Here is a 56,371-nt window from a genome sequence, read left to right as displayed (position 1 = left end):
TCGAACAGCTTGGCAAAGTACAGATCGAAATCATTGAGGAAGGCATCCATGGTGATGCAATCGGTCAAGGCGATGCCGAGCAGGCCGCGGTACTCGCGGACCCAGCAGTCGAGCGCGGCGATCTGGCTGTCGATCAGGCGCGGGCCGAGTTGCTGATGGGCCATCAGCCATTCATGGGCCATGGTGCCCAATGGTCTGATATCCAGTTTCCATGCCAGATCGACATTGCTGGTGCCGACGAAGCGCCCGGGGAAGTCATCGCGCAGGACCCGCACGACCTCTTCCTGGACCCGGCTGGAGAAGCGCCGCCGGGTACCGAAGTCGGCTACCTGCAGTTCGGCCAGTTCGTCCTCGCTGGCGTTGGCCCTGAGCCAGTCGAACTTGCGGTAGAGCTGATCGCGGGCAGCCGCCAGCGGCATGTGCGGGTGCAGGTGACGGTTGCGCACCTCGCTGATCAACGCCAGCAGCGGCACCTCGAAGAGGATCACATGCAGCCACGGGCCTTTTAGACGCAAGCACAGCTGATCGTCTTCGATGCCCAGATGGACATAACGCAGGTTGAAGCGGAACAGGCGTAAAAAGCGCAGAAAGTCTGGCTTGAGAAAGCTGATGCGCTCAAGAAACTCCAGCTGGCCGTCGTCCAGGGTCAGCTCGCTGAGCCGCTCGATCTGGCGGCGAATCTCGCCCAGATAAGGGCGCAGGTCTTCGCCGTTGCGGCAGCGAAACTCCCACTCGACATCAGCATCGGGATAGTTGTGCAGCACCGCCTGCATCATCGTCAGCTTGTAAAAATCGGTGTCGAGCAGGTTGTGCACGATGCGCTCAGAGAATGCGCTCTCGCTCATTGAAAGCTCCAGGTCGGCGGCGCTCGCTGAAACGGCGCAAGCGCGCGGGAATGGCGATCATTGTGCCAGCCTTTGCGCTTCACAGGGCACTCACAGTTGACCGCATTACCTTTACCTCGCGCGAGGCCTCTGTGGGATCACCTTGTGTCGCGAAAGGCGCGCGCAGCGGGCCCCGCGATTTTGCGGTGCAGTACAAATGCTGGGGCCGCTACGCGACCCTTTCGCGACACAAGGCCGCTTCCTACACCTGACCGTGTCGCGACTGGTGCGGGCAACCTTCGCGCAGCCCTGTACCGGGGCTGTAACTGCCAAAACCCGGACGTTTTCGCGCGCAGCGACTAGCCTTGAAACAGTGCCCCCGTAGCAGTCACGCACCAGCGGTGTGCACTTCGGTGACGTCGACAGTTACCGGCAGGTTGCACGTTGACACTGGTGCTGGTTGCAATGATGGCACTGCTCGGTTGCGCCTATATTGGAGGAATGGTGGCGCCCGCCTCGGTGTAGACGGTTGCACGCTCAATGAACGATGCCCGGCGCCGGCCTCCAGACGGCCAGCCAGGCGTGTTTGCTCGAAATGCAAAGTCAGTGGCACGGCGCTTGCTCTGATCAGCAAGCAGAACGTTGTAGTGCCAACCAAAAAAAAGACTCTAGGAGCACCACCTCATGTCGCAGACGTTTTACAAGAAAGGCTTCCTGGCTCTGGCCGTGGCAACGGCACTGGGTGTTTCTTCGTATGTTCAGGCCGACATCAAGATCGGCGTCGCGGGGCCAATGACCGGGGCCAACGCAGCGTTTGGCGAGCAGTACATGAAAGGTGCGCAGGCTGCGGCCGACGCGATCAACAAGGCCGGTGGGGTCAACGGCGAGCAGATCAAACTGGTAGCCGGCGATGACGCCTGCGAACCGAAACAGGCCGTAGCGGTAGCCAACAAGCTGGTCGACCAGGAGAAAGTGGTTGGCGTGGTCGGGCACTTCTGCTCGTCCAACACCATCCCAGCCTCCGAGGTGTACGACGAGGCCGGCATCATCGCGATCACCCCAGGCTCGACCAACCCGCAGGTCACCGAGCGGGGCCTGTCGGCCATGTTCCGCATGTGCGGGCGTGACGACCAGCAAGGCATCGTTGCCGGCGACTACATCGTTGATGTGCTCAAGGGCAAAAAGGTCGTGGTGCTGCACGACAAGGACACCTATGGCCAAGGCCTGGCCGATGCGACCAAGGCGCAGCTGGAAAAACGCGGCGTCAAACCGGTGCTGTATGAAGGCCTGACCCGCGGTGAGAAAGACTTCAGCGCGGTGGTCACCAAGATCCGTGGCGCCGGCGCCGATGTCGTCTACTTCGGCGGCCTGCACCCGGAAGCCGGTCCGCTGGTACGGCAGCTGCGTGAAGCGGGCCTGAAAGACGTCAAGTTCATGTCCGATGACGGTATCGTCACCGACGAACTGGTCACCACCGCAGGCGGCGCGCAATACGTCGACGGCGTGTACATGACCTTCGGCGCCGACCCGCGTCTGCTGCCAGACAGCAAGGCGGTAGTGGATCAGTTCCGCAAGAACGGCACCGAGCCTGAAGGCTACACCCTGTATGCCTACGCCTCGGTACAGGCCCTGGCTGCTGCATTCAATGGCGCCAAGTCGAACAAGGGCGAAGACGCCGCCAAGTGGCTCAAGGCCAACCCCGTGCAGACCGTCATGGGCGAGAAGACCTGGGACGCCAAGGGTGACCTGAAGATCTCCGACTACGTGGTCTATCAGTGGGATAAAGACGGCAAATACCACCAGCTGGAAAAACAAAAATAACAACGGCGCAAGGCCCGGGTTCAAGCCCGGGCTGACGCCCAGGCGGTATCTGTCTTTATCCGTAGATCTGCACCTGTGCTGCACCACGCGGGCCGCCTGACGGCAGCCCCGCTGTGGCCAGCGCAGGGGCGATCTCACTCAGCGAGATTGCGTTATGGATGGTATTTTCCTGCAGCAACTGGTCAACGGCCTGACCCTCGGGTCGGTCTACGGCCTGATCGCCATCGGCTACACAATGGTCTATGGCATCATCGGCATGATCAACTTCGCGCACGGCGAGGTGTATATGATTTCCGCCTACCTGGCGGCAATCAGCCTGGCATTGCTGGCTTATTTCGGTGTCGAATCCTTCCCGCTGCTGATGCTCGGCACGCTGCTGTTCACCGTGGTGGTGACCGGTGTGTACGGCTTCACCATCGAACGTATTGCATACAAACCCCTGCGTAACTCCACCCGCCTGGCGCCGCTGATCAGCGCTATCGGTATCTCGTTGATCCTGCAGAACTATGCGCAGATCAGCCAGGGCGCTCGCCAGCAGGGCGTGCCGACCCTGCTCGAAGGCGCGCTGCGGGTCGAGGTTGGTAGCGGCTTCGTGCAACTGACCTACACCAAGATATTCATTCTGATTGCTGCCTTTGCCGGCATGGCCCTGCTCACCTACGTGATCAAGTACACCAAACTTGGGCGGATGTGCCGCGCCACCCAGCAAGACCGCAAGATGGCCTCGATTCTGGGCATCAACACCGACCGAGTGATCTCCTACGTATTCGTCATCGGTGCGGTCATGGCCGCCCTGGCTGGCGTGTTGATCACCATGAACTACGGCACCTTCGACTTCTATGCCGGCTTCATCATCGGCATCAAGGCGTTTACCGCCGCGGTGCTCGGCGGCATCGGTTCGCTGCCTGGAGCCATGTTGGGCGGGATCATCCTGGGCATCTCCGAATCACTCTTCGCCGGCCTGATCAACTCCGACTACAAGGACGTGTTCAGTTTCTCGCTGCTGGTGCTGATCCTTATCTTCCGGCCACAAGGCCTGTTGGGCCGCCCGCTCGTGGCTAAGGTGTGAACATGTCTGCTGCCAATTCTGCTTCTTCCGGTTTTGATATCAAGCGCAGCCTGATCGAGACCATCGTCGCCGGCCTGCTTGCCCTGATCGTGTTCGGCCCGGTGGTCGGCGTGGTGCTCGATGGCTATACCTTCAACGCCGAGCCCGCCCGCGTGGCCTGGCTGGTCGGCGCGGTGATGGTCGGGCGCTTCGTGCTCAGCCTGTTCTTCCAGAGCGGCACCGGCCAGCGCATGCTGCAGGGCTTCGACAGTGGTGGCTCGGGCGTGCATGTGCTGGCGCCGGACTACAAGTCGCGGCTGCGCTACATCATTCCGGCGCTGATCGTGATCGCCATCGTGTTCCCGATCTTCGCCAACAAGTACCTGCTGACGGTGGTGATTCTGGGCCTGATCTACGTGTTGCTGGGCCTTGGCCTGAACATCGTAGTCGGCCTGGCCGGCTTGCTCGACCTTGGCTACGTGGCGTTCTATGCCATCGGCGCCTACGGCCTGGCGCTTGGTTACCAGTACCTCGGCCTGGGCTTTTGGACGGTGTTGCCGCTGGCGGCCCTTGCAGCGGCACTGGCCGGCTGCATATTGGGCTTTCCGGTGTTGCGCATGCACGGCGACTACCTGGCGATCGTGACCCTGGGCTTTGGCGAGATCATCCGGCTGGTGCTGAACAACTGGCTGTCGTTCACCGGCGGGCCGAACGGCATGCCGGCGCCATCACCGACCTTCTTCGGCCTGGAGTTTGGCCGCCGGGCCAAGGACGGCGGGGTGCCGTTCCATGAGTTCTTTGGGCTGGACTACAACCCCAACGTGAAATTCCTGTTCATCTATATCGTGCTGTTCCTGGTCGTGCTGGCGGTGCTGTACATCAAACATCGGCTGACCCGGATGCCGGTTGGCCGCGCCTGGGAAGCGCTGCGCGAAGACGAGATTGCTTGCCGCTCGATGGGTCTGAACCACGTGCTGGTGAAACTCTCGGCATTCACCCTGGGCGCTTCTACTGCGGGCCTGGCGGGGGTGTTCTTTGCCACTTACCAAGGCTTCGTCAACCCGTCCTCGTTCACCTTCTTCGAGTCGGCGTTGATCCTCGCCATCGTGGTGCTGGGCGGCATGGGCTCGACCGTGGGCGTGGTGATTGCGGCCTTCGTGCTGACCGTGGCGCCTGAGCTGCTGCGCAGTTTCTCGGAATACCGCGTGCTGCTGTTCGGGGTACTGATGGTGCTGATGATGATCTGGCGACCGCGTGGGCTGATCCGCATCAGCCGCACCGGGGTAGTCCCGCGTAAAGGAGTGGCGCCATGAGCGACGAAGTCATTCTCTCGGTCGAACACCTGATGATGCAGTTTGGCGGCATCAAGGCATTGAGCGACGTCAGCCTGCAGGTCAGGCGCAACCAGATCTTTGCCTTGATCGGCCCCAACGGCGCCGGCAAGACCACCGTGTTCAACTGCCTGACCGGCTTTTACAAGGCCAGCGGCGGGCACATCCAGCTCAACCTGCGCGGTAACCAGACCGACGTGATCCAGTTGCTGGGCGAGCGCTTCCAGCCCAGCGACTTCGTGTCGCCGGCGCGTTTTGCCAGCCGCGTGTATTACAAGATGTTCGGCGGCACCCACCTGGTCAACCGCGCCGGGCTGGCGCGGACCTTCCAGAACATTCGCCTGTTCAAGGAAATGTCCGTGGTGGAGAACCTGCTGGTGGCGCAGCACATGTGGGTCAACCGCAATCTGCTCGCCGGCGTGCTCAACACCAAGAGCTACCGCAAAGCCGAAAGCGATGCGCTGGACCACGCTTTCTACTGGCTCGAAGTGGTTGATCTGGTCGACTGTGCCAACCGCCTGGCTGGCGAATTGTCGTACGGCCAGCAGCGCCGCCTGGAGATCGCCCGGGCCATGTGTACCCGGCCCAAGATCATCTGTCTGGACGAACCGGCCGCCGGCCTCAACCCGCAGGAAACCGAAGCACTGAGCCGGATGATCCGCGTGTTGCGCGACGAGCACGACATCACCGTCGTACTGATCGAGCATGACATGGGCATGGTCATGAGCATCTCCGACCACATCGTCGTGCTCGATCACGGCACGGTGATCGCGCAAGGCGCGCCGCAGGAAATCCGCCACAACCCGACGGTGATCGCCGCCTACCTGGGTGCAGATGAAGAGGAACTGGTATGAGTGCACCCATTCTCGAGCTGAAGGAGCTGGACGTGTTCTACGGGCCGATCCAGGCCCTGAAAAAGGTCTCGATGCACATCAACGAGGGCGAGACGGTCAGCCTGATCGGCGCCAACGGTGCCGGCAAGTCGACGTTGCTGATGTCGATCTTTGGCCAGCCACGGGCAGCGTCCGGGCAAATCCTTTATCGCGGCACCGACATCACCCGCAAATCGCCGCACTTCATCGCTTCCAACGGCATTGCCCAATCGCCGGAAGGGCGCCGGGTGTTCCCTGACATGACCGTCGAGGAAAACCTGATGATGGGCACCATCCCCATCGGCGACAAGCACGCCAGCGAAGACATGCAGCGTATGTACGAGCTGTTTCCGCGGCTCAAGGAGCGCCGCAGCCAGCGGGCCATGACCATGTCTGGCGGCGAGCAGCAGATGCTGGCAATCGCCCGCGCGCTGATGAGCCGGCCCAAACTGCTGCTGCTTGATGAGCCATCGCTGGGCCTGGCGCCGATCGTGGTCAAGCAGATCTTTGCCACCCTGCGCGAGCTGGCCCAGAGCGGCATGACCATCTTTCTGGTGGAGCAGAATGCCAACCATGCCTTGAAGTTGTCGGACCGGGCCTATGTGATGGTCAACGGCGAGATCCGCATGACCGGCACCGGCCAGGAGCTGTTGGTCAACGAGGATGTGCGCAACGCCTATCTTGGCGGCCATTGATGGTCAGGGGCCGCCATGCGGCCCCTTCTTTCAGCAAATGTGGACAACTTGTCGCACACCGTTGATTTCGCTTCTTCGAATCCCTCGCCAAACCCTTGTTTGCACAGCTAGAAACTTGTCCACGGATCGTGTGGAACTGCCTGTGGACAACATGGTGGCACTCTGTTGCAGGCCTTTGTATTCAAGGCTTGCAGAGGTTTGATCATATTTTGATCAATGCCATTTGAATACCTGTAACGGGGCCCAAATTGGCTCTCCAGAGGAAAGGTTTCGCGCCTGATAACCCTGTGGATAACTCTGTGCAAAAGCCTTGGACAGACTGCTGCAAGGGGCAGCTAGCATGGCTTTGCTCGAAGGGTGCACGCCGCTCCTACAGAGACCGCGTCTAATCTGGTTGCAAGTTGCCCCCAATCGGTGGGGAAAGCCCTGTGGATAACATGCGCATAGCCTGCACCGGACCTTCTGCGGCAAGGCTTTGCGCAACGTGTACGTTTTTTGACCAGTCGCTTAAACGGCTTGCTGGCTGGGCCGGCCACGGGCATGCTTCAAGGCCTGCCGACGACACCCCATTGCGAAGGAGAACAGCATGACGTCTACCGTATTCATCACGGGCGCCACTTCCGGTTTCGGCGAGGCCACCGCCCGCCTGTTTGCCGACGCAGGCTGGAAGCTGGTCCTGACCGGCCGCCGTAAAGAGCGCCTGGATGCGCTGTGCGCCGAGTTGTCGGCCAAGACCGAAGTGCATGGCATCGTGGTCGACGTGCGCGACCGCGCAGCAATGGAGCAGGCCATCGCCAACCTGCCGCCTGCGTTCGACAAGTTGCGCGGGCTGGTCAACAACGCAGGCCTGGCACTGGGTGCAGACCCTGCGCAGAAGTGCGACCTGGACGACTGGGACACCATGGTCGACACCAACATCAAGGGCCTGATGTACACCACCCGCCTACTCCTGCCGCGGCTGATCGCTCATGGTCGTGGCGCGTCGATCCTCAACGTGGGTTCGGTGGCGGGTAACTATCCATACCCTGGCAGTCACGTCTATGGCGGCACCAAGGCGTTTGTCGGTCAGTTCTCGCTGAGCTTGCGCTGCGACCTGCGTGGCACTGGCGTGCGGGTCAGCAACATCGAGCCCGGCCTGTGCGAAAGCGAGTTTTCGCTGGTGCGCTTCGGTGGCGATCAGTCCAAGTACGATGCAACCTACGCTGGCGCCGAAGCGATCCAGCCGCAGGACATCGCCGAGACCATCTTCTGGATTCTCAACCAGCCGGCGCACATCAACATCAACAGCCTTGAGTTGATGCCAGTGAGTCAGGATTGGGCTGGGTTCTCGATCGATCGCTCGCCCAAAGGCTGAGCGCAGTAGCGGGGCCGGCCTGCGGCCCCTTGGTGCGACGCGTAACCGTCAGGACAGCGCGTCCAGCCCTTGCAGGCACGTCGCCAGGTGATAGGGCGTGGTCGACGGCATGTCATGACGGCTAACCGCGCCGGTGGCGTCCAGGCATTCGCGCCAGCCTCCTGCATGCAGGAACTTGTCCTCCAGCGAGCGTAGCTGTTGCAGCAGCTGCTGCTCACTGCCCGGGCGCAATGCCAACGCGCGCAGGTATTCTGCCTTGGCCCAGATACGCTGGGTCGGGTCGAGCACCTCGCCATTGATATCCACGCTGGCGATTACCGCCGCATCGATCACGCCATGGCGCTCGGCGTAGTCAAAGCCATGGGCGATCGACCCATGCAGCGCGCTGCCGTTGAGCAGCGGCGATGTTTCGAGCAGGTAAAACCACTCGAACTGATGCCCAGGCTCGAACCAGTTATCCACAGCACCGCGCGGTTTTTCCAGCATCAGGCCGTGCTCGGGCTCGATGAAGTGCGTTTGCAGCGCCTCGCACAGCTGCAGCAGTGCTTGCTGCACGTCCTGATCGTCGCGTACTGCGAGGGTTTGCAGGAAGGCCTCGGTCAGGTGCATCTGCGGGTTTTGCAGCGGGCCGCTGCTCAGGTCCGACCAGTCTTCACCCAGGCTTGCTTCATACAGGCCATCATCGCGCGCGAAGCGTTCGGCTACCACTTCCAGCGCTGCGTTCAGTGTGGCTTCGACCAGCCCCTCCTGCACCTTGCCCCAGTAATGCGCGCAGGCGAACACGATGAACGCATGGGTGTACAGGTCCTTGCGCCGGTCCAGCGGCTTGCCGGCGGCGTCTACGCTGTAGAACCAGCCGCCGTGCTCGGCATCGTGGAAGTGGCGCTGCAGCGAACGGAACAATGCTGCAGCGCGCTCGGCGGCGCCGGCTTGCTCGATACGGCTGCTGAACAGATACAACTGACGTGCGACGGCCATCGCCCGGTAGCGCTGCACGGGCAGTGGCTGGTGCTGTTCATCGAGGGCTTCGAAAGGCAGAGCCAGTTCGTCGTTCCAGCCTGGGCCTTGCCACAGTGGCACGATGCGTTCAGCGAAGTGCTGACAGAAGCGCTCAAGGCGGGTGCTCAGCTCGGGCAGGGTAGGGCGGGGGTCGGACATGGCAACGCTCGTCGCAATCGGGCAGGGCGCCATGATAGCAGCTAGCGGCCAAGGGTCGTCAGCCAGGGCTGCTCAAACCCTGCCAGTGGCGTGCACCGACAAAGATGAAGCGCAGCTGCTGAGTGATCTTCTCTTGCGCGCTGAGCGGCTGGGCGGTGTGCGGGTCAGGGCTGTCGATCAGCTCGGGCAGGGTGGCGAAGACGGTCTTGACCACCAGGTCGGCCATCACTTCCAAGGCTGCAGCATCAAGGTGCTTCCAGCGCGGCATCAGGCCGAGGTCAGTGGCAAGGTCGGAACTGATGTGCTGGCGCAGGCGAGCGATGGCCTGGCGCACCGGCTGCGAGCCGCCGTATTGCTCGCGGGCGAGAAACAGGAACTGAGTGCGGTGCGCGGCGACCATGTCGAGAAAGATGCGTACCGAGGCATCGGTGATACCCCCCATTTCAAATTCGTTTTGCCGCACCAGGCGGATCGCGTGGCGGAAGGTCGCGTCGACTTCTTCGACCAGGGCCAGCCCGAGTGCGTCCATGTCGGGGAAGTGCCGATAGAAACCGGTGGGCACGATGCCGGCGGTCTTGGCCACTTCACGCAGGCTGATGCTACCAAAGCCACGACCGCTCTCCATCAACTGGCAGGCGGCGTCCAGCAAGGCTTGACGGGTCTGGAGCTTCTGTTCGGCGCGAGGCAGCATGGGGCAGGCTTCTGTGGCTGTACGACGGGGTTATTCTGGATAAAAAAACAAAGCCCGGTCAATGGACCGGGCTTGGAGGGTAGCAGGAGCAGTATCGAGGATCGACCTTTTCTGCCATGGCAATCAGCTCACACGGCTGAGTTCAAGCAGACGATCCGAGCCACCTTCGGCTACTCGGCCACTGCGCTCGATCAGGCGGTCCGAGCCGCCTTCAGCGACGCGGCCAGTGCGCTCGATGAGTCGATCCGAGCCACCTTCGGCGACGCGGCCACTGCGTTCGATCAGGCGATCAGAGCCGCCTTCAGCTACGCGGTCAGTACGTTCGATCAAACGATCCGAGCCACCTTCGGCAAGGGTATTCAGGGCTTGCACGGCGGCCGCGTCGCTGGAGCGCGATTCGGCGGTCAGGTGCTGCTCCTGACCAGGCAAGGCGAAGGCACTGGTGGCCGCGATGGACAGGGCAAGGCTAAGCAATAATTGGCGTTTCATGATCAGGGCGCTCCTCTGGAGGGCTGGAAAGTGGGTACGAAGCCAATGCTACCCGCCGCACCGCCAGAGAAAAGTTCATAAGGATAATGGTAACAATCGACAGGATTGATACTGTTGCAACAGCGGCTCTAGCCCGAGTATTTCGGCGCCGCGCGCATGCCAACGAGCAGCTTGGTAACCAGTCAGTCTCACGGCAAAGCTGATGAGTTCGACAGAAAATTCTTGGCTAGAATGCGCCATGGATTAAACCCAGCGGCTTTTCATCAGTCCACTCGTTAGTGTCACCGTCGTGGCGCCATGAGCCATGCAGTCAGGAGAATCACGCAATGACGCGCCCCGCCAGAATCATCACCTGGACCCTCGCCACACTGATCACCTTGCTGGCGATCCTGGTGGTGGTGATCGCCACCTTCGACTGGAACCGCGCCAAGCCGCTGCTCAACGAGAAAGTCTCGGCCGCCTTGCAGCGACCGTTCGCCATCAACGGCAACCTCGCCGTCAAATGGCGCACCGAGCCTGAAGAAGGCGGCTGGCGCGCCTGGGTGCCGTGGCCGCACTTCATTGCCGAGGACCTGACCCTGGGCAACCCGGAGTGGCTCAAACAGCCGGAGATGGTCGGCCTGGAGAAGGTCGAATTTCGTCTGTCACCGCTGCCGCTGATCTTTCAGCACATTGTCATCCCGCGCATCAACCTGACCAAACCCAATGCCAGCCTGACCCGCCTGGCCGATGGCCGCGCCAACTGGACGTTCGATTTCGGGCCAAAAGATGAAAACGCCGAACCGTCGAAATGGGTGTTGGATATCGGCGCCATCGGTTTTGATCAGGGCAATGTCAGCTACAACGACCAGATCCTCAAGGCCGACATGAAGGTGCAGATCGACCCGCTGGGCAAGCCAATCCCGTTCAGCGAGATCGTCGGCAAGGCCCGCGCCGAGAAGAGCGCCGGCGCCCAGGACTACGCCTTTGGCCTCAAGGCCAGCGGCCGCTACAAGGATCAGCCGGTGTCCGGCACTGGCAAGATCGGTGGCCTGCTGGCGCTGCAGGACGCCAGCCAGCCGTTCCCGTTGCAGGCCGACGTGCGTATTGCCGACACCCATGTGGTGGTCGCCGGCACCCTGACCGACCCGCGTAACCTGGGCGCGCTGGATCTGCGCCTGAAGCTGTCCGGCGCTAGCCTGGGCAACCTCTTTCCGCTGACTGGCGTGACCCTGCCGGACACACCTGCTTACTCCACCGACGGCCATCTGCTGGCCAACCTGCACGCTGCCGAGGGTGCGCGGTTCAGCTATCAAGGCTTCAACGGCAAGATCGGCGACAGCGACATTCATGGCGATCTGGCCTTTGTCGCGAGCAAGCCGCGGCCCAAACTGAACGGCAAGCTGGTCTCCAATCAACTGCTGTTCAAGGACCTTGCGCCGTTGATCGGCGCTGACTCCAACGCCGAGCAAAAGGCCCGTGGTGGTTCCAGTAAGCAGCCAGGCGACAAAGTGCTGCCGGTCGAAGAGTTTCGGACCGAGCGCTGGCGTGCAATGGATGCCGACGTCAGCTTCAGCGGCAAGCGCATCGTGCATAGCTCCAAGCTGCCGTTCAACGACCTGGCCGTGCACTTGATCCTCGATGACGGCCTGTTGCGCCTGCAGCCGCTGCGCTTTGGCGTGGCCGGTGGCAATCTCGCCGCCAACATCCGCCTGGATGGGCGTAACGTGCCGATGCAGGGCCGGGCCCGGCTGACCGCGCGTGGCTTCAAGCTCAAGGAGCTGTTCCCAGGTTTTGCGCCGATGCAGACCAGCTTTGGCCAGCTCAACGGCGATGCCGATATCAGCGGCCGAGGCAATTCGGTCGCGGCGCTGCTCGGCACCGCCAACGGCGACATGCGCATGCTGATCAACGATGGTGCGATCAGCCGCGAGCTGATGGAACTGGCCGGCCTCAACGTCGGTAACTATGTGGTCGGCAAATTGTTCGGCGACAAGGATGTGCAGATCAACTGCGCGGCCGCCGATGTCGGCATCAAGGACGGCCTGGCAAGCACGCGCGTGTTTGTCTTCGATACCGAGAACGCGATCATTTATGTCGATGGCACGGTCAACTTCGCCAGTGAACAGCTCGACCTGAAGATCACCCCGGAGTCCAAGGGCCTGCGCCTGTTCTCGCTGCGCTCGCCGCTGTATGTGCGCGGCAAGTTCGTCAAACCCAGCGCCGGTGTGCAAGCGCTGCCGCTGGCCCTGCGCGGCGCCGGCATGGTTGCCCTGGGCGTTGCGATTGGCCCGGCAGCAGGACTGCTGGCGCTGATTGCACCGGGTGACGGCGAGCAGAACCAATGCACGCCATTGCTCGAGCAAATGAAAGCCGGCAAGGCGCCGGCTGAGGTCAAGACGAAGAAGTAAGGCGGGTTCGTTATCTGTCTCTGCACCGCAGGTTGCGGGCAGAGGCCAGAGGCTAGCGAATCACAGACCCTTGAGCAGATCGGCCATGTCGTCGGCGTGCTCTTCTTCCTGGGCCAGGATGTCTTCGAAGATGCGCCGGGTGGTCGGGTCGCTCTCGCCGATGTACTGGATGATCTCGCGGTAGCTGTCGACCGCGATGCGTTCAGCCACCAGGTCTTCCAGCACCATCTCCTTGAGCGAGTTGCCCGCGACGTACTGCGCGTGGGAGTTCTTGCTCAGGTTGTCCGGGTTGAAGTCCGGCTCGCCGCCCAGCTGGACGATACGCTCGGCCAATTTGTCGGCGTGTTCGGCTTCCTGGGTGGCGTGCTCAAGGAACTCGTCAGCTGCTGCTGCCGCCTTGATCCCGCTGGCCATGAAGTAGTGGCGCTTGTAGCGCAGCACGCAGACCAGCTCGGTTGCCAGCGACTCGTTGAGCAGCTGGATGATCTTCTCGCGGTCGGCGCTATAGCCTTCGGTCACGGCGCCGTCTTCGACATGCTGGCGGGCGCGTTCGCGCAAGGTGTGTTTATCGGTCAGTTCAACGTTGCTCATGCTCATCTCCGAGATATCAGGGTGGTCAGGGCTTCAGGAAGACTCAGGCGCCAGTTGCGGCTTTCTTGTCTTCTTCGCGTTGTTTGCAGGTCTTGAAGCCTTTGGCATCGACATGGCCGGTGGCATCGAAGCGCACGTAGTAGGGCTGCTGATGGCCATCACGGTTGAGGATGTAGTCATTGCAGGTGCCGCCGTTGGGCAAGTCAATGACCATCGACGGGCTGCCACCGATGGCGATTACCTTCTGCATGGTCATGCCGTTCTCGACCTGCTTGACCAGCGGCTCGTCACGGTAGGTAACGTAATCCACCGGGTTTTCCGGACGGCTGCCGCACGCGGCCAGGGTTGCGCTGGCCAGAAGGATTGCCAAAGTCTGTTTGTACATGGTCCCGCTCCGTGCTCAGGGTGTGTGCAGGATTGGAACCACAGCGCGGCTCAGGAGTTCGATTGTGGCCGTCATCTACCTCGCGTTAGTGTTGGCGCACGGCCAAGCCCGAGGAGAACGGCAATGAAACAGGATCTGGCGACGCGATACCCCGTGGTGCTGGTGCCGGGCATGCTCGGTTTTGTCCGGCTGCTGGTTTATCCCTACTGGTTCGGCATCGTGTCGGCGCTGCGCCGCGGCGGTGCCAAGGTCTATCCTGTGCAGGTGTCGCCGCTGCATTCCAGCGAGGTGCGTGGCGAGCAGCTGTTGGCGATCATCGAAGACATCTGCCAGCGCAGCGGCGCCACCAAGGTCAACTTGATCGGCCACAGCCAGGGCGCACTCAGCGCGCGCTATGCCGCTGCCAAGCGGCCAGACCGGGTTGCCTCGGTGACGTCGGTGGCCGGGCCCAATCACGGCTCGGAGTTGGCCGACCACCTCGAACGCAAGGCGCCCGGCCACTCGCGCAAAGGGCGTGTGCTGCGCGCCGTGCTGCACGGCCTGGCGCGATTGATGGGCTGGCTGGAAACGGGCTGGCGCCGTGAGCGGCTGCCGATCGACGTGCACGCGTCGCATCAGTCGCTGACGTGCGCGGGTTTGGCGCTGTTCAACCAGGCTTATCCACAGGGCCTGCCGCAGGAATGGGGCGGCGAGGGCGCCTATGAGGTCAATGGCGTGCGCTATTACTCGTGGTCGGGCACGCTGCAGCCAGGCCTGACCGACCAGGGCCGCAACCGCTTTGACGGCAGCAACCGCTTCTGTCGCCTGTTCGCCCGCAGTTTTGTCCGTGAGAAAGGCCAGTGCGACGGCATGGTCGGGCGCAACAGCTCGCACCTGGGCCAGGTGTTGGGCGATGACCACCCGCTGGATCATCTGGACATCGTCAATCAGTCACTCGGTGCGGTGGGCAAGGGCGCCGAACCGGTGCGGCTGTTTACCGAGCACGCCGCGCGCTTGAAAGCCGCGGGGCTCTGATGGCGCTGGCACGCGGAAATAGTTGGCTACACTCAGGCTTGGATCCGTGCATTGGGCGCGGAACAAGGAGGCCACTCCATGAAGCGACTGCAAGCGCCATTGCTGGTATTGGGGATGTTGATCTGCGCGCAGGGCTTTGCCGCCACCGCCCAGCAGGAAAAGATGAAGAGCTGCAACGCCGATGCCACTGCGCAGACCCTCAAGGGCGATGAGCGCAAGGCATTCATGAGCAAGTGCCTGAAGGTCACCCAGCAGGAGAAAATGACCCGCTGCAACGCCACCGCCACCGAGAAGACCCTCAAGGGTGACGAGCGCAAAGCATTCATGAGTACCTGCCTGAAGAAGAAATGAGCTGTATCTATGTTTGCGCGCCGAACGCTGGCAGACTGCGATTCTTTTCTGCTGTCTGCCCCTGAGGCTGTATGACTTTCACCCCTCGCCAGGTCACCCTGGCCAGCTGGATCATCGTCTTTGCCGGCCTGTTGCTGGCCCTGCCGCTGAAGTTGTTGCCAAGCCTGCTCGCCGGCCTGCTGGTGTTCGAACTGGTCAATATGCTTACCCCACGGCTACAGCCGATCATTGCCGGGCAGCGCGCGCGCTGGCTGGCGGTGGCGTTGCTGGGCACGCTGGTGGTGATCAGCCTGACGTTGCTGATTGCGGGCGCGTTCAGCTTCTTGCTGCATGAAGCGGAGAACCCTGGCGCCTCGCTGGACAAGTTCATGCTGCTGGTGGAGCAGGCGCGCAGCCAGTTGCCGCCGTTCATCGAAAGCTACCTGCCGGCCAGTGCGGCCGAGTTCAAGGTGGCGATTGGCGAATGGCTGAGAAGCCACCTCGGTGAGTTGCAGCTGGTTGGCAAGGGCATGGCGCACATGTTCGTCACCCTGCTGATCGGGATGATCCTCGGTGCCATCGTTGCCTTGCAGCGCATCCCCGATATCTCCCGGCGCAAGCCACTGGCAGCGGCGATGTTTGAACGGCTGGCGCTGCTGGTGCAGGCGTTTCGCAATATCGTTTTCGCCCAGATCAAGATCTCGCTGCTCAACACCTTCTTCACCGGGATCTTCCTCGCAGTGGTGCTGCCGCTGTTCGGCGTACACCTGCCGCTGACCAAGACCTTGATCGTGCTGACCTTCCTGCTCGGCCTGCTGCCGGTGATCGGCAACCTGATGTCGAACACGCTGATCACCATCGTCGGCTTGTCGCTGTCGATCTGGGTGGCGTTGGCGGCGCTGGGCTATCTGATCGTTATCCACAAGGTCGAGTACTTCCTCAACGCGCGGATCGTCGGCGGCCAGATCAGGGCCAAGTCGTGGGAGTTGCTGCTGGCTATGCTGCTGTTCGAGGCCGCGTTCGGCTTGCCGGGTGTGGTGGCCGGGCCGATCTATTATGCGTATCTGAAAAGTGAGCTGCGCCGCGCTGAGTTGGTGTGAGGCAGAGATTTTGGGGGCGCTTTGCGCCCCTTTCGCGACACAAGGCTGCTCTTACGGGAAGTAGGCGGTTTCTGTAGGAGCGGCCTCGTGTCGCGAAAGGGCTGCAAAGCAGCCCCCCAGGCCCTCAAATCAAACGCTAGCAACGGCTCACACCGCGCCATAACGCTTGCGCGCCTCAATCGCCAGGCCGCTGCCGATGCTGCCGAAGATATTGCCTTCGACGTGGCGGGCATTGGGCAGCATCGCTGCGACGCTGTTGCGCAGCGCCGGGATGCCGCTGGAGCCGCCGGTGAAGAACACCGTGTCGACCTGGCTCTCAGTGACGCCAGCCTTGTTCAGCAATTCGCTGACGCTGCCACGGACCCGTTGCAGCAGGCTGCCAATGGCGTCTTCGAACAACGCGCGGGTCAGCTCGACGGTCAGTTCCGGTTCGACCCGGCGCATGTCGATCTGGCGGCTGGGCTGGTCGGTCAGCTCGATCTTGCTGGCCTCGATCTCCATCGCCAGCCAGTGCCCGGCACGCTGCTCGATCAGCTTGAACAGGCGATCGATGCCCAGCGCGTCTTCGATGTCATAGCGCATGTTGCCCAGCGCCAGCTGCGATTTCTGCGAATACACGGCGTTGATGGTGTGCCAGGTGGCCAGGTTCAAGTGGTAGCTGGTCGGCATCAGCGCGCCGCTCTTCATCTTGCTGCCGTAGCCGAACAGCGGCATCACGCCTTGCAGGCTCAACTGCTTGTCGAAGTCGGTACCGCCAATGTGCACACCGCCGGTGGCGAGAATGTCACTCTGGCGCTCGGCCAGATGGTGGCGATCGGGCGACAGGCGGATCAGGGTGAAGTCGGAGGTACCACCGCCGATATCGACGATCAGTACCAGCTCTTCGCGGCTGATGCCGGACTCGTAGTCGAAGGCCGCAGCAATTGGCTCGTACTGGAACGACACGTCCTTGAAACCGATCTTGCGCGCTACGTCGGCGAGGGTGTCTTCGGCTTCCTGGTCGGCCGCCGGGTCATCGTCGACGAAGAACACCGGGCGGCCCAGCACGACTTGCTCGAAGCTGCGGTCGGCGTCAGCTTCGGCGCGTTTTTTCAGCTCGCCGATGAACATCCCGAGCAGGTCCTTGAACGGCAGGGCAGTGCCGAGCACGCTGGTGTCATGCTTGATCAGCTTGGAACCGAGCAGGCTTTTGAGCGAGCGCATCAGGCGCCCTTCGTAACCTTCGAGGTATTCGTGCAGGGCCAGGCGGCCGTACACCGGGCGACGCTCTTCGATATTGAAGAACACCACCGAGGGCAAGGTGATCTTGCCTTGCTCGAGGGCGATCAGCGACTCGGCACCAGGGCGGTGCCAGCCGACCGTGGAGTTGGAGGTGCCAAAATCGATGCCCAGGGCACGGGCCGGGGATACGTCGGACATGGACAATTTACTTCCGGAGGCAAAACGGCCGCGCAGTTTATGCCCTTTGCCAGCAGAATCAAGACCAGTCGTCTGCTCCACGGCAACCCCAAACCGCCCTTGAAAGGCTATGCTTGGTCCCTATCTTCAGATGCAACATGCAAATTCACACTGGTGATCCATAGATGGACTTCAAAGACTATTACAAGATACTCGGCGTAGAGCCCACCGCGGACGACAAGGCGATCAAGGCCGCGTACCGCAAGCTGGCCCGCAAGTATCACCCCGATGTCAGCAAGGAGCGCGACGCCGAGGACAAGTTCAAAGAGGCCAACGAGGCCTACGAAGTGCTTGGTGACGCGCAGAAACGCGCTGAATTCGACGAGATCCGCAAGTATGGCGGCCAGCACGGCCGGCCGTTCCAGGCCCCGCCCGGCTGGCAGGGTCGTGGCGCTGGCGCGGACAATGGTTTCGAAGGCGGCGACTTCTCCGACTTCTTCAGCTCGATCTTTGGCGCACGTGGCGGCAGCCCGTTCGGACGCGGACAGCAGCAACAGCAACGCAGTGCGGGCAGACGAGGGCAAGACGTGGAACTGGAGCTGGCGGTTTTCCTTGAGGAAACCCTGAACAAAGAGTCCAAGCAGATCAGCTTCCAGATCCCGCAGACCAACGCCGCCGGGCAGCGCACCGGGTTCACCACCAAGACCCTCAACGTCAAGATCCCGGCCGGGGTCACCGACGGTGAGCGCATCCGCCTCAAGGGCCAGGGTGCGCCAGGGGTTGGCGGTGGTGCCAATGGCGACCTGTTCCTGACCATTCGCATGGCGCCGCATCCGCTGTTCGATGTCGAAGGCCATGACCTGATCATCACTGTGCCGCTGGCGCCGTGGGAAGCTGCGCTGGGCACCAAGGTCGCGGTACCGACCCTGACCGGCAAGATCAACCTGACCATCCGCCCCGACAGCCAGAGCGGCCAGCGCCTGCGCGTCAAAGGCATGGGCTTGAGCAACAAGCATGGCGAGCGCGGTGATCTGTACGCGCAATTGAAGGTGGTCATGCCGACCCAGTCGGACGACGCCACCCGTGAACTGTGGGCCAAGCTTGCCGAGAAGGCCGCGTTCAACCCGAGGACTCAATGGAGTAGTTGATCATGAGCAGCACCCTGATCGTTCAACTGGACATGCGCACCCTCTGCCAGGAAGCCGATATCACGGCTGACTGGGTGATCGAAATCGTCGAGCACGGCATTGTTGAACCGTCAGGACGAACGCCGGAAGACTGGCTGTTCGACGACCGCGCGCCGGTAACGCTCAAGCGCGCGGTCAAGCTGCATCAGGAACTGGAACTGGAGTGGGAAGGCGTGGCGCTGGCGCTGGAGTTGCTGGAAGAAGTGCAGCACCTGCGCAGCGAGAACACCATGCTGCGCCAGCGCTTGGGGCGGTTTACCCAGATGTGATCCGCCGCAGGACGCCAGGCTGGCGCGAAACCTGTAGCGGCCTTGCCGGTCCGGCGCTCCGGCAAGGCCGCTCCTACGGATGCGCGGGGTCCAGTAGCAATTGCATGAAGGTCAGATCCAGCCAGCGGCCAAACTTGATGCCGACCTGCGGCATCTGCCCGGTCACGACAAACCCCAACCGTTCATGCAGCCGCACCGACGCTGCATTGCCGCTCTCGATCGCGGCCACCATCACATGCTTGCCGCTCTCACGCGCACGCTCGATCAATGCCGCCATCAGCAACGGCCCGAGGCCCTTGCCGCGTTGATCATCGCGCACATACACCGAATGCTCGACGGTGTGCCGAAAACCCTCGAATGGGCGCCAGTCGCCAAACGATGCATAGCCCAGCACGCCGCTGTCATCGGCCACCACCAGGATCGGATAGCCCTGCTCGGCCCGCGCCGCAAACCAGGCCTGGCGGTTGGCCAGGTCCACCGGGGTCTCGTTCCAGATCGCCGTGGTATTGCGCACGGCATCGTTGTAGATGGCGAGAATGCCCGGTACATCAGCAGCCTGGGCATCGCGAATGGGGTAGCTCATGACGACGTCTCGCAGAAGGATTGCCTGCAGATTAAATGGTTACCAACCCGCGCACACCTTCAGCCTGCATGTTTTCGCCACGGCCCTGCTGGATGATCTCGCCGCGGGCCATCACCAGGTACTGGTCGGCAAGCTCCTCGGCAAAGTCATAGAACTGCTCGACCAGCAAAATGGCCATGTCGCCGCGGTCGGCCAGCTTGCGAATCACCGCGCCGATTTCCTTGATCACCGACGGCTGGATGCCTTCGGTAGGCTCGTCGAGGATCAACAAGCGTGGCCGGCTGGCCAGGGCACGACCGATGGCCAGCTGCTGTTGCTGGCCGCCGGACAAGTCACCGCCACGGCGCTGCTTCATCTGCTCAAGTACCGGGAACAGCTCATAGATGAACGCCGGCACTTCCCGCGCCTCACGGGCCGGGAAACGTGACAGGCCCATCAGCAGGTTTTCTTCAACGGTCAGTCGGGCAAAGATCTCCCGCCCCTGTGGCACATAAGCGATGCCGGCATGCACCCGCTGCTGCGGCTTGAGCGTGGTGATCGGCTGGTCTTCCCAGTGCACGCTGCCTTCCCGCGCCGGCACCAGCCCCATCAAACAGCGCAGCAAGGTAGTCTTGCCTACCCCATTGCGCCCGAGCAGACAGGTGACTTCACCGACCTTGGCCTCGAATGACAGGCCACGCAGGATATGGCTTCCGCCGTAGTACTGATGCAGGGTATCGATTTTCAGCATGTGCAAATCCTTGAGCGCAATGGTTGGCGCGGTCTGTTGGCAAACAACGATCAGCGGCCCAGGTAAACCTCGATCACCCGCTCATCCGCCTGCACCTGCTCCAGCGAGCCTTCGGCCAGCACGCTGCCTTGGTGCAGCACGGTGACGTGGTCGGCGATGCTGCCGACAAAACCCATGTCGTGCTCCACCACCATCAGCGAATGGCTGCGCGCGAGGCCCTTGAACAGCTCGGCAGTGAATTCGGTTTCGGCGTCGGTCATGCCTGCCACCGGCTCATCGAGCAGCAACAGTTGCGGCTCCTGCACCAACAGCATGCCGATTTCCAGAAACTGTTTTTGCCCGTGCGACAGCAGCCCGGCCTGGCGCTGGGCCAAGGGCAGCAGGCGCAACTGGGTCAACACTGAGTCGATGCGCTCGCGCTGCTCGGATGACAGCCGCGAGGCCAGGCTAGCCCATACCGACTTGTCGGTCTTGAGCGCCAGTTCGAGGTTTTCATAGACGGTCAGCGCCTCGAACACCGTCGGCTTCTGGAACTTGCGACCTATGCCGGCCTGGGCGATCTGGTATTCGCTCATGCGGGTCAGGTCGAGGGTGTCGCCGAAAAACGCCGTGCCGGTGTCCGGGCGGGTCTTGCCGGTGATCACGTCCATCATGGTGGTCTTGCCGGCACCATTGGGGCCGATGATGCAGCGCAGCTCGCCAACCCCGATGTACAGGTTCAGCGCATTGAGCGCCTTGAAACCATCGAAGCTGACGCTGATGTCTTCCAGGCTCAGCACCGTGCCGTGGCGCACATCCAGGCCTTTGCCGCGGCGCTGGCCGAGACCGATCGCATCGCGCCCGGCGCCGATCTGGTCGAATACCGGTTCGAGCATGAATTCAGGGTGTACCGGTGGGATGCCTCTCATGGCTGGTTCCTTTTCTTCAACAGGCCGACCACGCCTTTGGGCAGGTACAGGGTGACGATGATGAACAGCGCGCCGAGGAAGAACAGCCAGAACTCCGGGAAGGCCACGGTGAACCAGCTCTTCATGCCATTGACCAGGCCCGCTCCGAGCAGTGGCCCGATCAACGTGCCGCGTCCGCCCAGTGCTACCCATACGGCAGCCTCGATGGAGTTGGTCGGCGACATTTCACTGGGGTTGATGATGCCCACCTGCGGTACGTACAACGCCCCGGCCAGGCCGCACAGTACGGCGCTGAGCACCCACACCAGCAGCTTGAAACCGCGCGGGTCATAGCCGCAGAACATCAGCCGGTTTTCCGCATCACGCAGTGCCGTCAGCAGGCGGCCGAACTTGCTCTGGGTCAGCCGCCAGCACAGGTACAGGCTGGCCAGCAGCAGGCCGACGGTGAGCAGGAACAACACCGCCCGGGTGCCTTGCGCGGCGACGTCGAAGCCGGCAATGGTGCGGAAGTTGGTGAAGCCGTTGTTGCCGCCAAAGCCGGTTTCGTTACGGAAGAACAGCAGCATGCCGGCAAACGTCAGTGCCTGGGTCATGATCGAAAAGTACACGCCCTTGATCCGTGAGCGGAAGGCGAACCAACCGAACACCAGCGCGAGCAGGCCCGGCGCCAGCACTACCAGGCACAGTGCCCAGGCGAGATGCTGGGTGCCGGCCCAGAACCATGGCAGCTCGGTCCACGACAGAAAGGTCATGAATGCCGGCAGGCCGTCACCCGCCGCCTGGCGCATCAGGTACATGCCCATGGCGTAGCCGCCGAGGGCGAAGAACAGTCCATGCCCCAGCGAAAGCATGCCGGCGTAGCCCCACACCAGGTCCAGCGCCAGCGCGACAATGGCGTAACAAAGGATCTTGCCGACCAGCGTCAGGGTGTAGGCCGAGACCTGCAACGAGTGCTCTGCGGGTAGCAGCGACAACAGCGGCAAGGCCAGCAAAAGCAGGACAACAATGATGCCGATGGCCAGCGACAGGCGCGGCCCGGCTTTTTGTGCGGCGGTGACAAGCAGTGGCTGGTTCATCAGTCGATTACCCGTCCCTTGAGAGCGAACAAGCCTTGCGGGCGCTTCTGAATGAACAGGATGATCAGCGCAAGGATAAGGATCTTGCCCAGCACCGCACCGATCTGCGGCTCGAGCAGTTTGTTGGCGATGCCCAGGCCAAACGCGGCCCACAGCGTGCCGGCAAGCTGGCCGACGCCACCGAGTACCACCACCAGGAACGAGTCGATGATGTAGCTCTGGCCAAGGTCCGGGCCGACGTTGCCGACCTGGCTCAGGGCCACCCCACCAAGGCCGGCAATGCCCGAGCCCAGGCCGAAGGCGAGCATGTCGACGCGGCCAGTTGAGACCCCGCAGCAGGCAGCCATGTTGCGGTTCTGGGTTACCGCGCGCACGTTCAGGCCCAGCCGGGTGCGGTTGAGCAGCAGCCAGGTGAGCAGCACCACCGCCAGGGCAAAGCCGATGATCACCATGCGGTTATAGGGCAGTACCAGATTCGGCAGCACTTGAATGCCGCCAGACAGCCACGCCGGGTTGGCCACCTCGACGTTCTGCGCGCCGAACAGCAGGCGGATCGCCTGGATCAGGATCAGGCTGATGCCCCAGGTCGCCAGCAGGGTTTCCAGTGGGCGGCCGTACAGATGGCGGATCACCGTGCGTTCCAGCGCCATGCCGATCCCGGCACTGACGGCAAACGCCACCGGCAGGGCGATCAGCGGGTAGAACTCGATGGCGCCGGGCGCATAGCGCTGCAGCAGCACCTGGACCATGTAGGTGCTGTAGGCGCCGAGCATGAGCATCTCGCCGTGGGCCATGTTGATCACCCCAAGCAGGCCGAAGGTGATCGCCAGGCCCAGTGCTGCCAGCAGCAGGATCGAGCCCAGCGACAGGCCGCTGAAGGCCTGCCCGAGCAGTTCACCGATCAGCAGCTTGCGCTTGACCTGGGCCAGGCTGGTTTCGGCGGCGGTGCGTACGCCGGCATCGCTTTCGACGCCGGGCTGCAGCAGGGTTTCGAGACGAGTACGGGCCAGTGGGTCGCCGGTTTCGCCGAGCAGGCGCACGGCCGCGAGGCGTACCGAGGGCTCGCTGGCGACCAGTTGCAGGTTGGCCAGGGCCAACGCCAGGGCGGCCTGCACGGCTGGGTCTGGCTCGTTGGCGAAGCGTCGGTCGAGGAATGCCATCTGTGCCGGCTGGGCGCTGCGTTGCAGTTCGCCCGCTGCGGCCAGGCGTAGCTTGGCGTCGTCGCTCAGCAGTTGATGACTGGCCAGGGCATTGTCGATCAGGCCACGCAGGCGGTTGTTCAGGCGCAGTTTGCGGGTGTCGTCGGCGGCAATCCGGCCTTGTTTCAGCGCGGTCAGCAGCGCCAGCCGCGCAGGCTCTGGCTGGGCTGCCCAGTCCTGTAGCAGGCGGGCCTGGTCTGCAGCCTTGGCAGCGTAGAAGAGGTCGCCCTCGCTGGCCTGGGTTGCCAGCGGCAGCAGCAGGAGCAGGGCGAGCAGGAATCTGAGCATTGGTTGATCCTGTTGTGTCAGGGGGAGGCGAGGGCTGCGCCCTCGATCGCGACACAAGGCCGCTCCTACAGGTACAGCGCAATGCGAGGCCAGCGCGGTCCTTGTCGGAGCGGCCTCGCCGGGGCGCCGGACCGGTCGGAAAGGGCCGCAGAGCGGCCCCCGTCACTTAGTTACCCTTCACCGCATAATCCGGACGCTTGTCGTTGCCAGGAATGAACGGGCTCCACGGCTGCGCAGGCAGGGGCTGCTCAGTCTCCCAGACCACACTGAACTGACCGTCATCCTGGATCTCGCCGATCATTACCGGCTTGTGCAGGTGGTGGTTGGTCTTGTCCATGGCCAGGGTGTAGCCCGACGGCGCGGCAAAGGTCTGCCCGGCCAGCGCTTCGCGGACCTTGTCGACATCGGTGGACTTGGCCTTCTCGACCGCCTGCGCCCACATATTGATACCCACATAGGTGGCTTCCATCGGGTCGTTGGTCACCGCCTTGTCGGCGCCCGGCAGATTTTTTGCCTTGGCGTAGGCCTTCCAGTCCGCGACGAACTTCTGGTTGACCGGGTTATCCACCGACTCGAAGTAGTTCCACGCCGCCAGGTGGCCGACCAGCGGCTTGGTGTCGATACCGCGCAGCTCTTCTTCGCCCACCGAGAACGCCACTACCGGTACGTCGGTGGCCTTCAGGCCCTGGTTGGCCAGTTCTTTGTAGAACGGCACGTTGGAGTCGCCGTTGACGGTGGAGATCACCGCGGTCTTGCCGCCGGCAGAGAACTTCTTGATGTTGGCGACAATGGTCTGGTAATCAGCGTGGCCGAACGGCGTGTACACCTCTTCGATGTCCTTGTCGGCCACACCTTTGCTGTGCAGGAAGGCCCGCAGAATCTTGTTGGTGGTGCGCGGGTAGACATAGTCGGTGCCGAGCAGGAAGAAGCGCTTGGCGCTGCCGCCGTCTTCGCTCATCACGTACTCCACCGCCGGGATCGCTTGCTGGTTAGGCGCCGCGCCGGTGTAGAAGACGTTTGGCGACATCTCTTCACCTTCGTACTGCACCGGGTAGAACAGCAGCCCATTGAGCTCCTCGAACACCGGCAGCACCGACTTGCGCGACACCGACGTCCAGCAGCCGAACACCACCGCGACCTTGTCCTGGGTCAGCAACTGGCGGCTTTTCTCTGCGAACAGCGGCCAGTTCGAGGCCGGGTCGACCACCACCGCTTCGAGCATCTTGCCATTGACCCCGCCCTTGGCGTTGATCTGCTCGATGGTCATCAACGCCATGTCCTTGAGCGAGGTCTCGGAAATGGCCATGGTCCCCGACAGCGAATGCAGGATGCCGACCTTGATGGTCTCGGCGGCCTGGATACTCCAGCTCAGGCCCATCGCCGCAATCGATGCGCTAAGGGTAAAGGCCTTGATCAGACTGCGACGCTTCATGTGCTCTCTCCGCTGAGTTTTATTGTGCTGTTGGCGACACTGCAGGAGACATTGCAAGCGCTGTGCCCGCTTTTTGGACACGGCCAAAGCCCCGGTTTTCGGGGCTTTGCGGGGGAAGGGTGGGGTTGCTGGGTCCAGCTTGGTGCTGGCGCCCGAGGCGTGCACGGTATTGGGGCCGCTGGGCGGCCCCAAGCAGTCAGCGGTCCATTGCAGCCCGCGGCTGGCGCTTGCTGCGCACGAACTGGTAGGTCACTGCCAGCAGCAGGAACCAGATCGGCGTCACTATCAGCGCCGAGCGGGTGTCGGCCTCAAGGCTGAGCAGCACCAGAATGGCGGCGAAGAACACCAGGCACACGTAGCACATGAAGCGCCCGCCGGGCATCTTGTAGATCGAGCTTTGATGCAGCGCCGGGCGCTGGCTGCGGTACTTCAGGTACGACAGCAGGATCAGCGTCCAGACGAACATGAACAGCACCGCCGACACCGTGGTCACCAGGGTGAAGGCTTCGATCACGTTAGGCACCAGGTAGATCAACACCGCGCCCAGCAGCAGGCAGGCGCAGGAGAAGAACAGGCCGTTGGCCGGGACCGCGCGGCGCGAGAGCTTCTCGAAGGCCTTCGGTGCATCGCCTTCCTGGGCCAGACCGAACAGCATGCGGCTGGTGGAGAACACGCCGCTGTTGGCCGACGAGGCGGCCGAGGTCAGCACCACGAAATTGATGATGCTGGCCGCCGCAGGCAGGCCGGCGAGGACGAACAGCTCGACGAACGGGCTCTTGCCCGGGACCACGTCGCGCCACGGCGTGACTGCCATGATCGCGATCAGGGCCAGCACGTAGAAGACGATGATGCGGATCGGGATCGAGTTGATCGCCCGCGGCAGGGTACGCTCCGGGTCTTTCGCTTCGGCGGCGGTGGTGCCGACCAGCTCGATACCGACAAAGGCGAACACGGCGATCTGGAAGCCTGCAAAGAAGCCCATCAGGCCATGGGGGAACATGCCGTCATCGTTCCACAGGTTGGCCAGCTGCGCAGTGCTGCCAGAGGGCGACTGGAAGCCGGTGATGACCATATACAGGCCAGTGGCGACCAGGCCGAGGATGGCGACGATCTTGATCAGGGCGAACCAGAATTCCATCTCGCCGAACATCTTCACCGTCACCAGATTCAGCGACAGCAGCAGCGCCACGCAGCTCAGCGCCGGTATCCACTGCGGCAGGTCAGGGAACCAGAACTGGGTGTAGGCGGCGATCGCGACCACGTCGGCGATACCGGTGACGACCCAGCAGAACCAGTAGGTCCAGCCGGTGAAGTAACCGGCCCAGGGCCCGAGCAGGTCGGCCGAGAAGTCGATGAAGGACTTGTAGTTGAGGTTCGACAGCAGCAGCTCGCCCATCGCCCGCATGACGAAGAACAGCATGAAACCGATGATCATGTAGACGAAGATGATCGACGGGCCAGCAAGGCTGATGGTCTTGCCCGAGCCCATGAACAGGCCGGTGCCGATGGCGCCACCGATGGCGATAAGCTGAATGTGGCGGTTGCTCAGGTTGCGTTGCAGATGCTGATCATCTGGCTCGGGGGTGGAGGTCACGGTCATTGGCTGCATTCCATTATTGGTTCAGTCTTTTTTTGCTAGCCGAGTAGGCTAACACGCCCGTTCCAGATCGGGGCGTGACAGATCGACACGAGTATTGCAGTGCAGGCTGGGGCTGCGCAGCAGCCCCAGCAAATTTCAAACGCTGACCACCGCCCGCCGCCGCACCACGCAGCGATCGACCACCCACATCACCAGCATCGACGCCCCTACCAGCGGAAACGCGACGCCCAACACCAGCATCACCACCGTCGCCGTCTTCCAGCGCGGCAAATCATGGCGCAACGGCGGCACCCCCAGGCCACCCTCGGGCCGGCGCTTCCACCACATCACCAGACCGCTCACCGAGCCGAGCAGAATCATCAGGCACACCAGCAAGATCACGATCTGGTTGAGCGCGCCAAACATCTTGCCTTCATGCAGCATCACGCCCAGTTCAGTAGCACGGGCGACCGGGCTGTAATCCTGCCAGCGCACATCGGCCAGCACCTGGCCGGTGTACTGGTCGACATGCAGGGTGGCGTCGTTGCGGGGATCATCAGCAAACACCGCAATGGTAAACACGCCATCGGCGGTGGTCGGCAGGGTGATGCTGTAGCCGGGCTCGACCTGGCGGCTGCTGGCAATGTCCTCGACCTGCTGCAAGCTGACCTGCGGCGCCGCTGGCTTGCTCGACATCATATGGTGCCCGGCGTGTTCGGCATGGGCGCCCGACTGCGGCATCGGCGTGTTCTCCATCGCCCAGGGCACGGTCTGCCGATGCGCCTGGTTGAGCACCCGCGCCTGCTGGTCCGACTTGGGCACGTCATTCCACATCGCCGCCGGGAAGCGGTTCCACAGATCGGCATACTGCTTGCCCCACATGCCAGTCCAGGTCATGCCGCTGAGCAGCATCAGCAGCAACAGCGCCGATCCCCAGAAGCCGCTGACCGCATGCAGGTCGCGCCACAGCAGCCTGCCGCGCGCGGCAAAGCGCGGCCAGAGCACGCCGGCACTGCTGCGCCCGCGCGGCCACCACAGGTACAGCCCCGACACCACCAGCACAATGCCCCAGCCAGCGGCCAGTTCCACCAGCCGGTCGCCGACGGTGCCGACCATCAACTCGCCATGCAGGGCACGGGCGATGGCCTGCAGGTTCTGCTTGGCGTCCTGCTCGCCGAGCACCTTGGCGTTGTACGGATCGACGAACACGTTCAGCTCACGGCCGCCGTCATGCACCACGAATTGCGCGCTGCGCTCGCTGTTCAGCGGCGGCAGGTACTGGCCGACGTGGCCCTGTGGATAAGCCTGCTGAACCTGCGCCAGAAGCGCGTCGGCGGTTTGGCGATGGTGGCCGGCTTCGACCACCATCAGCTCGCGGTACATCAGCGGGTCGAGCTGTGGCTTGAACAGGTAGATGATCCCGGTGAGCGCCAGCAGAATCATGAATGGCGCAACGAACAGCCCGGCATAGAAGTGCCAGCGCCAGGCCAGGTTGTAGAAGGAAATACGCGGTCCGCCCATGGAACCTCCCATCAGAGGGGCGCGGTCATGGCCGCGCCCGTTGTAATTGTCAGAAGCTGAGATCGACTTTGGTCCAGAAGGTCCGGCCAGGTTCAGGCACCGGCTGCGGATCGTTCGCCGGGTATCCAAAACCGGCGTTGCCGGCCAGGTTCAGGTGCTCGGCGTAAGCCTTGTCGAACAGGTTGTCGACGCCGGCGCTGAGCTTGAAATTGCGCGAGACCTTGTAGGCGCCGTTGAGCGAGAACACGCCAAAGCCTGCGCTTTTTTGATAATCCTTGCCGACCACATTGCCCTGATTTTCAGCGACGCGGTTCTGCGCCGAGACCAACCGCCACAACGCCCCGGTGCTCCAGTTGTCCTGGCTGTAGGTCAGGCCCAGGCGGCTTTCCAGTGGCGGCATCTGCGGCAGTGCCTTGCCGTCGCTGCTGTTTTTGCCCCAAGCGTAAGCCAGGGTCGCATCGGCCTTCCAGTTTTCCGACAGCTTGTACTCCGCGCCCAGCTCGCCGCCCATGATCCGCGCATCGATGTTCTGCGCCTGGGTGGTGCTCATGCCCATCATGCCGGTCTGGTAATCGAACAGGATGTAGTCGCGGATCTGCCCGACATAGCCCGAGGCCCAGGCTTCCAGGCGTTCGTCACGGTACTGGATGCCGAAATCGAGCTGGGTGGTTTTTTCCGGCTTGATCGCGTCGAAGGCGTTGCGTGTGCCGGCCGGGCCGTCGGCCGAGAACAGCTCCCAGTAATCCGGGAAGCGTTGCGCATGGCCAACGCCAATGTAGGTGGTGGCCGACAGCGCGCTGAGGTCATGCTCATAGCGGACAAAGCCGCTGGGCAGGGTATCGGCGCGAGTGTTGCCGGCGGTGGCCTGGTCGCCGCGCAGATCGCGCGCCGAAGCGCGGTCAAGGCGGGCGCCGCTGATCAATCGGTCTTCGCCGCTCGCGTACCAAGTCAACTCGGCGAACGCGCCGTAGTTGTGGAACTCGGCATCCTTGCTCCACGGCTGGCCACGGTGTGCGTCGACGCCCATGCCGCTGCGCTGGCGGTGCTCGCTGCTTTGCGCATCGATACCGCTGATCAACTGCACATCGGCCCAACGCCAGGTGGCCTTGATCCGTGCGCCGAGAGTGCGCCGGTCGACGTTGGCGACCATCGGCATGCCCATCATGCCGCTGCCGGACGGGGTGCGCAGGCTGTAGTTGTCCATCACGTGGTCGGCGTAGTTGTAATAGACCTGCGCTTCGATCTTGTCGAGGACCTCGCCGAGGTCGGATTTTTCGAAGCGCAGGCCCAGGCTTTCGCGCTTGAACTGCGAGCCGTCCATGCCGCGCCCGGCGTAACGGGCTTCGCCGTCACCTTTGCCGGCGGTGAGCTCGAGCAGGGTGTCGGCATCCGGCGTCCAGCCGAGGCTGACGTCGCCGTTCCACTTGTCCCACCGCGACGGCACGCTGTCGCCGTTGCCGTCGCGGTAGTCATCCGAGCGTGACTGGTTGCCGACGAAGCGCGCATACGCCTCGCTATTGCCGGCGGCGACATCGAGCAGCTTGTCGAAGCGGCCATTGGAGCCGGCCAGCAGGCTGGCGTTGACTCGGCTGCCAAGCTCGCCGAACTGCTCCGGCTCGCGTTCGAAGAGGATCGTCCCGGCCGAGCCGCCGGGGCCCCAGATCACACTTTGCGGGCCTTTGATCACGGTAAGGCGATCGTAGGTTTCCGGCGAGATGTACGAGGTTGGCGCGTCCATCCGGTTGGGGCAGGCGCCGAGCATCTGGCCGCCATTGGTGAGGATGTTCAGGCGCGAGCCGAACATGCCGCGCAGCACCGGATCGCCATTGGTGCCGCCAGCGCGGATCGCCGAGAAGCCGGGGATGGTCTTCAGGTAGTCGGCACCATCACTGGCCGGCACTGGTTGGCGCGGGTCCTTGGGGTTGGTGACGATGGTCAGCGGCGAGCTGGGGGCGACGGCGGTGATTACCGTCGGGCTCAGCTCGGCGACGTCGTGGTCGTGGCCAACATGGCCGCTGTCGGCGGCGATAGCCAAGGGGCTCAGCAGCGAGCCGCAGAGCACGGCGATAGTGCCGCGCAGGGAAAGGGTGAAAACGGGGATGCAGCCGGACATAGTGATTCCAGTCGATCAGTCGAATATGAGCGCACAGCCTCCTGGCTGCGTGCGGTCAATGGATGTTCAGACGTAGATAGACTGGGCAGGTGGCGCCCGGCTGCGGGCGCCGGGGAAAATTGCCTGGCGCGCGTGGCCGTGGCGGGTGACGCTTGGCGGGGGCGGGGCAGGTGGAACGCGGCTGGCGTTGAGCGGGCTGAAGCTCTGCGGCAGCGCCGGGCAGTTGAACAGCAGGGTGCAATAGCCGCACTTGGCCCACAGCGCGTGCAGCTCGGCGTCATCGCTGTGGTTGTGGTGTTGCTTGCTGTCGGCGTGGGCATGGCTGGCGGGCATGGGCATGTTCATGGCCATGTCGCTGGACATGCTCATGCTCATGCCCGTGTGGTGCTCCATCGGCATCGACTGAGAAATCAGCGGCCCGATGAAGATCATCCACATGGCAAACAGGCTCAGCCAGCCGCCACCGGCGCGCCTGCGAGCAGGGCGGGTGGTACGGCGGTGGCTGTGTTTGCCCAGCACGTTCACGGCTGCGCCTGTCAGCGGTCAGTGCGCGTGTTGCTGTTCCGGCTGGTCGGCCGGCGGCTGCTTCTGGACAGCCACTTGCACGGTGATGTCCCCGGCTTTTTCGAAGTGCAGGGTCAGCGGGAAGCGCTTGCCGTCGGTGAGCAGGCTGCGGTCGTTGGGCTGCATCAGCATCACGTGGTAGGCGCTCGGGGCGAACAGCAGGTCCTTGCCGGCGGGGATGGTCACGCCGTCGACCTGCTGCATTTTCATCAGGCCTGCTGCGTTCATGGCGTGCTCATGCAGCTGCGCGTCATCACTGATCGGGCTGTCGACGCTGAGCAGGCGGTCGTCGCTGCTGCCACTGTTGTGCACGGTGAAATACGCCGCCACGTTGGGCGCATTGGGCGGCAGCTGCAGTGACCACGGGTGGGCGATGTGCAGGTCACCCTGAGTGTATTCATGGGCATTGGCGAATGCGCCAGGCAGCAACAGGGCGGCCACGACGAGGGCTTGCTTGAGCATGGGTAAATCTCCGATCTGGACAGGTTCAGGACGCGGGGCGGCTGTAACTCAGGTCAGAGGAGAGGCGCGCGGATTGAGCGCAGGCCATAACTGGCGCGGCGTCGGTTGGTAGCTGGCAAGAATGCTCGCAGTGCCGTTGTCCATGGCGACAGGGCTGTGCAACTGCGGCGGATGCCCAGGCAAGGCCAGCAGCGTCAGGCCGCCTGAGCAGCACCAGCAATGCTGCATGCTCGCGTGCTCGTCGCCTTGCGGTCCGAGGTCGATCTTGGCCAGCGCCTGCACTGCCGGCGTGGGCTTGACGCCCATGCTGGAGCAGAACGCCCCCCACAGCAGCTGCTCGGCCGCGCTTTTCGGCGCAGCGGAAGACAGCGGCATGGCCAGCAGATTGAACAGCACTGCAAGGCAGGCGATCCAGGCGATGGGCCGACGTGGGGGCATGGAGAGATCCGGTCAGGAATCGTGGTGGCCATTGTAAGGCGCAGTATAGGTAAAAATACCCCGGTGCGGTGAAGTGCCGCAGCTGCGCCTGTGCAATGGCCGCCCAGCCCTGACCTAAGCGGGGCGGCGGTGTATCAGGCCTTGCGCCCGAGCAGCCCGCGCACTGTTTCTTGCAGGTCGGCCGGTAACACCACGATCTTGGAATTGTTGCTCGCAGCGAGGGTTTCCATCGCACCGATGTAACGCTCGCCAAGCAGGTACATGGCCGGAGTGGTCTCGCTGCCGACCGCCTCGCGCACCAGGGTAATCGCTCGGGCCGAGGCTTCGGCCAGGTTGATCTGCGCTTCTGCGTCGAGCCGAGCCGACTGCAGGCGCGCTTCGGCTTCCAGTACGGCCGCTTGCTTGGCACCCTCGGCGCGGGTCACGTCGGCTTTACGCTCACGCTCTGCGGCGGCCTGACGTTCCATCGCCAGCTGCATGTTCGGCGACGGCTTGATGTCCTGGATTTCTACCGAGCGCACGGTCACGCCCCAGTCTTCGGTTTGCTCGGACATCGCTTCGCGCAGGCGCGCCTTGATCTGCTCGCGGCTGGACAGCGCTTCGTCGAGGTCCATGGCACCGACGATCGCCCGCAGCGAGGTCATGGTCAGGCTGGTTACGGCAAACGAGAAGTTCTGCACGCCGTAGGAGGCCTTCTGCGGGTCGATCACCTTGGCGAAACACAGTGCGTTGGCGACGATGACGGCGTTGTCCTTGGTGATGATTTCCTGTTGCTGGACATCAAGGATGATGTCTTTGGTCGGCAGGCGATAGGCAACCACGTCCATGTACGGGATGAGGATGTTCAGGCCGGGCTTGAGCGTGCTGTGGTAGCGGCCCAGGCGCTCGACGATCCACTCTTCGCCCTGGGGCACGATGCGCACCCCTTTGAATACGGTGATCAGAACAAACAGTGCCAGGCAGGCGACGACGATTAGGCTGGTCATGGTGCAGCGTCCTTTAAGTACGGATTCAGGCCCGGGTGATCCGGGCGGTGTTGCCTTCGATGGCGGTCAGGCGCACGCGCTCGCCGGCGGCGATGTCACTGTCGGCGATGCACACCCATTCCTCGTTGCCGAGGATCGGCTTCTGGAAGCGCACCCGGCCCTTCTGAAACTCCGAGACGGCCACGGTAAGCAGGCCGACCTCGCCGATCACGCTGTCGGCAGTCCAGCGCACGTCGGGTTTTTTTCGGCGAAACAGCTTGAACCAGAGCAGGGTAGTGGCCGACGAGAACAGCACCCACAGCACCACCTGGCTGTCCAGTTGCAGGCTGGGTGCGATCAGGGCGATCAGCGCCACCAGCACGGCGCCGATGCCGAACCAGAGAATGAAGAACGTGGGCAGGACCAGTTCAAGCAGGATCAGGGCAACGCCGAAGACGAGCCAGATCCACCATTGCATTTCCATATGGGTGGCCTTCCAGGAGGGGAATGCGCAGTTTACGGCAGATGGCCGGATGGCGGCCATTAAGCCGGTTCCTAAAGCTGTGCAGGAAATTTCTCTACCAGTCCGCCCGCTGGCGCCAGCAGCGCGATCAAAGCCCCAGCGCGGCCAGCAAGGTGTCTACCTGAGCAAATTCACGATCCACTGTCGGTAGTAGTGGGCGCTTGAGCACCAGCACCGGTATGCCCAGCTCGCGGGCGACCTCAAGCTTGGGCTCGGTGGCGACGCTGCCGCTGTTCTTGCTGATCAGCACGTCGATCTGGCGGCGGGCGAACAATGCGTGCTCATCCGCCAGGGCGAACGGCCCGCGGGCGGCGATGACTTCGCAGCGGTCATTGCCCGGGTAGCTATCGAGGGCACGCAAGGTCCAGAACTGCTGCTCGGGTATTTCGTGCAGATGCGCCAGGGGCTCGCGGCCCAGCGTGAACAGTGGCCGGGCAAACGGCGAGAGGGCCGTGACCAGCTCGGCCCAGTCCGCCACCTCACGCCAGTCATCTCCCGGCTGGGGCTGCCAGGCCGGGCGGCGCAGTGCCCAGCAGGCCACACCGGCACTGCGCGCAGCCTGCGCGGCATTGGCGCTGATTTGCGCCGCGTAGGGATGGGTCGCGTCGATCAGCAAGCTGATGCCGGCTTCGCGCAGGTACTGCGCCAGGCCCTCGGCGCCACCATAGCCGCCGACCCGTAGCCGGCAGGGCAGATCTTGCGGCACGCGGCCGACGCCGGCCAGACTGTAGACATGCTGCGGGCCCAGCCGCCGGGCAATGGCCAAGGCTTCGGTAACACCGCCAAGCAGCAGAATCCGCTCGCTCATTGCACACCCGCCCGGCCGACGATGCCGCCCTGGCGGTCGATGGCAAACACCTCGACCTGCACCTGCGCCGGCACCACGCTGCAGGCAAAGGCGCGGGCATGGGCACACACTGCGTCGCCCAGCGCGATGCCTGCTGCATGCGCCAGGGCCAGCGCCTGCTGGCTGGTATTGGCGGTGATGATCGCCTGCTGCAGCGACTGATCGGCGCCCAGCGCTTGAGCCCAACCGGCCAACTGCGGCAGGTCGATACTGGAATGACGGCTGTGCAGGTCCATGTTGCCTGCAGCCAGCTTGCTGATCTTGCCGAAACCGCCGCACAGGCTCAGGCGCGCCATCGGCACCTTGCGCAGGTGCTTGAGCACCGCACCGACAAAGTCGCCCATCTCGATCAGGGCGATTTCCGGCAGGTTGTAGACCCGGCGCATGGTGTCTTCGCTGGCATTGCCGGTGCAGGCAGCGACATGCGTGTAGCCGTTGCTGTGGGCGACATCGATGCCTTGCTGGATCGAGGCGATGTAGGCCGCGCAGGAGAACGGCCGGACGATACCACTGGTGCCGAGAATCGACAGACCGCCGAGAATGCCCAGGCGTGGGTTCATGGTTTTCAGGGCCAACTGATCACCGTCACGCACGTTCACCGTGACCTCGAAACCGCCGCTGTAGCCACAGTCGTTGGCCAGTTGCTGCAGGTGCTCGCTGATCATCCGTCGCGGTACCGGGTTGATGGCCGGCTCGCCGACCGCCAGCACCAGTCCGGGCCGGGTTACGGTGCCGACACCGACACCCGCGACAAAACGTACGCCGGGCGTGGCGAGCAGGCGCACCTGGCTGTAGAGCAGGGCGCCGTGTGTCACGTCGGGGTCGTCGCCGGCGTCCTTCAAGGTGCCGGCCTCGGCGCAGTCGCCGTTACGCCTGCAGAACTCCAGGCGCATCTGCACCACCTTGCCCTTGGGCAGGGTGATGTGCACCGCGTCGGCGTCGACACCGCTCAGCAGCAGACGTGCGGCGGCGAGGCTGGTTGCCGTGGCGCAGCTGCCGGTGGTCAGGCCGCTGCGTAGGGGCGCGGGTTGTTCGCGGGTTTCCTCACGCATCCAGGGCTTTCACTACGTCGAGCAAGGTGATCGGCAAGGCCTGGCGCCAGGTGTCGAAGTTGCCCAGCGGTTGCGTGTGGGCAATGTGGATGCGGGTCAGCTCGCCGCCGTGCGCTTCGCGAAACTGGGCAAGGGCCATTTCGCTTTGCAGGGTGACGGCATTGGCTACCAGCCGGCCACCGGGGCGCAGGCGCTCCCAGCACAGGGCGAGCATGCCTTCGCCGGTGACGCCGCCACCAATGAAGATCGCGTCGGGCCGCTCCAGTTCGGCCAGCGCCTGCGGGGCCTTGCCGCGGATCAGGCGCAGCCCCGGCACGCCAAGCGCGTCGCGGTTGTGCTCGATCAACGCTTGCCGGCCTGCATCGGCTTCGATCGCCAGGGTGCGGCAGCTGGGGTGGGCGCGCATCCACTCGATGCCGATCGAGCCACACCCAGCGCCGACATCCCACAACAGCGCGCCGGGTTGCGGTGCCAGGCGGGCGAGGGTGATCGCGCGAACATCGCGCTTGGTCAGCTGGCCGTCGTGTTCGAAGGCCGAGTCCGGTAAGCCGGCAGCAGGTGACAAGCGCGGTGTGTCCGCTGCAGCCTGGCATTCGATGGCGACCACATTCAACGCAGCCAGCTGACCGTGTGGCCAGTCTTCGGCCGTGCCTTGCACATGACGTTCCTGCGGCCCTCCAAGGTGCTCGAACACCTGCAAGCGGCTCGGGCCGAAGCCTTTGTCGCGCAGCAGCGCAGCGATCTGTGCCGGGCTGTCGCCATCGTTGCTCAGCACCAGCAGGCGCAAGCCGGTGTAGCAGTAGGCGTTGAGTGCGGCCAGCGGGCGGGCGACCAGCGACACGATCTGCACCTCCTGCAATGGCCAGCCCAGGCGCGCAGCGGCCAGGGCGCAGGACGATGGCGCCGACAGAACCTGCAACTGCTCGGCTGGCACCTGCCGCGCCAGGCTGGCGCCGACGCCGAAGAACATCGGGTCGCCGCTGGCCAGTACGCATACCGGCTCGCCGCGCAGCGCCAGCACCGGTTCCAGGCTGAACGGGCTCGACCAGGGCAGTTGCTCGGCGCTGACACAGTGCGGCAACAGCGCCAGCTGGCGCGGGCTACCGAAGATCCGCGAAGCCGCCAGCAGGGCACGCCGGGCAGGTTTGCCCAGGCCGCTGAAACCGTCTTCACCGATACCTACAACTGTCAGCCAGGGGGCCATCTGCTTCCTCATCAAGCTTGAGTGGGCCACAACGGCCGCAAATTCACACGATCTTCGACCGCCGGTTTTTCATGCCGTCGAGCAAAGCAGGCATAATACCGCGCCTTCTACACTCAAGCGCACTTTGACGATTGCCGGATGCCTTCTTGAACCCGCCCCTAGACCCTGCCGTTTCGCCCCGCCCCTCGGCCTGCCCGGGGTTGTGGCGCATCGTCGCCGCCCGCGATGGCGGCATCTGCCGGATCAAGCTGCCGGGTGGCCTGCTGCTGGCCGATCAGGCCGACGCTGTGGCCGAGGCTGCCGAGCGCTTTGCCGGCGGTGTGATCGAGGCGACCAACCGCGGCAATCTGCAGATTCGCGGGGTGGGCGTGCAGCATGCGGCCCTGATCGAGCATTTGCTGGCGGCTGGCCTTGGCCCGCACCAGGCGGCTGGCGACGATGTCCGCAACCTGATGCTGAGCCCGCTGGCCGGGCGCGACCCGGCCATGCTGCTGGATACCCGGCCGCTGGCCGGGCAGATCCTCGAGATGCTCGAAAGCACGCCGCATCTGCATCAACTTTCGGCCAAGTTTGCCGTGCAGTTGGATGGCGCTGAGCACCTGGCCATGCTCGAACACCCGCATGACCTGTGGCTGTCGCCGCTGCAACTGGAGCAGCAGACCTGGCTGGCCTTCGGGCTGGCCGGTTGCCCAGGCACCGATCAGCCGCTGGGCGCGGTGCCGTTGGCCGCTGGGCTGGCGCTGACCCGGGCGGTGCTGGAGCGTTTTCTCCATTTAGCCAGCTCTGAGCAGTCGCGTATGCGCCAGTTGCTGCAGACCTGCCCGGTCGAGCATTTCGTCGAAGGCCTCGGCATCGAGCTGCGGCGCGACCCGCCAGTGCTCCAATGGCGGCGGGCCAAGGCCTGTACTAACTGGCTCGGGCCGTTGGCGCAAGCCCAGGGCACTGCGCTTGGCGTTGCCCCACCGCTGGGTCGCTTGACCCCGGCGATGCTGCGTGGCGCCGCCCAGGTAGCGCGCGTTTGTGGTGACGGTGAATTGCACTTGAGTCCTTGGCAGAGCCTGGTGTTGAGCAGCATCGCAACAAGTCAATTGCAGGCCGCCCAGGCCCAGTTGCAGGCGCTCGGCCTGGTCTGCTCCAGCCGCGAGCCACTGGCACGAGTGACCGCCTGCAGCGGCGCCAGCGGTTGTGCCAAGGCACTGGCCGAGACCAAGGCCGATGCCGTCCAGCTCGCCGCGCTGATTGCGCCCGGCGCACCGGCCAGCGTGCACCTCAGCGGCTGTCCGCGCTCCTGCGCTGTGGCCCATGTCGCCCCGGCGACCTTGCTGGCCCGTTCGCCGGGCCGCTACGACCTTTATTTGCGTGACGCGCAGCAGCCCGGCTTTGGTGCCCTGCGCGCAACCGACCTTACCTTGAAAGCAGCAGGCGCCATGCTCGACCTGCCCACGGAGCACCTTGATGATTGACTACATTCGCGATGGTCAGGAGATCTATCGCAATTCCTTCCGGATCATCCGCGAGGAGGCCCGCCTGGAGCGGATCCCGGCTGATCTGGAAAAGCTCGCGGTGCGGGTGATTCACGCCTGCGGCATGGTCGAGGCGATCGATGGTCTGCAGTTTTCCGCGGGCGCCGGCACTGCCGGGCGCGAAGCCCTGGCCAAGGGCGCGCCGATTCTGTGTGACGCGCACATGGTTGCCGAGGGCATCACCCGCGCCAGGCTGCCGGCCAACAACCCGGTGATCTGCACCCTGCGCGACCCGCGCGTGCCGGCGATGGCCAAAGAGCAGGGCAATACTCGCTCGGCAGTCGCGCTGGAGCTGTGGCGCGAGCACCTGGAAGGCAGCGTGGTGGTCATCGGTAACGCACCGACGGCGCTGTTCTACCTGCTTGAGATGATCGACGCGGGTGCCCCGAAACCAGCGCTGATTCTTGGCTTCCCGGTAGGCTTCGTCGGCGCTGCCGAGTCCAAGGCGATGCTGGCTGCCGACAGCCGCGGCGTGCCGTTCGTGATCATGCAGGGCCGCCTCGGCGGCAGCGCAATGGCCGCCGCCGCAGTCAACTCGCTGGCCACGGAGGTGGAATGATGAACCCACGCGGACGACTGTTCGGCCTTGGCGTTGGCCCCGGCGACCCGGAGCTGATCACGGTCAAGGCGCTGCGCCTGCTGCGCGAGGCGCCGGTGGTGGCTTACTTCGTCGCCAAGGGCAAACGCGGCAATGCCTTCGGCATCATCGAGGCACACCTGCAGGCGCAGCAGACCTTGCTGCCCTTGGTCTACCCAGTGACTACCGAGGCGCTGCCGGCGCCGCTGTCGTACGAGCAGGTGATCAGCGATTTCTACGATGAAGCGGCCGAGCAGGTGGCTGCGCATCTGGATGCCGGCCGCGATGTGGCAGTTATCTGTGAAGGCGACCCGTTCTTCTACGGCTCGTACATGTACCTGCACGATCGGCTGGCGCAGCGCTTCGAGGCCGAGGTGATCCCCGGTGTCTGCTCGATGCTTGGCGGCGCCTCGGTGCTTGGCGCGCCGCTGGTCTACCGCAACCAGACCCTGACCGTATTGTCCGGTGTGTTGCCTGCCGAAGAGCTCAAGCGGCGGCTGGCCGACGCCGATGCGGCGGTGATCATGAAGCTTGGGCGTAACTTCCCCAAGGTGCGCCAGGTGCTGGCTGAGCTGGGGTTGGATCAGCGTGCGCTGTACGTCGAGCGCGCGACCATGGCCAACCAGAAGATCGTTGCGCTGGACGCGGTCGATCCGCAGTCTTCGCCCTACTTTTCGCTGATCATCGTGCCGGGTGAAAAATGGCAGGGCTGAACCTACGCAAAGCGCCGGCCATCATCATCCTCGGCCAGGCCAGCCTGGCTACTGCGCAGCGCCTCCAGCAACTGTATCCCGAGGCCAGCATCCATGGCCTGAATGGCCGGGTCGCGGGCGCCGACAGTGGCTATGAATCATTTGGCAGCACCTTGCGCGAGCTGTATCTGCAAGACACGCCGATCATTGCCCTGTGTGCTGCCGGCATCGTCATCCGCAGCCTGGCCAGCGTGCTGAGCGACAAGGATGTCGAGCCTCCGGTACTGGTGGTTGCGGAAGATGGCAGTGCCGTAGTGCCGTTGCTCGGCGGCCTCGGCGGGGTCAACGTGATGGCGCGCGAGATCGGCGCGGCGTTGTCGGTCGCTGCCGCGATCACCACGAGTGGTGAACTGCGTTTTGGCACCTGCCTGCTCAATCCGCCGGTTGGCTATGCCTTGGCAGACCTGGAGCAGGGCAAGCGCTTTGTCTCCGACCTGCTGGCCGGTCAGAGCGTGCGTATCGAGGGTGATGCGCCGTGGCTTGCGCAGGCGCAACTGCCCGCCGATGCGGCAGCGCAACGAACCATTCACGTGGGCTGCGAAGCGCGCCCCGCCAGCCGTGACGAACTGCTGATCCATCCACGTTCGGTGCTGGTCGCCGTCAGTGCCGAGTCTGCCGAGCTTGCCGAACACGTGCGCGCGGCTCTGCGCGAGGCCAATATTGCCGAGCCAGCGCTGGCGTGCCTGCTTGCCAGTGACCAGCACATGGCCCTGCCGGGTCTGCACCAGGCGGCGCAGCAACTCGGTGTCGCACTGCGCTTTGCCGCGTCGGCAGTGAGCCTGGCCGAGATGGTCGAACAGAGCGTGCCTGGCGCCCGCTTGAGTGAACACTCGGGGTTGTTGGTGGCAGTTGCCAGCGCGCCCATCGACCCTGCTCAGGTCGGTCGCGGTCGTGGCCGGCTGGCAGTGATCGGCCTCGGCCCCGGCGCGGCCGAACTGATGGTGCCTGCAGTCAAGCGCGAACTGAGCCTGGCCGAGGATGTGCTCGGTTACGAAACCTACGTGCGTATGGCTGGCCCGTTCCGCCCGGATCAGGTGCTGCACAACACCGACAACCGCGAAGAAATGCAGCGCGCCCGGCATGCCTTTGAGCTGGCCGCACAGGGCCGTTCGGTCGTGGTGGTGTCGTCGGGTGATCCCGGCGTGTTCGCCATGGCAGCCGCCGTGCTCGAGGCCTTGCACGAGTCGACCGACCCGGCCTGGCATCAGGTCGATCTGCAGATCCTCCCTGGCGTATCGGCATCGTTGGCTACCGCTGCTCAGGCTGGCGCGCCGCTGGGGCATGACTTCTGCGTGATGTCGCTGTCGGACAACCTCAAACCCTGGTCGATCATCGAGACACGCCTGGACCTTGCCGCCCAGGCTGATCTGGTGCTGGCGTTCTATAACCCGATTTCGAAAGCCAGACCCTGGCAATTGGGTGTAGCGCTGGACGTCGTGCGCCGTCATCGCTCAGGCGCCACGCCGGTAGTCCTTGGTCGCGATATTGGTAGGCCAGGGCAGACGCTGCGCGTAGTCACACTGGCCGAACTGCTGCCAGAAATGGTCGACATGCGCACCATGGTGTTGGTCGGGTCTTCTACAACCTGCACGTTACCGCGTGCTGACGGTGGCACCTGGGTCTACACCCCGCGCTGGTACCCGGCACGGAGCTGATGTCCTGCGGAAATCCTGCAGCGCTGTTTGCCTAGTGGTATCCCCATAGGGTGGTAGCCCCTGAATCGCAGGGGCTACCACTGAGGGTTTTCGCCATGTCTGACATCAACAACATCCAAAGCTCCAATACCGCCATTCTGGTTCAGGATTCGCTGCTCGCCTGCGGTGCCGGGATGTCCTTGCAAAGCCGCAACGATGTCAAAAATGCCTTCCATTTCGCCACCCTGGTGGCCGACAAACGGTATGACCCGCAAGTGCAGAGCAAAGCTTGGTACGACCAGTTTTTGAAGGTCATGCAGGATTGCGGCTTTGTTGCCGCGCGCCGCAGCTTCGAACTGGAAACCGCATCTTCGGTGACCGTCACCGTCGGTGCCGTGGTGTTCCGCATTATGGCCGCTGCCGGTACTGCGGTGCTGGGCGGACCTATCGGTGACGCATTGGGCACACTTGCAAAAAAGGCGATGGAAAAACTCGGCTCCATCGAAGGCGAGAAGCGGGTGTTCATCACCGATCGCAAGAACAAGCAAAGCGGCATGGTCGGACTGGGCGCGTGCATGGAGACGCCGGACGGCGAAGTGGTGCTGGTGATGAGCTGCGTCAACGCCGCCGCGCCAAAGGCCAACACCGATCTGCTTGGCGTGGAGTGGAACATTACTTCCTCGGAGTACTACGCCGGCAGCGCAGTGTTGTCGCTCAACCGAACTATCTACGACCGCGTACGTGATCACGTCGAGAACAAGCTCGGGGTGCGTTCCGTTGAAGACATTCTCGAATACGAGATCTGATTAGGCTGGCGGCGACCTAGGTCGCTGTCACTCCAGCGTCTTGCAGATAGCAGGCATCCCATGCAAACACAAAATCAATCTCTAGTGCTGGTAGCCGGAACAGCTTTGTTGATTGCTCCTCAGATCACTGCTGCGCAACGTCAGGCCGCCATCGATTGCTTGCTCTACGCGCAGTTGATCGCGAACAAGCGTGCAGGCAATCGCTTTGCACAGCCGTCCATCTGGTATCGCGCTTATCGAGCGGTGTATGGCGAGATCAAGTGGCTTGTGACTGGTCAGGCCCATGATACGCAAAACGTCACGGCCATCACTGAGCTGGTAATTTCTGAGCCGCTTCAGGCCTGGCTCGGGCAGGCCGGAATCGACGGCGTTCAGGTCTTGCGCAGGGCTATCGGAGGCCTGCGCCACCATTGCGCAGGGCAGCGACAGCTCGAAGGCTTCATTTGTCCGGTGGATAGATTGCAGCAACCTGTAGTGCTGGAAATCGGGCTGCTGGACGCGCAGGCGCATCTGCATTTGTGCAGCCTGACCTGGCAATGCACGGCCTCTGTCGAGGGGACGATGCAACCCAGCCTGGACGAAATGGCAGCGTTGCCGGCAGAGGTTCAATTGCGCTGTATCTCGCTGGTGTGCGACGTGCAGGCATTCGAACCCATGCGTAGCAAGTTACATACGCTGATAGCCAGTAAACAACAGCAGACCCCATACGTGCTCGACTTGGGAACTACCGCATAGGAGAACATTATGGTGAACAACCAAGCGGCATTGATTGGCTCATCGATCGTGAGTTTTCTGCCTGGCCTTGATCTGCAACAGCGTGATGCGGTGAAGACGGCGGTTGCGTTGGCTGAGCGTGCCACCCTGAGCGTGTTCAATGATGGTCTGATCGAGGACTGGCTGAGCTACTTTCGCAATCAGCTCAAGTTCATGGGCTGGGATGCGGTGTCGGCTGAAGACATTCACTGGCCGTCTGACAAACGGCCGAAACTGGTCGACAAGGCACTGCAGACCATCGCGGTTACGGCAGGTGAACATTTTGCCGAATCGACCAAGTTCGCCTTGAGCCGGCTGATGGCCAATCCGACCACGCTGCGCTCATTCGAGCGAAAAGCCGCAGAGCGTCAGTGCATTCAATTTCTGCCCTGTGCGCCGGCCGGCAACGGTCGGGTCGACATGGTCCTATACTTCGAGAATGACAAGAAGTCGAGCTTCTCGACGGGCTTCATGGATCGCAAGCGTAGCTACCGAAACGTGCGCGCCGAGCTGGTTCGGTTCAATGCTCGTGCGTTCATCAGTACTTACCTGCCCAAGGTTCTGGCTGGCGAGGTGAAGCAAGCGCTGCTGAATATCGAGGACTATCAAACCTAACTCAGCAAGTAGCCCTTGATCCCGGTAAAGATGATCTGCGCAGCCAGGGCACAGACGAACAGCCCCATCAAGCGGCTGACGATCTGCAAGCCCTGGTCACCCAGGATTCGTTCGATACGGTGCGAGAGGTACAGCACCAGGCCGACAGTGAAACTGGCCAGAGCAATACTGACGATTGCCAGTAGCTTGTCATCCCAGTGCGGCTGGCTGACGCCCATCACCAGCAGCGCGCCGATGGTGCCGGGGCCGACGGTCAGCGGGATGGTCAGCGGTACGATGGTTACGTCCTGCTGTACGTTATCGCTCTGCACCGCCGGCTTGCCCTGGGCCATGCCCAGCGCAGAAATGAACAACACACTGCCGGCACCGATACGAAAGGCGTCGGCAGTGATGCCGAACACGCCGAAGATCACCCGGCCAAACAGGTACAACAGCACGCTGGCAATGAGCACGGCAATCGCCACGCGCCAGGCCAGTTGCTTGCGCTCCTTGCTGGAGTGGCCGCGGGTCAGGCTGATGAAGCAGGACAGCACGAAGAACGGGCTGTAGAGCACGAGCATCTTCAGGTAAACGCTGAACAACTCATGAAGCATGGCCAGGATCCATGGCGAAGGGATGGGTGCGGCAAGTGTATCAGCCGCTCAGGCGGTGGGTTTGAGCTTTGCCCGGTTGCACTCAGCGCTGCCGGTCATGATGCATCCACCTCAGCGGCTCTCGCCTCGCGCTGCCCGGCCCAGTACTGGACCAGTTCGCGCAGTTGCGACAGCTCGACCGGCTTGGCCATGTGGCCGTCCATACCAGCCAGGCGTGCACGTTCCTTGTGCTCGCTGAGGATGTGGGCGGTCAGAGCGACAACCGGCGTGCGCTGGCGCTGGTTGGCCGCCTCCCACTCGCGCAGGCGAATGGTTGCTGAGAATCCATCCAGCACGGGCATCTCGCAATCCATCAAGACCAGATCGTAGCGACGAGCCTGCATGGCCTGCAGGGCCTCCTCGCCATTGCTGGCGGTATCAGGTTCGAGGTTGAGCTTGCCGAGCATGCCACGGATGACCTTGGTCGAAATGCTGTTGTCTTCGGCAACCAGCACGTGGAAGTCGGCTGGAACTTCCAGTGTCGCCGGCGGCATGCCCAGCGCGGCCGGCGGCGTGGCCTGCTCACGTCCGCGCTGGGCCAGCTCTTCGGCCAGGGTGGTCTTCAAGGTGTAGCCGGCCACCGGCTTGGCGAGGATGCGCTTGACGCCGGCGTTGCGCGCGATGACCTTGCTCGGGGCGTTGCTGATGCCGGTCAGCATCACCACCAGGATGTCGTGGTTGAGGCTTGGGTCTTCCTTGATCTTGGCTGCCAGTTGCATGCCGGTCATGCCGGGCATGTTCTGGTCGAGCAGGACCGCGTCGAAATAGTCGCGCAGGTGCGCCTTGGTACGCAGCAGGGCGAGCGCTTCCTTGCCCGACGGCACGGCACTGACATTCATCCCCCAGGCGCTGCATTGCTGCACCAGGACCTTGCGACAGGTGTCGTTATCGTCGACCACCAGTACTCGTGCGTCGCGCAGCGGGCCGTCCAGGTCGGCCGGTGGCTGCTCCAGACGTGACGGGTCGAGCGGCAGGGTCAACCACAGGGTGTTGCCCATGTTGCTGCTGCTCTTGATGCCGAATTCGCCCTGCATCAGACCAATCAATTGTTTGGCGATCACCAGCCCCAGATGGCCGCCGAGCTTGTTGCTGGAGAGAAACTGATGGCTGTGCAGCTCGGCCTGCAGCAAGGCTTCGCGCTCGGCCGGTGGCATGGCGCTGCCGCTGTCTTGGACGGCAATGCGCAGGCGAGGCAGCTCGCCGCGTTGATCCAGCGCCACCACCAACAGGATTTCGCCCTGCTCGGTGTTTTTCAGCGCGTTTTCCAGCAGGCTGGAAAGGGCCTGACGCAAGCGCGTCGGGTCGCCGCTGATCACCCGCGGGACTTGCGGTTGGGTAAAGCTGATCAGCTCGATGTTGCGTTGTTCGGCCTTGGCCCGAAAGATATTCAGGCAGTCTTCGATCAAGGCGTTGAGGTCGAACTGCACATCGTCCAGCTCGATCTGCCGCGACTCCAGCTTGGAGATGTCGAGAATCTCGTTGATCAAGGTCAGCAGCTCGTTGCCGGCGCTGTGGATGGTCTGCACGTAGTCGCGCTGCTTGACCGATAGCGGCGTCCCCAGCAACAGCTCGGTCATGCCCAGCACGCCGTTCATCGGGGTGCGGATTTCATGGCTGATCTTGGCCAGGAACTCGGCCTTGGCGTTAAGCTCGGCGTCGCTGGCTGCCAGCGCGCGGCTGGCGCGGAAGCGGTCCTCGTTGATGCGTCGCAAGCGTTCACTCACTGCCAGGTTGAGCAGCAGGCCGCTGCTTACCGCCAGTGCCATCAGAATGCACAGCAACCATGGCGTCGGCGTGCGGGTCAGGCCGAGCAACGCTGGCAGCAACACCAGCCCGCCGAGGTTGTACACCAGCATCGCCAAGGCGAACAAACGTGCCGGGCTGTAGCCCTTGTACCAGTGATAGCTGCTGACCAGCAGCATGCTTGCGCTGCCAATCGCGAGCAGGGCGTAGGTCATCAGGTTTAGCGGCAGGGTGTCGACGAACAGCAGGATCAGGCTGCTGACGCCAACCAACAGCATCTCGCCCTGCAACAGCCGATTCAGCCGCGGCGAATTGCCGGTACTGAAAAAGTGCTGGGTGAAGTACAGACCGGCCAGCCCGGCCATGACCAGGGTCAGGTAGGCGGCAGGCGTCTGTGCACTGTGCCAGACGTGCCACCAGGGGCCGCTGAGGTTGAGCAGGATCAGCGCGCTGAGCAGCATCAGGCCGTGGTAAAGGGCAAGAATCAGGGTGGTGCTCGAGCGCACGTAGAGGAAGCGGATCACGTTGTGCAGGATCAGCATAACCAGACCGCCGAACAACAGGCCGAACAACAGCAGCAAGTGTTGGTCACCCGCAGCCTCGGCAGCAGACAGCAGGCTGATGGCTGGGCGCAATTGGTGTTCCGAGACCAGGTGCAGGTAGACGTCCAGTGGTTGGCTGCTGTTGGGTAAAGTCAGCAAGTGGTCACTGCCGAGCAGGGTCGGCTCGCTGACGGTGTTGGCCTGCGGACCATGGTGGCGCTGGCGCAGCAGTTTGTCACCGTTGAGCACATACAGATCGAGGCGGGACAGGTCGGGAGCGAAGATGCGCAGCAGGCGTTGCTGGTCATTCGGTTCCAGCCGGTAGTGCAGCCAGAGCGCTTGATCAGGCTCGGCAGCCTCCAGCTCGTTGAGCTGGAGCGGACTGAATTGGTTGCGGTAGCGTTCGGAGCGAACGTCGCTCAGTTGCAGGTTGGCCTGTTCATCGAGCAGCAGCGACCAGCCAGCACCTTGCTCGGCCGAGGCCGGCGGCAGGCAGAGCAGGGTCAGCAAGCTGACGAACAGGGCAAGGGCAATCCGAAGCCGACGCAAGACGAGATCCTTTCTTAGCGGGTGTGCCGAAGCACAACTATGCGCGGCGTGTGAAGGCGAAGGCAAGGCCCATCGGCATCCTGTCGACGAGCCGAAGGCCGTGCACCAAAGGGTGTCACGGCCATTCGCCAAAGCGCTGTTACTGCGCCTCACCACGCTCGCGGGCAATGGCCCGGTAGCCGATGTCGGTGCGGTAGAAGCTACCGTCCCAGCTGACTTCCTTGGCCAGGCGGTAAGCCTGTTCCTGGGCCTGAGCGACGGTCTGACCGAGGGCAGTGGCGCACAGCACGCGACCGCCGTTGGTCACGATCTGGCCGTCCTGCAGCGCAGTGCCAGCATGGAAGACCTTGCCTTCCAGCTTGGCCGCAGCGTCGAGGCCATGAATGGTAGCGCCCTTGGCGTAGTCGGCCGGGTAACCGCCGGCAGCCAGCACCACACCCAGGCTTGGCCGCGGGTCCCATTGTGCTTCGACCTTGTTCAAGGCCTTGGCGAAGGCGGCTTCGATCAACAGCACCAGGCTCGACTCCAGGCGCAGCATGACTGGCTGGGTTTCCGGGTCGCCGAAGCGGCAGTTGAACTCGATCACCTTGGGGTTACCGGCCTTGTCGATCATCAACCCGGCGTACAGGAAGCCGGTGTAGACGTTGCCTTCGGCGGCCATGCCGCGCACGGTCGGCCAGATCACCTGGTCCATCACCCGCTGGTGCACTTCGGCGGTAACCACCGGGGCTGGCGAGTAGGCGCCCATGCCGCCGGTGTTCGGCCCGCTGTCGCCGTCGCCGACGCGCTTGTGGTCCTGGCTGGTCGCCATCGGCAGCACGTTTTCACCGTCGACCATGACGATGAAGCTGGCTTCTTCGCCGTCGAGGAACTCTTCGATGACGACCCGCGAACCTGCATCACCAAAGGCGTTACCGGCGAGCATGTCGCGCACGGCGTCCTCGGCTTCCTGCAAGCTCATGGCAACGATCACGCCTTTGCCCGCAGCAAGGCCGTCGGCCTTGATCACGATCGGCGCGCCGACCTTTTGCAGGTAGGCCAGGGCTGGCTCGACTTCGGTGAAGTTCTGGTAATCAGCGGTAGGGATCTGGTGACGGGCCAGGAAGTCCTTGGTGAATGCCTTGGAGCCTTCAAGCTGCGCAGCGCCCTTGGTTGGGCCAAAGCAGTCGAGCTTGCGGCTGCGGAACAGGTCGACGACGCCGGCAACCAGTGGCGCTTCCGGGCCGACGATGGTCAGGTCGACGTTCTGCTCGGCGAAATCGGCCAACTGCTCCAGAGCGGTCACCTGGATGTCGACGTTCTCGCATTTGGCTTCGGTGGCGGTGCCAGCGTTGCCTGGGGCGACGAAGACTTTTTCGACGCGTGGGTCCTGGGCAACTTTCCAGGCCAGGGCGTGTTCACGGCCGCCGTTGCCGATGATCAAAACTTTCATGTCTAAAACCTCGAAAACTGTTTAGCGACGACCCCAGACGCTTTTCTGTAGGAGTGGCCTTGCGTCGCGAAAGGCCGCTCCTACAGGGGTGCGGTGGGGCGGGCGAAATTAGTGGCGGAAGTGGCGCATGCCGGTGAATACCATGGCGATGCCGGCTTCGTCGGCAGCAGCGATCACTTCAGCATCGCGCATCGAACCACCTGGCTGGATCACTGCAGTGATGCCTGCCTTGGCAGCGTTGTCGATGCCGTCGCGGAACGGGAAGAACGCGTCCGAGGCCATGACCGCACCTTGTACTTGCAGGCCAGCATGCTCGGCTTTGATTGCAGCAATGCGTGCCGAGTTGACGCGGCTCATCTGGCCAGCACCGACACCGATGGTCTGGCGCTGCTTGGCGTAGACGATAGCGTTGGACTTAACGAACTTGGCTACTTTCCAGGCGAAGATCAGGTCGTGAATTTCCTGCTCGCTCGGCGCGCGCTGGGTAACGATCTTCAGATCGTCGGCGCTGATCATGCCGATATCGCGGCTCTGCACCAGCAGGCCACCGTTGACCCGCTTGAAGTCCCAGCCAGCGCTGCGCTCGGCTGGCCACTCGCCGCACTCGAGCAGACGCACGTTCTGCTTGGCGGCTACTACGTCACGGGCAGCCTGGGAGATCTTCGGCGCAATGATCACTTCAACGAACTGACGCTCGACGATGGCCTTGGCGGTCTCGCCGTCCAGCTCGCGGTTGAAGGCGATGATGCCGCCGAAGGCCGACTCGGTGTCGGTGGCGTAAGCCAGTTCGTAGGCCTGACGAATGCCGCCTTCGTTTTCCGGAACCACGGCAACGCCGCACGGGTTGGCGTGCTTGACGATCACGCAGGCCGGCTTGACGAAGCTCTTGACGCACTCGAGGGCGGCATCGGTGTCGGCCACGTTGTTGAACGACAGCTCTTTGCCCTGCAGCTGGGTGGCGGTAGAGATGCTCGCTTCGCCCTTGTTCGCTTCAACGTAGAACGCCGCGTTCTGGTGCGGGTTCTCGCCGTAGCGCATTTCCTGGGTTTTGACGAACTGGCTGTTGAAGGTGCGCGGGAACAGGCTGCGGTCGGAAGTCGACAGGGTCTCGGCAGCCTGGTTCACGGTGCCCATGTAGTTGGCGATCATACCGTCGTAGGCGGCGGTGTGCTCGAACGCCTTGAGCATCAGGTCGAAGCGCTGAGCGTAGGTCAGGCCACCGGCCTTGAGGCTTTCGAGGACCTGGCCGTAGTCACCGGCGTTGACCACGATGGCCACGTCCTTGTGGTTCTTGGCTGCCGAGCGAACCATGGTCGGGCCGCCGATATCGATGTTCTCGATTGCGGTCGGCAGGTCGCAGCCAGGCTTGGCGATGGTGGCTTCGAACGGGTACAGGTTGACTGCCACCAGGTCGATTGGCTTGATGCCGTGCTCGTTCATGATCGCGTCGTCGGTGCCACGCCGACCGAGGATGCCACCGTGGATTTTTGGATGCAGGGTCTTCACCCGGCCGTCCATCATTTCAGCGAAGCCGGTGTAGTCGGCCACTTCCACCGCGTCGACGCCATTGTCCTTGAGCAGCTTGTAGGTGCCACCGGTGGACAGGATCTCGACGCCGAGCTGTTGCAGCTCGCGAGCGAATTCGAGGATCCCGGTCTTGTCGGAGACGCTGATCAGGGCGCGGCGGATCGGCAGGCGGGTAGTCTGGTCGGTCATTTCGGATTCCATAACGCGGTGGAGTCAGCAAAAAAGGCGCCTCCTGCGGGAGCCGCCTTTTCTGATTGGGATTCTGGCCTTAGAGCAAATCGTACTGCTTGAGCTTCTTGCGCAGGGTGCCACGGTTGAGTCCGAGCATCTCGCTGGCTTTGGTCTGGTTGCCCTTGACGTAATTCATCACACTTTCGAGCAACGGCGCCTCGACCTCCGAGAGCACCAGGTTGTACACGTCCGTGACGGAGGCGCCTTCGAGGTGGGCGAAGTAGTTGTGCAGCGCCTTCTCGACGCTGTCGCGCAGGGTCTGGCCCTCCTCGCTCGGCGTATTCAGGTGCTGCTTGAGGTTGGCGTTGTCGCTCACGGGCGTTGTTCCACTCACTAAAGTCTCGGTCATCATCGTCATGCGGCCACCCCTTGTTCGTCCTTTGTTTCAAGGCTCTGTCGGCATTCGGAGAAAAACTCGCGAACGTTGGCGCATTGCGCGTGTGTCTCATCCAAAGCGTTGAACCGGGAGCGGAACTCCTTGCCGCCGGGTCGGGTTGCCAGATACCAGCCAACGTGCTTTCGGGCGATACGTACGCCCATTACATCGCCGTAGAAGGCATGCAGCGCGGCCAGGTGCTCCAGCAAAATGCGTTCAACTTCGTCCAGCCCTGGCGCCGGCAAGTATTCACCGGTCTGCAGGTAATGCTCGATCTCGCGGAAGATCCACGGCCGGCCTTGGGCCGCACGGCCAATCAGCAGGCCGTCGGCACCGGTGGCATGCAGCACCGCCCGGGCTTTTTCTGGCGAGGTGATATCGCCATTGGCAAAGACCGGGATCGACACTGCCTGCTTGATCGCAGCAATGGTGTCGTACTCGGCTTCACCGGTGTACAGGTCGGCGCGTGTGCGGCCATGCACCGCAAGCGCCTGGATGCCGGCCTGTTCGGCAATTTTTGCCACGTTCAGGCCGTTCTTGCTCGAACGGTCCCAGCCGGTACGAATCTTCAGGGTCACCGGGACATCCACTGCACCAATGACGGCATCGAGGATCTCGCTGACCAGCACTTCATCTCTCAATAAAGCAGAGCCTGCAGCTTTGTTGCAGACTTTTTTTGCCGGGCAACCCATGTTGATGTCGATGATCTGCGCGCCGGCCTCGACATTGGCCCGGGCCGCCGCCGCCATCATCTGTGCGTCACCCCCGGCGATCTGTACCGAGCGCGGCTCGGGATCACCTTCATGGATGCGACGCAAACGTGACTTGCGGCTGTCCCACAGGCTCATGTCGCTACTGACCATCTCCGACACCACCATGCCTGCGCCCAAGCGCTGGCAAAGCGTGCGGAAAGGCTGGTCCGTAACCCCGGCCATAGGCGCAAGGATCAGGTTGTTGCGAAGCGTATATGGGCCGATGCGTACCGCCGACATAGGTGTTCCCTGTTGTGGGGCCGAATCATTGAGGTCAAAAAGGGTGGGCATAATACCCGCTCTGGATGACTGGATAAAGGTCAATTTGGATAAAATCTGAACAGCTGCGGCCTTATGCCTAGCAGTTCTGGACAAGCTGCAGGCGCCGGTAAACCGGCGTCTGCAGGCAATTGTCACTCCGGCGAGCGGAAGCTCAGGCTGTAGTTGACGGCCTTGGGGCCCGGGTCGAGGATATCCAGGGCGATATGGATAGGCGTCTGGCTGGGCATTTCGCCGCGCCCGGCCAATTCACCGGAGAGGTACTCGCTGGGTTTGAAACGACGACTGGCAATCGACTGGCCGTTGAGGTCGGCAAAGCGCAGTTCCAGCAATGGGAACGGTTGGGCAAACGGCGCGCGGTTGTAGATGATCGCGTCGACGATCAGGGCGCCCTTGAAGTCCGGATGGCTGCGCACCACCAGGTTGCTGCTCTTGATCCGGGCAATGTCGACCCGGGTCGGCACCTTGCAGCCCAGCGTCGGGCACAGTTGCTGGAACCACGGCCGGTACTGGTCCTGGCGGGCCATTTCGTCGAAGTGGAACCACACGTACTGAAAGGCCAGCAAGCCGGCGGCAAGCAGGGTCAGCGTGCCCCACAGCAAGCGCTTGCCCCAGTTGACCTGGGGTTTTTGCCAGTCCAGCTGGAGCGGGTCGTCGACCACATCGATCAGCGGCTCCTTGCGCCGGTTGGCGCGGCTGTTCAGGCCCGGTTCGATACGCTCATCGAGCGGCTGCTCACGTTCATCGTCGTGGGCGTCCAGCGCTGACAGGTTTTCCTTGCGGCGGCCATCATCGAGCGCCGACAGGCCGCTTACAACAGTGTCATGGCCGTCGTCGGCGGCCAGAGACTCGCGGCTCAGCGCTTCGGCTGCGGTCAACGGCGCGCCCAGCGTGGGCTGCTGGCGGCTGGGTTGATCGTCCGGGTCAAGCACCAGGCCAATGCTTGGCTCGGTGCGCTCGCGGGGCGATGGCTCGTGCTCAAAGGCTTCCTGCTCAAACAGCTCTTGCTCAAGCGCTTCGGGCTCGATCAGCGGCGGCTCGAGGACCAGCGGTGAAGGCTCGCTCAGAGGCTCATCGGTGGCGTTACCGAACGGGCGGCCGACGTCTTCGTCCGGGTCGTGCACCTCGCGCACTGCCTGCAGGGCATCGCTGCGCGCCTCGCTGTGGCCTTCGCTGGCCCGATCGCGACGCTCCAGATTGGCTAATGCCTGGTCCAGGTCGATTTCGTCAAAGGCCTGAGCGCTGGCCTGCCAGTCGTCCTGGCTCGGCGCCGGCCCAGCAGGCGCTGGTGCTTCGACCGGGGTAGCCAGCTCCGGCTGCGCAGGCGCCGTCTCGGCAGTGGCTACGCGGTTTTGCTCGAGCAGTTGCTTGGCGGCGTTGAACACTTGCAGACACTGGCCGCAGCGAACCACCCCGCGGGCCACGCTCAATTGATGATGCGTGACGCGAAAGCTGGTCTGGCAATGCGGGCACTGGGTGACGAAACTGTCGGTCATGCGGCGATCCGGGGGGCTGTGCAGGTGATTATTTCAGGCCTGCCGAGCGACGGCGGCCACTGATGCGAACCCAGCCGTCGCGGACGACGATCGGGTCCAGGTCAAAGTCTGCAGCATACGCGGCGGCGACTTCTTCACCCTGTTCGGCGAGGATTCCCGACAACGCCAGCAGGCCGCCCGGTCGTACCAGACCCGACAACTGCGGCGCCAGCGAGACCAGTGGCCCAGCCAGAATGTTGGCCACCAGCACGTCGGCCTGCATCGCCGGCATGTCTTCAGGCAGGTACAGCGGAAAGCGCTCGGCTTCGATACCGTTGCGTCCGGCGTTGTCGCGCGAAGCTTCAAGCGCCTGCACATCGATATCGGTACCGACCGCTTCGCGCGCGCCCAGCAGCAGCGCAGCGATGGCCAGAATGCCCGAGCCACAGCCGAAGTCCAGTACCTGCACGTCAGCCAGTTGCTGGCCGTCGAGCCACTCCAGGCACAGCGCGGTAGTCGGGTGGGTGCCGGTGCCGAACGCCAGGCCCGGGTCGAGCAGCAGGTTGACTGCTTCCGGCTCAGGGGCTGCGTGCCAGCTTGGCACGATCCACAGACGCTGGCCAAAACGCATGGGCTGGAAGTTGTCCATCCAGCTGCGTTCCCAGTCCTGGTCTTCGATGACTTCAGCCTGATGCTCGGGCAGCTCGGCGTTGGTCAGCAGGCGCAGGTGAGCGAATACCTGCTCAGGCTCGGCGTCGGCTTCGAACAGGGCCAGCAGGTGGGTGTGCGACCACAGCGGCGTGGTGTTGAGGTCCGGCTCGAAGATCGGCTGGTCTTCGGCGTCCATGAAGGTTACCGAGACAGCGCCTACTTCGAGCAGGGCATCTTCGTAGGTTTCGGCTTGTTCCGGGCTGATGGCCAGACGTACTTGCAGCCAGGGCATGGCGGGTACCTTAAAAAATCTGTGGGGGCAGCGATTGGGCTGCGCAAAGTAGGGCAGTTTACTTCAGTGTGTGCGGTTTGTGCGCGTGGCGAGGCAAGCGAGGTACGAGCGGCAATAAAAAACCCCGGCACAGGGCCGGGGTTTGTTCAGCGCATCACTTCAAGATCAATCCTGGTTGGCCAGTTTGTGCTCGAGGTAATGGATGTTGACGCCACCTTTGCAGAAACCTTCATCACGCACCAGGTCGCGGTGCAGCGGGATGTTGGTCTTGATACCGTCGACCACGATTTCGTCGAGGGCATTGCGCATGCGCGCCATGGCTTCGTCGCGATCCTTGCCGTAGGTGATCAGCTTGCCGATCAGCGAGTCATAGTTCGGCGGAACCGAATAGCCGCTGTACAGGTGCGAATCGACCCGCACGCCATTGCCGCCTGGGGCATGGAAGTGCTTGACGGTGCCTGGGCTCGGGATGAACTTGCGCGGGTCTTCAGCGTTGATCCGGCATTCCAGCGAGTGGCCGCGGATCACCACGTCATCCTGAGTGAACGACAGCTTGTTGCCAGCGGCGATGCTGAGCATCTCCTTGACGATGTCGATACCAGTGACCATTTCCGAAACCGGGTGCTCGACCTGAACACGGGTGTTCATTTCGATGAAGTAGAAGCGGCCGTTCTCGTAGAGGAACTCGAACGTCCCGGCACCACGGTAACCGATGTCGATGCACGCCTTGACACAGCGGGCGAAGACTTCCTGACGCGCTTGCTCGTCGATGCCCGGAGCCGGTGCTTCTTCGAGAACCTTCTGGTGACGGCGCTGCAGCGAGCAGTCACGGTCGCCGAGATGGATTGCCTGGCCCTGGCCGTCGGACAGCACCTGGACTTCCACGTGACGTGGGTTGGTCAGGAACTTCTCGAGGTAGACCATCGGATTGCCGAACGCAGCACCGGCTTCGGTACGGGTCAGCTTGGCCGAAGCGATCAGGTCTTCTTCCTTGTGCACCACGCGCATGCCGCGACCACCGCCGCCGCCAGCGGCTTTGATGATCACCGGGTAGCCGACTTCACGGCCGATGCGCAGGGCTTCTTCTTCGTCTTCCGGCAGTGGGCCGTCGGAGCCTGGTACGGTCGGTACGCCAGCTTCGATCATGGCTGCCTTGGCCGAAACCTTGTCGCCCATCAGGCGAATGGTGTCGGCTTTCGGGCCGATGAAGGCAAAGCCGGACTTCTCGACCTGCTCGGCGAAGTCAGCGTTCTCGGCGAGGAAGCCGTAGCCTGGGTGGATGGCGGTAGCGCCAGTCACTTCGGCGGCAGCGATGATCGCCGGGATGTGCAGGTAGGAATCCTTGGACGACGCAGGGCCGATGCAGACCGATTCGTCCGCCAGACCCAGGTGCATCAGCTCACGGTCAGCCGTGGAGTGCACAGCGACGGTCTTGATGCCGAGCTCTTTGCAGGCCCGCAGGATACGCAGGGCGATTTCGCCACGGTTGGCGATCAGGACTTTTTCCAGCTTCGCAGACATCGTTGGCTCTCCGAGGATCAAACGACGGTGAACAGCGGCTGGTCGAATTCAACCGGCTGACCGTCTTCCACCAGGATGGCGTCGATTACACCGCCGATTTCGGCTTCGATGTGGTTCATCATCTTCATCGCTTCGACGATGCACAGGGTGTCGCCTTTCTTGATGCTCTGCCCGACTTCAGCGAAGTTCGGCGAGGTCGGCGATGGCTTGCGGTAGAAGGTACCGACCATTGGCGAACGGACCACGGTGCCTTTGAGCACTGGCGCGGCGTCGGCAGCAGGGGCGGCAGCGGCAACCGGAGCAGGCGCAGCTACTGGAGCGGCGGCCATCGGTTGTGGCGCGAAGTACTGCTGAGCAGCTGGGGTCTTGCTGTGACGGCTGATGCGAACGGACTCTTCGCCTTCCTTGATCTCCAGTTCGTCGATGCCGGACTCTTCCAGCAGTTCGATCAGCTTTTTGACTTTACGGATATCCATTAATCAGCAACTCCCAAGGTTCGGTCGGGGACGTAAATTGAAAACGTGTCGAAAACGTTTCTCTATGACCTCGGCCCGGAGGGGCCAAGGCCTTGTTTCATCAGGGCTGTGCGCTTGCAGCCAGCTGTTCCAGAGCAGCTTCCAGGGCCAGTCGATAACCGCTGGCGCCGAGACCGCAGATCACCCCTACCGCAACGTCGGAGAAGTAGGAGTGATGCCGGAACGGTTCACGCTTGTGCACGTTGGACAGGTGCACTTCGATGAATGGGATGCTCACCGCCAGCAATGCGTCACGTAATGCGACGCTGGTGTGGGTGAAAGCAGCCGGATTGATCAGGATGAAATCGACGCCCTCGTTGCGCGCGGCGTGAATCCGATCGATCAGCTCATACTCGGCATTGCTCTGCAGGTACTGCAGATGGTGGCCTGCGGCACGGGCACGCTGCTCCAGATCCTGGTTGATCTGGGCGAGGGTGGCGGCACCGTAATGACCCGGCTCGCGGGTACCGAGCAGGTTGAGGTTGGGGCCGTGCAGCACCAGTAGGGTAGCCATCTGCGGGTTCCTTGGTCTTGTAGGGCAATACGACATGCGCGGCGACTATGCCGCAAAGCGAGTAGGTGTGTCCAGTTCCCGGCAATAGCCAGCACGTTGCCCGAGATTCGCGCAAAGTATGTGACCAGATGTTTAAATTTGGTCACCGCAGGCTGCGCACAGCGCAGTCAGCAGGAAGTTATAGCCCGAGTTGGCCGCGTACGCGGGTGAGGATCTGTGCAAAATCGCCGGCGTTTATTTCACCAACCA

At 63.1% G+C, this 56,371-nt stretch carries 55 protein-coding genes (2 of these 55 only partly in view); 19 read left to right on the top strand and 36 right to left on the bottom strand.

Features of this window, described 5'->3' with window-relative positions; all coding sequences use genetic code 11:
* Positions 1-845, bottom strand: the 5' portion of a protein-coding gene (gene pncB, locus HU736_RS14845; protein ID WP_186700640.1) for a nicotinate phosphoribosyltransferase. 361 nt of this gene lie to the left of the window's left edge; only the first 845 of its 1,206 coding nucleotides appear in the window; the start codon lies at positions 843-845; its stop codon lies beyond the left edge, outside the window.
* A gap of 663 nt (positions 846-1,508) precedes the next feature.
* Between pncB and HU736_RS14840 the strand changes: the two genes are divergently transcribed.
* From HU736_RS14840 to HU736_RS14815, 6 genes are all read left to right on the top strand, one after another.
* Entirely contained in the window at positions 1,509-2,645 is a 1,137-nt protein-coding gene (locus HU736_RS14840) for a branched-chain amino acid ABC transporter substrate-binding protein (protein WP_101315983.1), read from the top strand.
* 154 nt (positions 2,646-2,799) lie between these two features.
* A complete protein-coding gene (locus HU736_RS14835; protein WP_101315985.1) occupies positions 2,800-3,714 on the top strand; it encodes an ABC transporter permease subunit in 915 nt (304 codons plus the stop codon).
* A gap of 2 nt (positions 3,715-3,716) precedes the next feature.
* Positions 3,717-5,006, top strand: a complete 1,290-nt coding sequence (livM, locus tag HU736_RS14830) for a high-affinity branched-chain amino acid ABC transporter permease LivM (RefSeq protein WP_186700638.1) — start codon at positions 3,717-3,719, stop codon at positions 5,004-5,006.
* Positions 5,003-5,878, top strand: coding sequence for an ATP-binding cassette domain-containing protein (locus tag HU736_RS14825; protein WP_186700636.1), 876 nt, complete (start codon positions 5,003-5,005; stop codon positions 5,876-5,878). The genes livM and HU736_RS14825 overlap by 4 nt, the downstream gene beginning before the upstream one ends.
* On the top strand, positions 5,875-6,591 hold the full coding sequence (locus HU736_RS14820) for an ABC transporter ATP-binding protein (protein WP_103435867.1): 717 nt from the start codon (positions 5,875-5,877) through the stop codon (positions 6,589-6,591). The genes HU736_RS14825 and HU736_RS14820 overlap by 4 nt, the downstream gene beginning before the upstream one ends.
* A 586-nt stretch (positions 6,592-7,177) precedes the next feature.
* A complete protein-coding gene (locus HU736_RS14815; protein ID WP_186700634.1) occupies positions 7,178-7,945 on the top strand; it encodes an SDR family oxidoreductase in 768 nt (255 codons plus the stop codon).
* Positions 7,946-7,993: 48 nt separating this feature from the next.
* On the opposite strand, the gene HU736_RS14810 is transcribed toward HU736_RS14815, so the two are convergent.
* From HU736_RS14810 to HU736_RS14800, 3 genes are all read right to left on the bottom strand, one after another.
* A complete protein-coding gene (locus tag HU736_RS14810; RefSeq protein ID WP_186700633.1) occupies positions 7,994-9,103 on the bottom strand; it encodes an AGE family epimerase/isomerase in 1,110 nt (369 codons plus the stop codon).
* Between the two features lie 58 nt (positions 9,104-9,161).
* Entirely contained in the window at positions 9,162-9,794 is a 633-nt protein-coding gene (gene fabR / locus HU736_RS14805; protein WP_103435870.1) for an HTH-type transcriptional repressor FabR, read from the bottom strand.
* Positions 9,795-9,917: 123 nt separating this feature from the next.
* Positions 9,918-10,283, bottom strand: a complete 366-nt coding sequence (locus tag HU736_RS14800; RefSeq protein WP_186700632.1) for a hypothetical protein — start codon at positions 10,281-10,283, stop codon at positions 9,918-9,920.
* Between the two features lie 326 nt (positions 10,284-10,609).
* Between HU736_RS14800 and HU736_RS14795 the strand changes: the two genes are divergently transcribed.
* Positions 10,610-12,673 (top strand): AsmA family protein, encoded by a 2,064-nt coding sequence (locus tag HU736_RS14795; protein ID WP_186700631.1) that lies wholly within the window; start codon positions 10,610-10,612, stop codon positions 12,671-12,673.
* Between the two features lie 60 nt (positions 12,674-12,733).
* On the opposite strand, the gene HU736_RS14790 is transcribed toward HU736_RS14795, so the two are convergent.
* Positions 12,734-13,264: a ferritin-like domain-containing protein gene (locus HU736_RS14790; protein WP_101316002.1), complete on the bottom strand. Its 531-nt coding sequence runs from the start codon at positions 13,262-13,264 to the stop codon at positions 12,734-12,736.
* A gap of 43 nt (positions 13,265-13,307) precedes the next feature.
* A complete protein-coding gene (gene osmE / locus HU736_RS14785) occupies positions 13,308-13,649 on the bottom strand; it encodes an osmotically-inducible lipoprotein OsmE (RefSeq protein ID WP_101316004.1) in 342 nt (113 codons plus the stop codon).
* A 123-nt stretch (positions 13,650-13,772) separates the two neighbouring features.
* Between osmE and HU736_RS14780 the strand changes: the two genes are divergently transcribed.
* The 3 genes from HU736_RS14780 (at position 13,773) to HU736_RS14770 (ending at position 16,093) form a co-directional block, all read left to right on the top strand.
* Complete coding sequence (locus HU736_RS14780) at positions 13,773-14,663, top strand: esterase/lipase family protein (RefSeq protein ID WP_186700630.1); 891 nt, start codon at positions 13,773-13,775, stop codon at positions 14,661-14,663.
* Between the two features lie 78 nt (positions 14,664-14,741).
* Positions 14,742-15,014 carry a PsiF family protein gene (locus tag HU736_RS14775; protein ID WP_101316008.1) on the top strand — a complete coding sequence of 91 codons (273 nt, stop codon included), beginning with the start codon at positions 14,742-14,744 and terminating at the stop codon, positions 15,012-15,014.
* 71 nt (positions 15,015-15,085) lie between these two features.
* Positions 15,086-16,093 carry an AI-2E family transporter gene (locus tag HU736_RS14770; RefSeq protein WP_186700629.1) on the top strand — a complete coding sequence of 336 codons (1,008 nt, stop codon included), beginning with the start codon at positions 15,086-15,088 and terminating at the stop codon, positions 16,091-16,093.
* Positions 16,094-16,240: 147 nt separating this feature from the next.
* On the opposite strand, the gene HU736_RS14765 is transcribed toward HU736_RS14770, so the two are convergent.
* On the bottom strand, positions 16,241-17,512 hold the full coding sequence (locus HU736_RS14765) for an Hsp70 family protein (RefSeq protein WP_186700628.1): 1,272 nt from the start codon (positions 17,510-17,512) through the stop codon (positions 16,241-16,243).
* Between the two features lie 164 nt (positions 17,513-17,676).
* Here HU736_RS14765 and cbpA point away from each other — a divergent pair, with 164 nt between their 5' ends.
* Together cbpA and HU736_RS14755 are read left to right on the top strand one after the other, a co-directional pair.
* The gene (gene cbpA, locus HU736_RS14760; protein WP_186700627.1) at positions 17,677-18,639 is read left to right on the top strand and encodes a curved DNA-binding protein; all 963 of its coding nucleotides are present in this window, start codon (positions 17,677-17,679) and stop codon (positions 18,637-18,639) included.
* Positions 18,640-18,641: 2 nt separating this feature from the next.
* Complete coding sequence (locus HU736_RS14755; protein ID WP_103435878.1) at positions 18,642-18,947, top strand: chaperone modulator CbpM; 306 nt, start codon at positions 18,642-18,644, stop codon at positions 18,945-18,947.
* Positions 18,948-19,020: 73 nt separating this feature from the next.
* Here HU736_RS14755 and HU736_RS14750 read toward each other — a convergent pair whose 3' ends face one another.
* The 17 genes from HU736_RS14750 to cbiE form a co-directional block, all read right to left on the bottom strand.
* On the bottom strand, positions 19,021-19,530 hold the full coding sequence (locus HU736_RS14750) for a GNAT family N-acetyltransferase (RefSeq protein ID WP_186700625.1): 510 nt from the start codon (positions 19,528-19,530) through the stop codon (positions 19,021-19,023).
* A gap of 31 nt (positions 19,531-19,561) precedes the next feature.
* The gene (gene urtE, locus HU736_RS14745) at positions 19,562-20,260 is read right to left on the bottom strand and encodes an urea ABC transporter ATP-binding subunit UrtE (protein WP_103435880.1); all 699 of its coding nucleotides are present in this window, start codon (positions 20,258-20,260) and stop codon (positions 19,562-19,564) included.
* 50 nt (positions 20,261-20,310) lie between these two features.
* Positions 20,311-21,168: an urea ABC transporter ATP-binding protein UrtD gene (gene urtD / locus HU736_RS14740; RefSeq protein WP_186700623.1), complete on the bottom strand. Its 858-nt coding sequence runs from the start codon at positions 21,166-21,168 to the stop codon at positions 20,311-20,313.
* Entirely contained in the window at positions 21,165-22,244 is a 1,080-nt protein-coding gene (gene urtC / locus HU736_RS14735) for an urea ABC transporter permease subunit UrtC (protein WP_103435882.1), read from the bottom strand. The genes urtD and urtC overlap by 4 nt, the downstream gene beginning before the upstream one ends.
* Positions 22,244-23,731 (bottom strand): urea ABC transporter permease subunit UrtB, encoded by a 1,488-nt coding sequence (gene urtB / locus HU736_RS14730; protein ID WP_186700621.1) that lies wholly within the window; start codon positions 23,729-23,731, stop codon positions 22,244-22,246. Before urtB ends, urtC begins: the two co-directional genes overlap by 1 nt.
* A 166-nt stretch (positions 23,732-23,897) precedes the next feature.
* Positions 23,898-25,163 (bottom strand): urea ABC transporter substrate-binding protein, encoded by a 1,266-nt coding sequence (gene urtA / locus HU736_RS14725; protein WP_186700619.1) that lies wholly within the window; start codon positions 25,161-25,163, stop codon positions 23,898-23,900.
* 196 nt (positions 25,164-25,359) lie between these two features.
* Positions 25,360-26,763 carry a D-serine/D-alanine/glycine transporter gene (cycA, locus tag HU736_RS14720; RefSeq protein ID WP_186700617.1) on the bottom strand — a complete coding sequence of 468 codons (1,404 nt, stop codon included), beginning with the start codon at positions 26,761-26,763 and terminating at the stop codon, positions 25,360-25,362.
* A 135-nt stretch (positions 26,764-26,898) separates the two neighbouring features.
* The gene (locus HU736_RS14715) at positions 26,899-28,263 is read right to left on the bottom strand and encodes a PepSY-associated TM helix domain-containing protein (RefSeq protein ID WP_186700616.1); all 1,365 of its coding nucleotides are present in this window, start codon (positions 28,261-28,263) and stop codon (positions 26,899-26,901) included.
* Positions 28,264-28,312: 49 nt separating this feature from the next.
* Complete coding sequence (locus tag HU736_RS14710; RefSeq protein WP_186700614.1) at positions 28,313-30,376, bottom strand: TonB-dependent copper receptor; 2,064 nt, start codon at positions 30,374-30,376, stop codon at positions 28,313-28,315.
* A gap of 66 nt (positions 30,377-30,442) precedes the next feature.
* Positions 30,443-30,895 (bottom strand): DUF2946 domain-containing protein, encoded by a 453-nt coding sequence (locus HU736_RS14705; protein ID WP_258035195.1) that lies wholly within the window; start codon positions 30,893-30,895, stop codon positions 30,443-30,445.
* 24 nt (positions 30,896-30,919) lie between these two features.
* Positions 30,920-31,402 carry a copper chaperone PCu(A)C gene (locus HU736_RS14700; RefSeq protein WP_186700612.1) on the bottom strand — a complete coding sequence of 161 codons (483 nt, stop codon included), beginning with the start codon at positions 31,400-31,402 and terminating at the stop codon, positions 30,920-30,922.
* 48 nt (positions 31,403-31,450) lie between these two features.
* A complete protein-coding gene (locus HU736_RS14695; protein ID WP_101316039.1) occupies positions 31,451-31,840 on the bottom strand; it encodes a DUF2946 domain-containing protein in 390 nt (129 codons plus the stop codon).
* A 134-nt stretch (positions 31,841-31,974) separates the two neighbouring features.
* The gene (locus HU736_RS14690) at positions 31,975-32,826 is read right to left on the bottom strand and encodes an SPFH domain-containing protein (RefSeq protein ID WP_101316041.1); all 852 of its coding nucleotides are present in this window, start codon (positions 32,824-32,826) and stop codon (positions 31,975-31,977) included.
* 25 nt (positions 32,827-32,851) lie between these two features.
* On the bottom strand, positions 32,852-33,289 hold the full coding sequence (locus tag HU736_RS14685) for an NfeD family protein (RefSeq protein ID WP_103435889.1): 438 nt from the start codon (positions 33,287-33,289) through the stop codon (positions 32,852-32,854).
* Positions 33,290-33,416: 127 nt separating this feature from the next.
* A complete protein-coding gene (locus tag HU736_RS14680; RefSeq protein ID WP_186700610.1) occupies positions 33,417-34,136 on the bottom strand; it encodes a cobalt-precorrin-6A reductase in 720 nt (239 codons plus the stop codon).
* Positions 34,133-35,227, bottom strand: a complete 1,095-nt coding sequence (locus HU736_RS14675; RefSeq protein ID WP_150571355.1) for a cobalt-precorrin-5B (C(1))-methyltransferase — start codon at positions 35,225-35,227, stop codon at positions 34,133-34,135. Before HU736_RS14675 ends, HU736_RS14680 begins: the two co-directional genes overlap by 4 nt.
* Positions 35,220-36,431: a precorrin-6y C5,15-methyltransferase (decarboxylating) subunit CbiE gene (cbiE, locus tag HU736_RS14670; RefSeq protein WP_186700608.1), complete on the bottom strand. Its 1,212-nt coding sequence runs from the start codon at positions 36,429-36,431 to the stop codon at positions 35,220-35,222. Before cbiE ends, HU736_RS14675 begins: the two co-directional genes overlap by 8 nt.
* A gap of 131 nt (positions 36,432-36,562) precedes the next feature.
* Here cbiE and cobG point away from each other — a divergent pair, with 131 nt between their 5' ends.
* From cobG to HU736_RS14635, 7 genes are all read left to right on the top strand, one after another.
* Positions 36,563-37,894, top strand: a complete 1,332-nt coding sequence (gene cobG / locus HU736_RS14665) for a precorrin-3B synthase (RefSeq protein ID WP_437180460.1) — start codon at positions 36,563-36,565, stop codon at positions 37,892-37,894.
* Positions 37,887-38,513, top strand: coding sequence for a precorrin-8X methylmutase (locus HU736_RS14660; protein ID WP_103435893.1), 627 nt, complete (start codon positions 37,887-37,889; stop codon positions 38,511-38,513). The genes cobG and HU736_RS14660 overlap by 8 nt, the downstream gene beginning before the upstream one ends.
* On the top strand, positions 38,510-39,244 hold the full coding sequence (locus tag HU736_RS14655) for a precorrin-2 C(20)-methyltransferase (RefSeq protein WP_186700604.1): 735 nt from the start codon (positions 38,510-38,512) through the stop codon (positions 39,242-39,244). The genes HU736_RS14660 and HU736_RS14655 overlap by 4 nt, the downstream gene beginning before the upstream one ends.
* Positions 39,232-40,938 carry a precorrin-3B C(17)-methyltransferase gene (gene cobJ / locus HU736_RS14650; protein WP_186700602.1) on the top strand — a complete coding sequence of 569 codons (1,707 nt, stop codon included), beginning with the start codon at positions 39,232-39,234 and terminating at the stop codon, positions 40,936-40,938. The genes HU736_RS14655 and cobJ overlap by 13 nt, the downstream gene beginning before the upstream one ends.
* 95 nt (positions 40,939-41,033) lie before the next feature.
* Positions 41,034-41,723, top strand: coding sequence for a hypothetical protein (locus HU736_RS14645; RefSeq protein ID WP_186700600.1), 690 nt, complete (start codon positions 41,034-41,036; stop codon positions 41,721-41,723).
* A gap of 60 nt (positions 41,724-41,783) precedes the next feature.
* Positions 41,784-42,458 carry a hypothetical protein gene (locus HU736_RS14640; RefSeq protein WP_186700598.1) on the top strand — a complete coding sequence of 225 codons (675 nt, stop codon included), beginning with the start codon at positions 41,784-41,786 and terminating at the stop codon, positions 42,456-42,458.
* A gap of 9 nt (positions 42,459-42,467) precedes the next feature.
* On the top strand, positions 42,468-43,091 hold the full coding sequence (locus HU736_RS14635) for a hypothetical protein (protein WP_186700596.1): 624 nt from the start codon (positions 42,468-42,470) through the stop codon (positions 43,089-43,091).
* Here the strand turns inward: HU736_RS14635 and HU736_RS14630 are convergent.
* The 12 genes from HU736_RS14630 to HU736_RS14575 form a co-directional block, all read right to left on the bottom strand.
* On the bottom strand, positions 43,088-43,684 hold the full coding sequence (locus HU736_RS14630; RefSeq protein WP_103435899.1) for a MarC family protein: 597 nt from the start codon (positions 43,682-43,684) through the stop codon (positions 43,088-43,090). The two genes, HU736_RS14635 and HU736_RS14630, sit on opposite strands and share 4 nt — an antisense overlap.
* Positions 43,685-43,779: 95 nt before the next feature.
* Positions 43,780-46,557 (bottom strand): hybrid sensor histidine kinase/response regulator, encoded by a 2,778-nt coding sequence (locus tag HU736_RS14625; RefSeq protein ID WP_186700594.1) that lies wholly within the window; start codon positions 46,555-46,557, stop codon positions 43,780-43,782.
* A gap of 139 nt (positions 46,558-46,696) precedes the next feature.
* Entirely contained in the window at positions 46,697-47,989 is a 1,293-nt protein-coding gene (gene purD / locus HU736_RS14620; protein ID WP_103435901.1) for a phosphoribosylamine--glycine ligase, read from the bottom strand.
* A gap of 108 nt (positions 47,990-48,097) precedes the next feature.
* Complete coding sequence (gene purH / locus HU736_RS14615) at positions 48,098-49,705, bottom strand: bifunctional phosphoribosylaminoimidazolecarboxamide formyltransferase/IMP cyclohydrolase (protein ID WP_103438686.1); 1,608 nt, start codon at positions 49,703-49,705, stop codon at positions 48,098-48,100.
* A gap of 79 nt (positions 49,706-49,784) precedes the next feature.
* Positions 49,785-50,105 (bottom strand): DNA-binding transcriptional regulator Fis, encoded by a 321-nt coding sequence (gene fis, locus HU736_RS14610; RefSeq protein ID WP_101316071.1) that lies wholly within the window; start codon positions 50,103-50,105, stop codon positions 49,785-49,787.
* On the bottom strand, positions 50,102-51,115 hold the full coding sequence (dusB, locus tag HU736_RS14605; RefSeq protein ID WP_101316073.1) for a tRNA dihydrouridine synthase DusB: 1,014 nt from the start codon (positions 51,113-51,115) through the stop codon (positions 50,102-50,104). Before dusB ends, fis begins: the two co-directional genes overlap by 4 nt.
* Positions 51,116-51,288: 173 nt before the next feature.
* Entirely contained in the window at positions 51,289-52,650 is a 1,362-nt protein-coding gene (locus HU736_RS14600) for a DUF3426 domain-containing protein (protein ID WP_186700592.1), read from the bottom strand.
* A 28-nt stretch (positions 52,651-52,678) separates the two neighbouring features.
* A complete protein-coding gene (gene prmA / locus HU736_RS14595) occupies positions 52,679-53,572 on the bottom strand; it encodes a 50S ribosomal protein L11 methyltransferase (RefSeq protein WP_103435904.1) in 894 nt (297 codons plus the stop codon).
* A 165-nt stretch (positions 53,573-53,737) separates the two neighbouring features.
* Positions 53,738-55,093 carry an acetyl-CoA carboxylase biotin carboxylase subunit gene (gene accC, locus HU736_RS14590; RefSeq protein ID WP_186700589.1) on the bottom strand — a complete coding sequence of 452 codons (1,356 nt, stop codon included), beginning with the start codon at positions 55,091-55,093 and terminating at the stop codon, positions 53,738-53,740.
* Between the two features lie 17 nt (positions 55,094-55,110).
* Positions 55,111-55,569 carry an acetyl-CoA carboxylase biotin carboxyl carrier protein gene (gene accB / locus HU736_RS14585; RefSeq protein ID WP_103435906.1) on the bottom strand — a complete coding sequence of 153 codons (459 nt, stop codon included), beginning with the start codon at positions 55,567-55,569 and terminating at the stop codon, positions 55,111-55,113.
* Positions 55,570-55,669: 100 nt separating this feature from the next.
* A complete protein-coding gene (gene aroQ / locus HU736_RS14580) occupies positions 55,670-56,122 on the bottom strand; it encodes a type II 3-dehydroquinate dehydratase (protein WP_103435907.1) in 453 nt (150 codons plus the stop codon).
* 178 nt (positions 56,123-56,300) lie between these two features.
* A protein-coding gene (locus tag HU736_RS14575; protein ID WP_186700587.1) for a protein-disulfide reductase DsbD crosses the window boundary here: on the bottom strand, positions 56,301-56,371 show its 3' end. 1,699 nt of this gene lie beyond the right edge of the window; the window shows 71 of its 1,770 coding nt (coding positions 1,700-1,770); the start codon falls outside the window, past its right edge; it ends in the stop codon at positions 56,301-56,303.

The organism is Pseudomonas shirazensis (assembly GCF_014268785.2).
Classification (GTDB): Bacteria; Pseudomonadota; Gammaproteobacteria; order Pseudomonadales; family Pseudomonadaceae; genus Aquipseudomonas; species Aquipseudomonas shirazensis.
This window is presented reverse-complemented; position numbering and strand designations above follow the sequence as displayed.

Coding starts and splice junctions, on each gene's coding strand:
- HU736_RS14840 (WP_101315983.1), top strand. CDS start 1,509: ATGTCGCAGACGTTTTACAAGAAAGGCTTCCTGGCTCTGGCCGTGGCA.
- HU736_RS14835 (WP_101315985.1), top strand. CDS start 2,800: ATGGATGGTATTTTCCTGCAGCAACTGGTCAACGGCCTGACCCTCGGG.
- livM (WP_186700638.1), top strand. CDS start 3,717: ATGTCTGCTGCCAATTCTGCTTCTTCCGGTTTTGATATCAAGCGCAGC.
- HU736_RS14825 (WP_186700636.1), top strand. CDS start 5,003: ATGAGCGACGAAGTCATTCTCTCGGTCGAACACCTGATGATGCAGTTT.
- HU736_RS14820 (WP_103435867.1), top strand. CDS start 5,875: ATGAGTGCACCCATTCTCGAGCTGAAGGAGCTGGACGTGTTCTACGGG.
- HU736_RS14815 (WP_186700634.1), top strand. CDS start 7,178: ATGACGTCTACCGTATTCATCACGGGCGCCACTTCCGGTTTCGGCGAG.
- HU736_RS14810 (WP_186700633.1), bottom strand. CDS start 9,103: ATGTCCGACCCCCGCCCTACCCTGCCCGAGCTGAGCACCCGCCTTGAG.
- fabR (WP_103435870.1), bottom strand. CDS start 9,794: ATGCTGCCTCGCGCCGAACAGAAGCTCCAGACCCGTCAAGCCTTGCTG.
- HU736_RS14800 (WP_186700632.1), bottom strand. CDS start 10,283: ATGAAACGCCAATTATTGCTTAGCCTTGCCCTGTCCATCGCGGCCACC.
- HU736_RS14795 (WP_186700631.1), top strand. CDS start 10,610: ATGACGCGCCCCGCCAGAATCATCACCTGGACCCTCGCCACACTGATC.
- HU736_RS14790 (WP_101316002.1), bottom strand. CDS start 13,264: ATGAGCAACGTTGAACTGACCGATAAACACACCTTGCGCGAACGCGCC.
- osmE (WP_101316004.1), bottom strand. CDS start 13,649: ATGTACAAACAGACTTTGGCAATCCTTCTGGCCAGCGCAACCCTGGCC.
- HU736_RS14780 (WP_186700630.1), top strand. CDS start 13,773: ATGAAACAGGATCTGGCGACGCGATACCCCGTGGTGCTGGTGCCGGGC.
- HU736_RS14775 (WP_101316008.1), top strand. CDS start 14,742: ATGAAGCGACTGCAAGCGCCATTGCTGGTATTGGGGATGTTGATCTGC.
- HU736_RS14770 (WP_186700629.1), top strand. CDS start 15,086: ATGACTTTCACCCCTCGCCAGGTCACCCTGGCCAGCTGGATCATCGTC.
- HU736_RS14765 (WP_186700628.1), bottom strand. CDS start 17,512: ATGTCCGACGTATCCCCGGCCCGTGCCCTGGGCATCGATTTTGGCACC.
- cbpA (WP_186700627.1), top strand. CDS start 17,677: ATGGACTTCAAAGACTATTACAAGATACTCGGCGTAGAGCCCACCGCG.
- HU736_RS14755 (WP_103435878.1), top strand. CDS start 18,642: ATGAGCAGCACCCTGATCGTTCAACTGGACATGCGCACCCTCTGCCAG.
- HU736_RS14750 (WP_186700625.1), bottom strand. CDS start 19,530: ATGAGCTACCCCATTCGCGATGCCCAGGCTGCTGATGTACCGGGCATT.
- urtE (WP_103435880.1), bottom strand. CDS start 20,260: ATGCTGAAAATCGATACCCTGCATCAGTACTACGGCGGAAGCCATATC.
- urtD (WP_186700623.1), bottom strand. CDS start 21,168: ATGAGAGGCATCCCACCGGTACACCCTGAATTCATGCTCGAACCGGTA.
- urtC (WP_103435882.1), bottom strand. CDS start 22,244: ATGAACCAGCCACTGCTTGTCACCGCCGCACAAAAAGCCGGGCCGCGC.
- urtB (WP_186700621.1), bottom strand. CDS start 23,731: ATGCTCAGATTCCTGCTCGCCCTGCTCCTGCTGCTGCCGCTGGCAACC.
- urtA (WP_186700619.1), bottom strand. CDS start 25,163: ATGAAGCGTCGCAGTCTGATCAAGGCCTTTACCCTTAGCGCATCGATT.
- cycA (WP_186700617.1), bottom strand. CDS start 26,763: ATGACCGTGACCTCCACCCCCGAGCCAGATGATCAGCATCTGCAACGC.
- HU736_RS14715 (WP_186700616.1), bottom strand. CDS start 28,263: ATGGGCGGACCGCGTATTTCCTTCTACAACCTGGCCTGGCGCTGGCAC.
- HU736_RS14710 (WP_186700614.1), bottom strand. CDS start 30,376: ATGTCCGGCTGCATCCCCGTTTTCACCCTTTCCCTGCGCGGCACTATC.
- HU736_RS14700 (WP_186700612.1), bottom strand. CDS start 31,402: ATGCTCAAGCAAGCCCTCGTCGTGGCCGCCCTGTTGCTGCCTGGCGCA.
- HU736_RS14695 (WP_101316039.1), bottom strand. CDS start 31,840: ATGCCCCCACGTCGGCCCATCGCCTGGATCGCCTGCCTTGCAGTGCTG.
- HU736_RS14690 (WP_101316041.1), bottom strand. CDS start 32,826: ATGACCAGCCTAATCGTCGTCGCCTGCCTGGCACTGTTTGTTCTGATC.
- HU736_RS14685 (WP_103435889.1), bottom strand. CDS start 33,289: ATGGAAATGCAATGGTGGATCTGGCTCGTCTTCGGCGTTGCCCTGATC.
- HU736_RS14680 (WP_186700610.1), bottom strand. CDS start 34,136: ATGAGCGAGCGGATTCTGCTGCTTGGCGGTGTTACCGAAGCCTTGGCC.
- HU736_RS14675 (WP_150571355.1), bottom strand. CDS start 35,227: ATGCGTGAGGAAACCCGCGAACAACCCGCGCCCCTACGCAGCGGCCTG.
- cbiE (WP_186700608.1), bottom strand. CDS start 36,431: ATGGCCCCCTGGCTGACAGTTGTAGGTATCGGTGAAGACGGTTTCAGC.
- HU736_RS14660 (WP_103435893.1), top strand. CDS start 37,887: ATGATTGACTACATTCGCGATGGTCAGGAGATCTATCGCAATTCCTTC.
- HU736_RS14655 (WP_186700604.1), top strand. CDS start 38,510: ATGATGAACCCACGCGGACGACTGTTCGGCCTTGGCGTTGGCCCCGGC.
- cobJ (WP_186700602.1), top strand. CDS start 39,232: ATGGCAGGGCTGAACCTACGCAAAGCGCCGGCCATCATCATCCTCGGC.
- HU736_RS14645 (WP_186700600.1), top strand. CDS start 41,034: ATGTCTGACATCAACAACATCCAAAGCTCCAATACCGCCATTCTGGTT.
- HU736_RS14640 (WP_186700598.1), top strand. CDS start 41,784: ATGCAAACACAAAATCAATCTCTAGTGCTGGTAGCCGGAACAGCTTTG.
- HU736_RS14635 (WP_186700596.1), top strand. CDS start 42,468: ATGGTGAACAACCAAGCGGCATTGATTGGCTCATCGATCGTGAGTTTT.
- HU736_RS14630 (WP_103435899.1), bottom strand. CDS start 43,684: ATGCTTCATGAGTTGTTCAGCGTTTACCTGAAGATGCTCGTGCTCTAC.
- purD (WP_103435901.1), bottom strand. CDS start 47,989: ATGAAAGTTTTGATCATCGGCAACGGCGGCCGTGAACACGCCCTGGCC.
- purH (WP_103438686.1), bottom strand. CDS start 49,705: ATGACCGACCAGACTACCCGCCTGCCGATCCGCCGCGCCCTGATCAGC.
- fis (WP_101316071.1), bottom strand. CDS start 50,105: ATGACGATGATGACCGAGACTTTAGTGAGTGGAACAACGCCCGTGAGC.
- dusB (WP_101316073.1), bottom strand. CDS start 51,115: ATGTCGGCGGTACGCATCGGCCCATATACGCTTCGCAACAACCTGATC.
- HU736_RS14600 (WP_186700592.1), bottom strand. CDS start 52,650: ATGACCGACAGTTTCGTCACCCAGTGCCCGCATTGCCAGACCAGCTTT.
- prmA (WP_103435904.1), bottom strand. CDS start 53,572: ATGCCCTGGCTGCAAGTACGTCTGGCCATCAGCCCGGAACAAGCCGAA.
- accC (WP_186700589.1), bottom strand. CDS start 55,093: ATGTCTGCGAAGCTGGAAAAAGTCCTGATCGCCAACCGTGGCGAAATC.
- accB (WP_103435906.1), bottom strand. CDS start 55,569: ATGGATATCCGTAAAGTCAAAAAGCTGATCGAACTGCTGGAAGAGTCC.
- aroQ (WP_103435907.1), bottom strand. CDS start 56,122: ATGGCTACCCTACTGGTGCTGCACGGCCCCAACCTCAACCTGCTCGGT.